The organism is Nostoc sp. FACHB-892 (assembly GCF_014698795.1).
In the GTDB taxonomy this organism is placed as follows: Bacteria; Cyanobacteriota; Cyanobacteriia; order Cyanobacteriales; family Nostocaceae; genus Nostoc.
This window is the reverse complement of the sequence record NZ_JACJTR010000037.1, coordinates 1-56,412: the sequence shown is the minus strand read 5'-3', so window position 1 is coordinate 56,412 and position 56,412 is coordinate 1. Positions and strand designations below refer to the sequence as shown.

Below are 56,412 nucleotides of genomic sequence, written 5' to 3'. Positions count from 1 at the left end.
ATAGCAGCAAGAGCCATTGCCAACAGCAAAGGACGTAACCATAACTGACGTCCCTCTACCAATATCTCATCTACAAACACTTGACTAAATACAGGTATAACTAACCCAACAATAGTCAAGAAAAATCCTGCTATTATGCAGTAAAGCAAGGCTTCACCTGAACCTTGTAGCCGTGACCATAAGGATAGAACCATGCTGGGTTTGCGACCACCTTTTGTAAACCCAGTGCTTGGTTCCATTACTAGCACCACTCCAGTGTACCCTTCGTCAAATTCCTGTAGAGATACATGACGTGGACCTGTGCCAGGGTCATTGATATAAACCCGTTGCTTGCTCCATCCTTCTACTACAAGGAAGTGGTTGAAGTTCCAAAAGACAATATAAGGGGGGCGCAGTTCTTGCAGTTGCTTGAGTTCTTTTTTAAAACCTTTCGCCTCTAGCCCATAGTTTCTAGCAGCCTTTACCATGTTAGATGCTTTACTGCCATCGCGGGAAACTCCACATTCTTGACGCAGTTGTGCTAAAGGCACAATCCGACCGTAGTAACCTAGAATAATTCCTAAAGCAGCAGCCCCACATTCCACTGCTTCCATCTGTAGAAGAGTGGGTGTTTTTACCCGTGTGCTTCTGCTCGGCAGTAATTTTTGTAAGTACTGCCAAGGATTAAACAGTGTTACTAAGGTAGATTTAGTAGATACCACTAACAGACCTCAAGATAGGCAAAACAAAGGTGATTGGTGCGCGTTCTTCTACCTTGACTCGCGCAACAGTAGTAGTTCCAGAAGAAACAGGCAGTTTTGGCCCTGTGGAAGAAGACCATTTATAGCCGCTTGGGGTGCTGGAATCTATCTCTAAATCAGAGAATACTTGTATCAGACCTTCTTTTTGTTGAGATACTAGACCTTCCACCACCTCTGCATTACCCACTTCCGACGCGGCTGCTTCCTTTGTAATTGGAAAGCGCGAGATATTAGTAACATTTGCAACGATACCGCCAAATCGTTCTCGTTTCACAGTTTGAGGAGTAATTTGGATTGTCATCCCTGCTTTAATTTTCTTACCTTCTGATACAGGGAAATAAGTAACACTAACTAACTTGCTTTTAGGGTTCTCCGCCTCAACAGTTGCCAAGCGTGTACCAGCACTAACAACTTGTCCTGGTGTGAGCGTGATTTCTAAAATGCGTCCGCTATATTGACTAATAATTTGGCTATTGTTTCCTAGTTGCAGTTCCAGTTGGGAAATTTCTCGTTTGACTTCTTGAATCTCTTTTTTGCGGGTAGTGGCATCTTCTAAGTCTTGTTGAGCCACAGAAGCCTGTTTGCTATCCAATTCTTTGACTTGAGCTTGTAAGTCAGAGATGGTGCTGAGGTTTTGACGATAATCTTTTTCTGTTTCTGTCTCCTTCAAATCTAGTTCTTTGAGTTGATTTTTGATGTCTGCAATTTTTTCCAAGTTCTCTAGGTATTCTTGTTCTGCCTTGAGTGCCTCATCCCCAGAAATTGCACCTTCTTTCTTGAATAGCTGTCTGCGGATTTCCACTCTCTGGAGAAAAACAGGAGTCAAAGCTTGGGCTTGTCGTAGACGTTCCTGTAAGCCTTGGCGTTGTTGTGCAATAGAGGTGTTGCCTTTGGTTTTTAACAGAGGTGTGATGGTTTGCAGTTCTAGTATACGTTGTTGAAGATAATAACGTTGTTGTTGTTGCGATCGCTCCTCTTGTTGCAGCCTTTGCCCTTGCAATGAACCAACAGCTTTGTCTTGTGATTCTAGTTCTGTCAGCTTAACTCGCTGTTGTTGCAGTTGCTTGCGGAGTTCAGCTTGGTCAATAGTTGCTAATACTTGCCCTTTTTTAATGACATCTCCAACTTTAATATTGAGAGCTATTAACTGCCCTGCACTTTTTGATTGCAATGGTACAACATTGCTTGGATAAATCAATACACCTCGACCCTCAAAGGTGATAGGAATGCGTCCATAAATGCTCCAGATAACAGCTACCCCCACAATCGAACCTAAAGCAACAAGCGGTAGCCAGCTTCTAGGGCTGACCACCTGCATGAGTTGATCTAATCTTTCAGGAGAAGACAGACGCTTCAGTGACTCCTGTCGAAATAGCCGCGTTTTTGATTTAAAATTCAAGGTAATCTAGCACCACAAAAATTAGTCTTAAATATTGTAGTTGTTTGGATCGTTTATCATAGAATTTAATTTGGTTTTCCCCAGTAAATCTCCTTAAAAAATCGTAATGATTCAGATCATAGCCATGAGCATTAGGGGCTTTCTGCTCCCTAACCTACAAGATATCGGACAGGGATTATTCAAATCCGACAAATAATCAATAATTTTTAGAATAAAGCTGATACGAAGGTGTTTCAATAATTTACTGTATGGCATACAGTAAATTATTGGATTGGATGAGCTATGTATCAAAAAGCTGGCAAGATACTCTTATCTTTGACTCAAACTCTATATCTCGCTAAAACAGCCTTGGATTGTTTAATAAAAAAACTACTGTATGCCATACAGGAAACTCTTTAGTAAAGTTGGTACTCACTTTATTATTAATAATGTAATTAGGAAGTAATAAATACAGCCGCTAAACTTCCTCGCCAGCCTAAAGAGGTTGGTGCGATATGTGGCTAATTCAAACCATGTCTAAAGAAAAAGCAAAAGAATTTTATGAATTTTCTAAGAACGATGATGAACTACAAGAAAGGCTCAAGGCTGCTAACAGTTCTGCGACAGTAATCCAGATTGCATCTGAGAAAGGTTATGAATTCACTGAGTCAGAATGGGAAATTGCTATGCAAGACGCTATTGCAGAAGATGAGCTATCTGAGGAGGAGTTACTAGCTGTAGCAGGAGCGGTATACCATCAAGATGTTGACCTTCCCGACGGCACACATATTCATACACACGCATAGTACTTAGAACAAAATTAACGGCAGAGCTACGGCAGAATAAGTGCTGAAAATACAATAGTAAAAAGTGAGCTATTCCATTTTTATGGATGAGGATTCTTCATCCAATCTAAGCTCACTTATTACTTACGCATATAGTATTTTTCCTAAAAAAACACTATATTTTTTTTAGTAGTATCGCGCTTTATCAGCTTCTATTTTTTTATTAAACTGAGTTCATAAGCAAACGCTAGTACTGAAATTGCTTAACTAATTTGGAGGTAAAAATGTCAAAAAAAGCTGTTGCACAACTTTTTAAAAATGAAGAAGTTAAACAAGAATTAATGGCTGTAACAAATTATAAAGAAATTATAAAAATTGGTTATAAAAAAGGCTTTGTATTTACACGAGAAGAATTTGAAGCAGTTAAGCAAGCAGCAGATGAGTTAAAAAATAAAATTGTCAAAGAGCAAATGTTCGGCATTAATCAGTATTGTCAACAGGGAAGCCAATCAAAATCTGGACAAACAATTGCATTGCCTTCTCTTGAGCTTAGTCAAGATAATTCGACTTCATTAAATTACTGTTATGAATTTAATCTGCAAGATATTCAAGGATTTGAGATATTAGAAAATGAATTAGAAAAAATCAAGATTAAGCTAGATGCAGTAGATTTATGTCTTTTTAATCAAGCTTTTCGATTTGATGATTTTAATTTTGCTTCTATCTCTCCAGCTTCGGCAGAATTCCAGGCTCAATATGACAAAATTATGAGACAAAACACTAATGTAGATATAAAGTTCCTAGAATCTAGATATCTTGCTCATCGTAGTTCTCATTTAATAAATTTAGATAACTATGTAGAGGATAAGCTTTATGAAGATTATTTTCAGTGTAAAGTCAGAATAGTAAGAACTTTGAAGAACTTTTTTGGGGCTGATGTAAAACTTACTGGCAGTTTTTGGTATCCCCCAAATGCTTATAGACTCTGGCATACTAATGAAGATTGTGTTGGCTGGAGAATGTACTTGATTGACTTCGATCAGCCTGAATTGGCAGCAAATGGCAAATCATTTTTTCGTTATATGCATCCTGAAACAAAGGAGTTAATAACTCTTGTAGATAAACCAAAGTTGGTTAGGTTTTTTAAAATTGAAAAGCAGCCAGAGCAGTTATTTTGGCATTGCATAGTCAATGGGACAAAAGCTAATCGATGGAGTTATGGATTTCATGTTCCTGATAACTGGATGCAAAAGATTAAACTATGCGTAAAAAACTAAGAAAATTGCAGCCTAAGCATTTGACAAAAACCGTTTAAGTAGGTAGGCACAATTAAACCGAACTGTGTAAACTTATGTAAAGCGCCAGAAACGCTTTCAATATAAGCTTTTAAGCGATTTACATTTCTTAATCTAGTTGTATCTTTTAGCGCCCACCTACTTAGTTCAACCTTTAGCTTAGAAAATAAATCTTCAAATCCTGTTCTATCCCGAAGTTAAAAAATACGAACGTACTCAAATAGTACGCTCGTAATAATTATTTCTGCCAACCTGCACTAATGCATTTTTGTTAAAATTCTTCACTTCTCAATTCTTCTCTTCTTTCACTAGCCTAACCAGAGTATTTCCTACCTTCATCATGAAAGTTTTGCTTTCATTTGCGGCTGAGTTTTCATTAGACTGCTTCCATTTTTCTACTTCTTGATACTGAACAGTCTCGAAAATATCTTTGTTAGAAAATCTGAGACTAATAGGTTCTTCTATTTCCTTTTCATCAGGTTGAATAATTCCATGCGGCGTTACTACGTAAATTTTTTGAAAACGTCGATGATAACCGCTTAAAGCAACATATTCCCATCCTCTAAATCTCTTTAAAAGACTGTAAAAACTTGAGGCTGTAATAAGAGTAAATAAATTAGCAAAAGGATTTCTGCCTGCTTGGACGGAAATATTTTTTTCAGAAAAATCAAACGACCATCTGCGAGAACAATTAGGAAAAACTATCTCTAGCTGATAAATTACTTTCCAGTGACAATGTTCTAAAAACAACGAATATTTTTTTTCTTGAATAAATTTTGGAAAATTAAATAAAACTTCTTCTTCTATTGCCTCCCTCATCTCATCAAGATTGTAATTATCTGGATTATCGTCAATTATATTACCATCTATATTCACAGGTGAAAAATCTAAAATATCTCTATCATCCTCAAGCTTATTGACAAATTGACATATTTCTTTCATATGTCTAAATTCATTATTTTTAAAGACCAAGATATCACCAGGTTCGAGAGAAAATACGTTTTCTCCTACTTCTGGGTAAACCATCCTTACATCTTTACAAAATTGTTCTCGCGTTACTGGAAATACAATCTTGTTCAGCCAAGATGAACCATTGATTTTTTTGAAGCCATTGGCTCCAGGGGCAATCGCCTTTGGTTGAATCATACTGATGTTTTTAAGACACTTGTTGTATGAAGAGTAAGGGAAAGACAGACTCTTATTATATTGGTAATTAGTCTCTAACATTGGTTGCCAGGGTGCTAATAAAAAGTCAATTTGGGGATAACGAGATTTTACAAAACGAATTGTATCTAAACTGACGTTTGAGTCTACCTGATTCCAAAAAACCCCTGATAAATCAGAAAATACTATGCCAAATTCAGGAACTCGGTTTTCCGAGCGAGTTGCGAGAATGCTAGTGGAGCCAATCTTAACTTCACTAAAATCTTCCACAGTATAAATTTGTGAATATCCTAATTTGATGAGACAGTTTTTTAAAACTTTATCTTGAGGAATTAAGACATCAACTGTCTTTGGTAGATGGGCAAGGGAGCGAATATCAAAGTGATCCGAATGCCAATGCGATATAATTAGCAAATCAAAATCTGGAAGTAGTTCATGAATTACTTCCCGCTTTGGATATACATCTTCTATCCCTTGAAGATATGGAGACCATAGCACAGGGTCCATGAGAATTTTGCAATCTTGCGTTTCCACAAATATCGAAGCATGTCCAATCATTTGTATTTCCATAGTTCACCCCTATTTTTAATAAGTTTTTAGTGCAAGTACAAAGCAACGGGAAATATTAAGCCACACCTTATTAGAAATTTTTATAAAACCCAAAACCTGGGATTATTTTCTAGATAACATATATAAATGACTACAAGTTTAGACTTGAGCCTTTGTGCTTTCCAACAATTACTTCCTTAGAGCTTAAGTTATTATCTTTAATGAATTTTATTTCTCTATATAAGTTTTTACTTACCCTAAAAACCCAAAGATAAAAAGCTGATTTCTTATCAATCATTCAGTTCAATATAAAACTCTATTTAATCTGGTTCAAGAGTTTCCTGTATGGTATACAGTGTTTAGCTTTTCTTATTACAATCTTCTAAAGACTTATGAACAAAATCCTTAAATTATAAGGAGTGTAAAATTTTCGGTAACAAATCTTTATTGATTCCAGCAATGCTTAAAGTCATGACCCTTATGGTGTCAACATAACCAAGATAAGTTTCGTATTGCTCTCGCTTATCTAGAGGAATTTTGTCAAATTCAACTCCTTTCCCCCAACGATGAACAGTATTGGGTTTAATTTTTAATAATCTTGCTATCAAGTTGATACACTTTTCCCTATAACCATGTTCAGACTCCATCGCTAAAATTAGTTTTTCTGTATAGCGAGTTCGCCCATTATCATCGATAGCTTCCAGCCCAAACCAGCGACGACAAAAAATTTTTGGATTCATGCCTTTTTTATGATAAACACAGTCCTTCAGAATGCTATCAACGTCCGTAGCTAACTGTTGCTTACTGATTGGGCTTGGAGAATATCCTGTATTCTGAAAATCTTGCTGTATATCTGCGTTAATAACAGCAGGCTTTAATTCTTCTGTCCCCTTAAACTTATTGCGAATTTCTACTTGAGAATTTATTGTTTGTAGCATAGCTTTTAAATGCTTGTAAGAAATATGCAAAGTGGATTAGACCCTATACCCAGGAATTTAACTTACTGTTAACTTCTCCAACATCCAATTAAATTTTTTACCTGCGATCGCCACACTATCTAAAACGCTATCATTCAACTCATCCTCATATTCCAGATTTTCAGCTAACGACAAACCTTGACTATAAACCCGCTTACCATAACCAAGCTGACTCAGTGTTGCTTGTAATCTCTGAGAAAGTAAAATAGTGATTGCACGATAAAAACGAGATGCAAATCCTACATCTTGCTGTAACTTTGCTGCCATTTGCTGTCGAGAAATTGACAATACGAGCGAGTCTTCAATTGCCTTAACAGTTGCAGAAGGTAGGCGACCATCAATGAAGGGTGTTTCACCGATAATTTCGCCTTTCGCTAATCTGGCTATTTCTCTAGCAGAAACTTCACCCCCCTCGATTGCAGCAAAAGCACGAGCTAAAGGATTACGCTCATTTTCAGCAATAGAAAGAGACATTGCTCCATCTAAAAGAATATAGAGTGCATCTACAGTCCCTCGTTCATGGATGAGTGTGGTATTAACAGGAATTTTTTCCTGAGTTCCACAACTCATCATCCAATCGATGTCACTATCATGTAATTCTCCCAACACAAACAGCACATCTCTCAAAGGTTGACCTTGTGCTAAGTTACTACGACTAAGTTGATTGATAATGTTTTGGATTCTATCTGAAAGCATAATAGCGATCGCCCGATAAAATCGTGAAGCAAAACCAATGTCTTGCTGCAATTTTGCTGCCAACTTCTGTTGGGGAATTGACATCACTAGTGACTTTTCTACAGCCTGAATAGTAGTAGCTGTGAGGCGAGTATCTACAAAGGGGATTTCTCCCACTACCTCGCCACTAGATAATCTTGCAATTTCTCGACCTAAGATTTCATTACCTTCGATGGCTGCAAAAGCACGAGCTAGAGGATTGCTATCTGATTGAGAGATTGTAACTTTTAAGATTCCATTTAGTAATATATACAGGAAGTTAGCTACTTTTCCTTCTTCAATCAGAATAGTACCAGCAGCTATTTCTCTCTGATGTCCTGTATCAATCATCCAATCGATGTCAATCTTAGTTAATTCTTTAAGTAAAACTTCTGTCATAAGTAAGTTCTTTTCTTATTTGATAAGGTTTAGTAAGAAAAACAAGCCACAAAGATGCGATAAATAATTTTGCTACCAATGACTTACAACTAGACCAGCAATCTGCTCTGTAATTCCTTTAATTGTCTGAGTAATGGTATGTTGGGAGTAACGCAAACAAAAAAGACCTTTGCTACCCAACTGCACCATGTCTTCTGAAAGCGGTAGAATCCCGGCTACGGGGACATCATAAATTTTTTCTACCTGTTGTTTCAAATCTGCAAAATTCAAGGACGGTAAAACTTTATTAAGGATTAGCACTATTTTTGCTGCTTTCAGTTTCCGAGCTACATCTATTGTCACAGCAGTTCCCTGAAAGTCTTGACTATCTGGACGAAGAATAATTAGTAAAACATTAGAAATACCAATAGAAACTAAGGTTTCTTCATTCAGTCCAGGGTGAGTATCAATTAATAAATAGTCCAATTTCAGGTTACGGATAAGTGACTGAAAACCATCGTTGAGCCGGATAACATCATACCCTTCACGTAAAACCCTGGAAATTTCAGCAGCTTTAATACTAGAAGGGATCAGATAAAGGCTGCCCTTAACTGTGCTTGTATTTTCTTGCTCTGCAATTAAAGTATCAGTGACATCATAAGCAGTCTCTTTGATATTACAGCGCCCCCATAAATAATCATTGAGAGTAAGTTGTATTTTGTCCTCTTTCAAACCAAAAATAATATGAATTCCTGGCGATTGGATATCAGTATCGATAATACCTACACGTTGTCCTTGCAACGTCATAGTAGCTGCTATATTGGCAATTATATTTGATTTACCAGTACCGCCACGAAAGGAATGAACAGCGATAATTTGTGCCATAAGTAACCTCATTGTCGAGAATTAAAAGTCAGGAGTTAGAAGTTATTATTTCTCCCTCACTTGTAACATCAGTATTAACTAATAAACTCAATGCCTCACCATTGCGCGGTCGCTCTTTTAAAGACTGCACCTGAGTTTGCAATCGCTCGTAGTATTCTGCCTCAGTTTCGGCTTTTGTTACTTCGTTTTCTCTGAGTGTTTGAATCTTTTTTTGTAGCTGTTCAAAATGTTCATTTTGGGTAATTTCCATAACTTGGCTGACTCTTTTAGCCTCATCGATCTCAATCTGAAGTTCTTGGACTTCAATTTTCAACTGATGATCTCGCAGCCTGACTTCTTCAGCCATCTTTAAGAAAACACGTACTAATTGACCAATATCATCTTGGTGATGACCGAACTGAGCTAAATTTTGATGTAGTTCTAGTACATGAGAATCAAAATTATCATCTTCTAATGCTTGGGCCACGGTGGTAAGAGCGTGAATCGGTCGAGAAATACTTAGCCCAAAAAGCAGCGCGATAATTGCCGTAATAACCCCAACAAATAACACGCTACTGCCATTGAGCCAAACCAGACGATTCAAAGGAGCGGCAAAGTCTGCTTTGGGTTGACTGACTCCCAATACCCAAGGTTGGGTTGCTAAGGGTGCAAAGCCGACTATTTGCGACTGTGATCGCGGCAACTGATAAGTGGCGTGTCCAGACTGCGTAGCTTTTAACATTACCTTAAAGTCGGGAATGTCCAAACTCTGAACTCGATCCGCACCGTAGCGTTTGTTCTGAACAATCGGCTTTAGCGTCTTATCTGACAGTGGAAGCAGGTTATGATTTGAAACAGATGGATCGGAGTGGCTAATGACTATTCCCTGTTGGTCAATCAAGAAGGCATTGCTCTGAAAGCCTATATCTAAGGCATTAGCATTAATAGTTGTCCAAATATTTTCTCCCCGAACATTGAGTAGGGTGGTTCCCACAATCTCCCCATCAGGTGATCGCACGGGTTGCGAGAAAAACATTCCTGGACTTTCGGTTGTTTCGTCCACCAAGACGCTAAACCCGTAAAAGTCCTTTTGGATAGCGGAGTAGTTTTGACCAATTAACTTTGAATCTGTGGCAGCAACGCACTGGCCCTTTCTATCCATCAGCAAGACACTATCAATGTCTGGATGAGAGCGGAAAATCTTTTGTAGTGTCAGTTGCAGATTGGGGTGGTAACTTTCTCGCTTTTCTGATGTATCAGCAGCGAGAAAATCTATCACATGAGGATCACTACTGACTTGGGCAACCACACGATGATGGTCAATAATTAACTGGTCAAAGCGACTAGCACTACTACTAGCTAACAGTTCCAGTTTGCGGTATTCGCCAGCCTCTACACTGCCTAAGCTCTGTTGCAGATTGTAGTAGGCAGTGAAGATCATCGGTACTAGCACAGCGCAAACCAATGCTACCGAAATTTTAGCAGCGATTGACCAAGCGAGTGGATTAAATAACCGATGAAAATGCTTCATTTGAAAAATGCTTGTCAGCTTTAAAGTGTAATATTTTGATCCAAGGATTAGACTTTACAAGTTGAAAGTTAAATATGCTAAATTAAATGGATTTAAAGCTTTATTGCTTTACTCCAATTAACACTAATGGTTGCTACTACTCTAGCTGCGTTGGGTCTTTCTAAAAGCTTTAGGTGTAATCCCATGATGTCGGCGGAATTGGCGAAAAAAGTAACCTTCATGCTGATAACCAACTGCTTGAGCAACTTGACTTACACATTGATCAGTCTCTAACAGTAGAGCGCGTGCTGCTACCATTCGACGTTCAATAATCCAATCATTCACTGTATATCCTGTATTGCGTCGTACTAAGTCGGTCAAATAAGCCGCGCAGTAACCAACTGCAACAGCTACGTCAGATAAGCTAATTGGTTGATTATAATTTGCCTCAATAAATTGAAAGACCTGGCTCAGTTGAGGATTACTAGGAAATATCGTTAGTAAACTATCTGGTGAACTAGCAGTATTGGCAAGGGCTTGTTCTGCAACTATCTGAAAATCAGGAGTGCAATGCTTGTTCATAAATGCTTTTTTGGTTTAAGCAGTGATGATCCCTAAATTGATCGAATTCACTAAAAAATCTGTTGACTTTCTTGAGAGTGAACAAAAAATACTTTCTCTATAGTGATATTACTGTTTCATACTTTTTGCAAGTCACCCATTTTAACTAAGCTTTTATACCTAGTTAATTTTAACTAGTAGTCGAAATCCAAATTTTATGCATTGTATTTAAAAGCTTTCTGATTTATCTTGTAAGCACTAAATTAAACAATCTTTCTTCCCAGAGAGTAAATACGGCTGGGATACACATTAAAATCATCAAAATGCTAATAATATAGCCAAATGTAATGAAGTACGATCTCTTACCCAAAACCAATTCCCCTCTTTCCCAACCTCAGATATGCATTATTGACCCAGCCTTAGCTCTCTCTGTCCACGGAGTCCCTCTAATTCAACAGTTAGGAGAAGTGATGGAGTTATGGGTAGTACGAGAACTTTGGCATATACTTGACAGTTCTTCCTTTTACTTACAGCATCCAGAATTAATTACTCCAAAAGGAATTAACTCTTATAGAACATCCAAGCAAGAACGTGTTGCACTGGAGGAAACCCTTTGGTCACTTAAGAGATGGGAACAATTCCGTATGGAGAATGACTTAGCAAGACTTAATTTATTTTGGCTAGGAGATAGCCTTAGAGAATCTCTCCTCCCAAAAAATAAAAATCTAGAAATCTTTTGGCAATGGGAAGCGCTTACAAAATCCCTCGATAGTCAACTTGACGAGTCTCAAACTATAGACTACATTTTACCGCTTGCCTTCCGCGATACCATAGCGCTGGCTGCAAGTTTAGGTTCTGCTTTCATTCTGACTTATCAACAAAAAGCAGATTTTGAAAAAAACCTTCCTCCAGAAATTTGCAAAGCTCTACATTTTTGGGGCATCTCTTGTCAAGTTCTCACACCTAAAGATTCTTTTGTCTCAGTAGAGCGCGATTATTTGCGACAATTACTGGTTTCTACTGGTACTATCAAGTTTCTTTGGGCAGGATTACACTTAACAGTTTTGCATCTGTTCGTACCAGAATCTCCAAAAGCTAATGTATTATCCCAAAATTTACCATTTACCCCATCTGACTTAACTGAAAATAGGGCAGACAGTCCAAAATTGCAAAATAAACCTTGGATAGGTGCTAGAGGTTTTTGGTATTTAGTATAGTTGTATACAATAATATTTCTTATTAATGACATGTAAAAGTTTTAACTATTCAAACTGAAATCTTAAATTTTAATTACATCATGCTTTTAACTTGATCAAGCTGTTAAGCTATAGTGTATAGTGTCAGTATTCTTACTTGTTACGGAAAATCTTGAAGCAACTATCCAGTCTTATTTTTAGGCAACCTGATTATTAATACATTTGTTTTCCCGCAGTTTTTATGTTTTTAGATCACGCCTTTGGATTCTTCTGTACATCTTTATGACTGTGCATAAGAACCAAAAATGTGCTGTATTAACCTAAAAATAGCAGGGATAAGCATAAATCATAAAAACATCGGGGGTTGGAAAAACTTTAAAACGGTTTTCTTCATACGTCATCTAGATTCCAAAAACATTAAGTTCCTGATCAAAAAAGTTTCTGCATATCTTCTCATCTATAGACCATTCAGCCTGTTAGGTACATATCAGCCTCAAGCCCTTAATACCTAAATTTAGAGTTAAGAAAATTATGCAAGGACACGTTGATCAAACTTCTAGTATTTTTGCTGGAAACTTAGTCTCAGATTCCTATGTCATTAGTAAGTTTTTTATAAAAAACTCTGGTTTTCTTATTATTGCAGTTGAATCGCCTACAGAAAATAGCCAACAGTTTACTTCAGAGGTTATTATTGACACTATTTCGTTTTCTGTAGTTGGGCATTTTGAAGCTGATGGAAATCACTATGCAATTGTAAAAACTCAGAACACACCAGAAGTTATAGATCCTAGCCTAATTAGTATTTTAACAGGACGAGAGTTGCAAATTGCTGCTCTGGTTGGTTTAGGTTCATCTAATAAAAAAGTTGCTAACCAACTTCAAATCAGTGAGTGGACTGTTTCTGCTCACTTACGCCGGATTTTTATTAAGTTAAAAGTAGATAGTCGCTCTGCTATGGTTTACCGCTGTTCTTCACTAGTTAATCGTTTACACCAGTTACGCACAATACAAGAACAAACATCGGCAAGTAGTCAATCTGGAAACGTTGCTCAATCAGCTATGAACGACCAAACTTTTGATCCTGATATAGCAGAAATTGATCGCTTACTTTGCTCTGCTCTTACAACTTCAGGTATTACGGCTGATTGATGCTCTCCTGATAGTAGGTTGCGTTCTGAAATAGCATTTAAAAATGAAGGGGCGGGGGAGTACATGAAGAATGATTCTTAATCTCCCTCAGCCTTGAGTTACTTAATTTTTTTGTGCAACTTTGTATAAAAATTGTTGCAAAAAAGGTGCAAACGTTGAGAGGTATCGGAAAGAAGAAGGCGTTCGGCATCGTTAATCCTTCCACTTAACCAACACCCCATCCACGATCGCAACCCCCCACTGTGGAAACTTCGCCAGCAACTTCTTCATCACAATCTGCAAAGCAGGATCGTCAGCCCAACACTCCTGCAAGAAAATCATCTCCTGGATTTTCGCGCAATTGTTCTGCCATTTTCAGCATCTTCAGCTTCTCCATCCGTCAAGGTCTAGCCTTAGACCGAGCGACGACGGACTTATACGACCATTATCTAGTTATACTTTCTCTTTGCTAGCAAACAAGCTTTTCAATCGTTTTTCTATTAGTTCAGGTGAGATGTCTTCTTGGTGAGTCGCAATCCACCAATGATTTCCGCTCGGATCTTTTATCCCCGCATTGCGATCGCCGTAAAACTGATCTTCTGGCTTCATGATTGAAGCCCCGCCTGCTTGAAGCGCACGGTTGTAAGTTGCGTCGGTATTCTCAACATATAGGTAAATTGAACTTGGCATTGGCTTAAATTCATCCCTTGCTTCGCTCACCATTACTACTGAGTCACCAATTCTCACTTCGGCATTTATGATGCCACCTTGCGGATGTAGAGTACGACGAATTTCTTTTGCTTCAAATGCTGAAGTGAGAAACTCAATTAGGGTTGCGGCTCCTTGCACAACAAGGTATGGCGTAACAGTATGATATCCATCAGGGATTGATTTGACTGCCATAATTGTTGCATTTATTATGCAGAACAAATGTATTATACAGAGTCATAATCAAGCTGTCTAGGAACTTCTGGCACTTTCTTAGCATTAAAAATGCCGCACCATGAAGCTTGAACAAATAATGCTTCAGGATTTTGAGCAGATGCACAACCCTACTGCGACATCGGAAACCGCCGCATCATTTCCGCCAACGCCACCGCCTCACCATCCGGTGTATACACAACTTCCCCCGACATAGTAATCACAATCCGCTTCTGCCTAGCCCACTCAAACCAAACTTTCACAGCAGATTGAACCTGCGCTGACTCCGGTTTTCTATCCTCCTTACAAGCAGCCACAAATATAGCTTCCGGCGACTTGATACCCTTGCAAGTCCGCAGTGCTTCTTTCAAATAAGCGATCGCCCTCGGTACATTTTCCCAGCATCGCTTAATCGTGCGTTGAATCAAAATTATTTTGCGTACAAATACTAGACTTTTAGTATAAAAAATAATTTATGCTAAATAAACAGCAAATGAGTATTTAAATTTTCTAACTTCAATAACACATGAAAGAATTTGGGTTAACTCTGGAACAAACCAGGATAATGTTCAGCTATCAGTATCATTTAGTATTAGCAGACATAGATAATGAAAGTAGTTTTGCAACAAAAGGATTTAAGCGAAAATGGTTATCTCTATGGAAAGACTCTACAGAGATTTTCTTGAAAAGTCAGGCTGCTCAAAATCCAACTATTAAATCTGATTTGCAACTTTTAACTGATTTCCCAATACTTAAAGATTTAATTAACGAAATTAAGGATGAAGCTGGAAATAAACTAACTCTATGTTTAATATTACTAGAAACAACTCTTTTTAAACCTTACTACTCGCTTGGTAACAGTACTAATGACGATAATCTAAAAAATTTAAAAATATTTAATGAAGAATTACTTGTCAATAAACTAAAGTTTTTTGCTAGAACATTAGATATAGACTCAAGTGTTGTTATACGTTTTAAATCTCACTATGACGAAGCCATACAAGGTATTAAAGGTGGCTGGAATCCTTTACTTATAGGTGCAATTGGAGCTATTGTACTGGCAGTTGTAGCAGCATTTTTTACTCCCGCTATTGCCGCTTTGTTAGCCCCTATATTAGCACCGGGTTTATCTGGCGCAGCAGCCGTATCAGCAGTTTTAGCTGCTCTGGGTGGTGGAGCGATCGCCGCAGGTGGTTTTGGGATGGCTGGCGGTTTTGCAGTAATTATTGCTGGCGGCGCAATTCTCGGTGCTGGTGCTGGTGCTGGGGTTGGTGCTGTATTTGCCCAATCTCCAGACTCGGCACTAACACAAGCCGCCAAATTAGAAGTAGTTATGAAAGAGATTGTGCTGATTCAGAAAGATATCCGTTTAGCTCAGGAAATCATTAAGGAACAGAGACAAGCTATTCGTTCTCTTGAGGATCAAAAAGACGATCTTTTACTTAACAAGGAGAAAAATAAGCAGAAAATAGAAAACCTGGAAAAGGCTATTGAGTACTTAAAAAATGCCTTGAAGAGAAACCAAGATTTACTATAAATATAATATGCCTACAGTACTAAACTGGGATGATGAGTTTTCAGAATTATTCCAAAAAATTAGAGCTATTAACTTAGATTTTCGTATTATTTATACTTTTCAACAGAAAGAATCAGATGTCTTAGCAAACTTAGAAAATGAAATTCTCAGTATAGCTGAAGAGATAGGTATTTCTTCAGAAGAATTAAATAACATATTAAATACTCCTTGTAAAATATCTCAACCATCGAACGATTTACAGTGGGATGATAATTTTTTCTTAAATTACAATCCTTCACTTGTGGAAAGCAAAATAAAAGAAGAGGTTCTGAAAAATCCCGATTTTCTTCCTACCTTATCTACTTTAGATTATATAATAGTTGCTTTATCTGGGCTAATTGCTACAATTGTTGATATTTTAATTGTCAAAATACCTAAAGACATTAATTACTTAGGTAAGTATCAACAACAAGGCAGCAATTTTACTCAGTGGCTAAAAAATTTAGGAATTGATGAAGAAGGAAAATTAAATCTATTCTTGAGGTGGTGCGAAAACGTATGTAAAGTCCCGTATGACCAAAGTATTAATCCTGAAATTAAGGGTTTCACTCCTAAAACACATAGGTTATTGAGCCTTGGACATGATCCATTATTTGGTCTTATATTTGGAACATTAGATATTTTAAACGGCACACTAACTGCTTTCGATACTAATGGCAAACTTCGCATACTAAAAACATTTGATATTTTAACAGCAGATAAAGCTTTCGCTCCTCTAATTTGGCTAGGTCATATAGTTTCTGATGTATGTACTAAGGCAGGAATCCCTATACCAGGATGGGGATTCCTCCAACTTCTACAATTTGGTTCCTTTGGCTCAAATCAAAAAACCATAGCAGACATATCTGGATGGATGTATTTAAATGGATATGATTTAAGACACTTTATTACTATGTCAACCTCTGTAGCAGTCATTGAACTAATAGTAAGAGGTTATCACTATTTATCTTGTTTAGAAAATCAAGAGCAACTTCAAAACTTTAAGCATACTTCTATTGGATTAAGCGAAATTGCTAAAATCAAATCAAATTTAAAGCTACACAAAATGTTGTTTTTAGCTCATGGTATGGCAGCTAGTGGAAATCTTCTAAAAATATTTATTTATTCAGGTAATCCTGTGGCAATTAATCTACCTCAGTGGCTAAGTTTAATGAAAGAAAGTGTACATATAATTCAAGCCAGTGCTAGAGATACAACATCTGAAAAGATTATTCGTAATCGTGAAAAAATAAATGAAGTCTGGAAAGAAATTATGTAAGTGCAATCGCATCCTTCACCCGTGTAATATCTATCATAAGCGTGCGACTCGTTCAGTATTTCTCGACCATTTCATCTTCACTTATCAAAAACCTTTGGGATGAGTTATGGGCGAGGAAATATGACAAAAGCGATCGCTACTCCTCCCAATCCACCAGCACCCCATCCACAATCGCAACCCCCCACTGCGGAAACTTCCCCAGCAATTTCTTGATCACAATCTGCAAAGCAGGGTCATCATTCCAGCACTCTTGCAAAAAGCCAAACCCCGGATTCTCGGACGAATTCACCGCTCGATTCAGTTTTTCCCTTCTTACAGGTCGCGCATTTGACCGCGCTACAATCGCCTCATGTGACCATTTTTCAGCACTGAGGACAGGCACGGGGGAACAAGTACCTTCATGATCTGCTTTGACTCCTACACCAAAGACTTGATTTTCTCCCAATGAGGAAGCAGAATAACCCTGTCCTACCTGCTCCTGAGTTTGATTAGCGATCGCCAAACTTGAAGAAAATTCATTTTGGGCGACGGGCGCGGCGGAACAAGTACCTTCATGACAGTCTTTCGGTTCAACGCCACAAGAGAGGTTTTCAGCCAACAACGAAGTAGGTTGACTTGGTGCATCATCCACAAGCGCTAGCGATGTACAGTCATTCGCCGTAGGCGAGTCTTTCTCATTCTCTGACACGCTTTGAACAAACTGAGGCGATGCGCCCCCCAAGGGCGCATGAGCCGTCTCTTCAACTTGCAAAATCTCATTTAGCGTGTCAGAGACACAGCTAACGAACTCAAATGATGAGTTCGTTAGCTGTTCCTGAGCAGTTTGTGAGGTTTCCTGAAACCTTTGCTCTGAATCACTTGGACCTAAAATAGATGCTTCGTACAAAGCACGCATTTCTTCACAGCCAGCATCTTTCTCTGAATCCCCAGTATTTAGTTCTCGTTTTTCAGAATTTAGTTGCTGATTTTCAGCATTGGCTTTCTCCCAAAACTCCTTCATCCGGCTACCGTGCAAATTTTTCACCATCCAGCTAGCTGTTTCTCGGCCATCTTGAATCGACTTATCCGGCTTAAAAATGAACAACCCGCTTTCGGAGAGAATTTTCTTTGCAGAGATAAAAGTACTGTACCCCAAAGCTGAGGACAAAGGCATCCACCGAGAACCATAAGGGTCAGCAGTCCAACACTCCTGCCACAATTGCGTAATTGAAGGCTTTTGTTGCGATGCCCATAACATATCCTCGATGGGAATAATCACATGAAGCCGCTTATACGGTGACTGTACTTTAGCGGCAGCAGCCTTTTTGGGTTTGGGTTTTGTAATAGTTGCGGTCATCTTACAATTTCTTATTTATATTGACGCACGGAAATTTCCCCCACTGTGATGCGGGGCTTGGTACTTGTATTTAGTTGTCTAAAAAGTCACCGATACACTGAAAGCCTATTGAGATTGCCAGAATCGCAATTCGTCTCGGAAATACCTATCAGTCTTTTTCGATTGCTCCTTCCAGCAATCCCATGCAACCACTACTTCCTCGCCTAAATCCTCTACAACCTCGCCTCTTTCCACATACAAAGTGCGGTATGGATCAGCATGGGCAACAATAGAGCCGATGCCAATAGTGTCCGGTTGAGAAGATGTTTTCTGGAGAGCAGTAATTAAATCAGTCTCTTGGGTTGTTAATTCCGCCCAGTAATCTGATTTAATCACTTCGTACTCTTGGGCAATATTCCAAAACTCTTGCCAAGTACACCCAGGCTTTGCAAGCACCCGCCGAATATCACTAACCGCTTGGGGTAGCATTTCCAATTGCTCGGCTCGATATGCGATCGCTTGCTGTGTGGGTTCGCTTCTGAGAATGATTGCCGCAGCTTCGAGTGCTTGGGTATTGTTCATCGCACTGGCGAGATTCTTTAACGCCATGCCCATGAGCCGCAAACATTCTTGGGCATTTTCCTTGGGTGGTTCAACTGCTAGTGATCGCAAATCAATTGTCTTCTCCAAGGCTTGCTGAACTTTCTTGTTTAGCGCTTTAGCCCCTTGTTTAGTGTAAGTATTCCCCCAATCTTGTCCAGTTCTAGGCTCTTTAGCGTTTTCCAAATCCTGAATGCGCTGCCTAAGCTGTTGGTTCTCAGTCTCCAGCTTTCTCAACCCCTCCATTTCATCCAGCCGTTGCTGTAACTGGATGTTTTGCTCTTTCTGTTGTTTGAACAGTTGTTGCAAGGATGAGAGTTGTTCTTGTACTTGTTCTTCGGCTCTAGCTGTGACTTCTGAAAGCAAGCCAATCCTCAGTTCTTGCTCTAGGCTCTCTAACTCTTGTTTATGGCGTTCTTCAATAGCAGCGATCGCTTCCGTATATTCTGATGGATAGTTCCGTCCTCTGGAAAATGGGACACTAGCAGCATCTAAATCAGCATTGTTGATCAACAACCTCTCGCCATCAGCAAAGGTAACAATCTGTTGCCAGCGATTTGGTGCGTCTGCCTCAATGCTTCCCTCTTCCCCATACCTTGGGTGTGATTGTTGTGAAACCGTGACTTTAGCAAATTGAGGAACCACTGGTTCTTCAAGTTTGGGAACCATTGGTTCCTGAATAGATTGTTTTTTGCGTGGAAGTTGAGGAACCACTTTTTGGGCGGCAGCAGCAAAGTCTGATTCACCAGGGGAAGGGTTATCTTTTAGAGCAAGGGATACAGCAGCTTTAAGTTTTTCTGGTTCCTTAACCAAGCGTAGTAGTGGACGAGCCTGACGCTCATTTTTGATGTGTCCGCCCAACTCGCCAACTGCGTCTATGACCTTTTTAGCTCCTAGCAGTTGGTTGATTCGTCGGTATCCACCCCAGGCGTATAATTCACGCTGGCAGTATTCTTCAAAGCTTTTGTATCCAGCTTGCAGGTAAAGCTGCTGTTCCCGCATCTGGAGGATTTCATCTACCACTTGCCACTCGAACCTATTGATGGCAGTAAAGGTTTCTTGGATGCTGGTGTTGACAACACTGTAATCGAGTGCTGTTGTTTGTTTTCTGTCTAGTGTCAGCATATCTCTTGTTCACTATGGTAAATGCCTAAAAGTTGGGGTGTTGCAGTTTAACCAAAGTGAACCCAGCAGCTGATTTGGAAGGTTTTTCCAAAAATATGTCAGCATTATAATTAGCTCACTTTGTGGTAAACGGATTGAGCAGGCGATCGCATTGCTGTGACGGGCGGCGATCGCTTTTGCTATGCAGCCGTTAAACAGGCTTGATTTTCAGCATCAATTGCTGAAGACTTTCGGCCTTGACTTAGTGCGCTACTCTTACTGCTGCTGTTAGGGTTTTCAGAAGAGGCAGAAGTATCTGAATCTTGGGTGTAATCAATTAAATCGAACGGAGTAATCTGCCTATCTAAATCGTGCGCTAGACGATTTAGTGCGTTACAGAGATTATTTAGGGAATGACCATCCAAGCGTGGCATTGTTTTGGCTTTCCGTAAATTTGATACTGAATTAGCACTGAGATTTAACTCATTGGCAAGATCACCCGCCTTGATGTCATATCTTGCCATTACCTCTTTTAGTTTCCACTTAATCAAAGTCTGATTCACAAAAATCAACACCTTAAATGTACTCCGCTACCTAACACTAGTACAAATGTTAGCACTCAGACTTTGAAATATACAAAAATAATCAATATATTTACAAATTAAACTTATAAAAATACAAGTTTACCTCTTGACATCAGGCTGTATTCCAAGTTAGACTTGTAATTAACAAGGAGGAAAAAGTGTTATGCCTCTCCAATAAATAAAGAAGCACTAAAAACTACAGAACTTTGACAGCACAATCCAAAGTGACTGCTTGATGAGTAACCGAGGCACTGGCACAACCAGAGAAGGCGAGGGGTACACAGCATGGAAATGGATTTGCACTGAATAAGAAATTACCAACAGGACGACGGACGGCAGTTGAAGCGTTTAAGGTCGTACACGTCGCCTGATACGCTGTATCTCCTGTTTTGGTACCACTCAAGTGCCACTGGCTTTGAGTCACAAATATATGGCTACGCCAAATCAAGTTTGAGAGCGTTGTGCGAAACCACAACGTCGTTTGCACACATAACAAAGGCGACCGCCCACGTCTGGTAAACAAAGCGATCGCCTTTTCCCCTATCACGGAGATCAATATTATGACTTACGAAACACTAACACAGCAAGCAATTCCTACTTCTTTTCGTGACGAACAAGCCACAGCCCAAGCAGAACTATACACCCACCTCGAATCCCAAGCCGAAGCTGTAGCCCCCACCCAAGATCCTCTCACCAACAGAGACCGCCGCATCATTGGCGAGATTATCGAAGTCCAACCCGAATCAGTTCGCACAATCTGGATCGAAGGCGGAATCACAGTAGGGGTGCAGTTTGTGGAAGGCGGACGGCTCCCCTTTGACCACAACTGGTTCGCTACAAGAGTGGCGCAAGTAAAAGCGACTCTACCAGAGACACCACTAGAACGTAACGAACGTTTAAGCGATGAACTGGAAACAGCTTGCACTGCTTTTGGTTTGTACCACGGAGAGATTGACTGGCTCTCGTTCAGCACCAAACTCTACCAATACGGGCGTTTTGTCGGCTTCGTCGGGTGCAGTCAAGAAAGTTGGTACGCCAGACCAAGACAGTACGGACTCAATCGCGTGGCTGCTAGTGCTGAACAAGTGATTGCGTCGTTGGGAGTTCGAGCGGTAGTAGCGGCTTAGTTGCTGAAGTGAGGAAGGGCGATTGCACACCAAGCAACTGCAATCGCCACCTATATGCAATTACAAATAATCATTACACATAGCCCAGCAAGTAACATCACACTTTTAGATCCGAGTTTCTATGACTGCTAAGAGAATTTTGTGCTACCTCCAGCAGATGCGAACGCAGAAGTGTAAGAAATCCCTAGCCCTAAAAGTGAAAAAGGCGATCGCACACCAAAAGAATTGCAATCGCCGCACAAATCAAATTTAAACAATCGAAATCATCATGGCATATTGCAATATGATTAGCCCATTTTCTCTTCAAGAAACCCAGTTGGATGATCCAACAGACAAAATTCTCCTGCCTCCAACCGACCCCAGCGCAGAGGTCATAGAAATCTCTGGTTACAAACTGGTTTACGTTAATGGAGCCTGCCCCAGGAATTATCGAGTGTACAAAGCTGATTCAATGATTGGGGTGGTATTTCAACACATCACCCACTGGTCTAACGGAGTGGATTTTCTTCGATATGCCGAGCCGGTTGATGCAGCAGTTGAATTGGATGAATTTTTGAACGTGGCAAAGATATCAAGAACGGCTACAGAGCAACCGCTCACAGAAGAAGAGTTGCTAGACAAAGAATTTGACGCGCTAACGAGTGACGAGTGGGAGCGGTTAAAGAGACACGTTCCAGAAACTAGAGATTTAGTTGCAGCGTAAGGAAACGGGTGGGCAGTAAGACCCACCTGTAACTGAAGAACAAAGCTAAATTATCAGTTTATCGGAATAGAACAACACAACTCATCGGATAAGCCAATGGAACCGATAGAAATACTGAAAACTTTCAACTCGTGCTACCTGAAGATTCAGGCGATTGCCCAAAACGAAAATTGGCTTTTGTTGATTGCAGACAAGAAGATTGACCCAGAAGCAGCAACTCATTTGGGCGATGTTCTGCACTACTTGGGCGAGGCAATGGGGTGTGTAGAAGAAATTGTTGAAGTCAAGTTTAATCAGGAAGCAGAGTAATGAAATTCTATGCAACGAGTATTCCTCAAGCTTTACCAAGTTGGGCAACTATTATATCGAATAATGCAGGTTTGATTGAGGTAGAAATCAATGATAAAGACCCTGGCTTCCATTCAATTATCGAGGAATTATCTACCGAAATAGAGCCAGGAATTATCGGTGTAAAAGCTGGTGATTTATGCCAAAGACTCAGCATTGAGATGGTTGATAGTAATGAAAAAAATTGATAACCAAAATGAAATTCACAACTGTATCTGTTAGCTACTCCAGAAAATTCAATCTCGGCAATTTTGAATCACTCGATTTAGGCTGTTCTCTATGGGCGCAAGTCGAGGATGGAGAAGACGCGGATGGAATAACCCAATTTCTCTATCACCAAGCCAAGGCTTCGGTAAAACAAGCGGCAATGCCTGTGCTAAAAGCCTCAGAGTTTCAGATTACTAAGGCTAAATCTAGCAAAAAAGTGTCGGGCAATGTTAACGAAACTGATTGGTAAGAATTTGGAGCCGGACAATGCAAGAATTAATCAAAGCTTTAATCAAAGCAAAGGCAGAGTTTAACCCCATTCAAAAAGACGGTACTAATCCTCACTATAAACGCAAATATGCAACTTTAGATGCTGTTTTGGATGCTGTCACTCCTGCGCTTGGTAAACATGGATTAGTAATAATTCAAACCACCGAAATCTTTGAAGGTAAAACCGTGCTACGGACTCATATTTTTCATCAATCTGGAGAGAGTATCACCAGCACCTATCCTTTACCTGAGATTGCTGATTCTCAAAAATTTGGTGCAGCTTTGACCTATGCACGACGATATGCGGTTTGTGCAATTTTATCGGTGACTGCTGATGAAGATAATGATGGTGAAGGTGCTGGTACTCCTAAAAAGGCTGACCAACCGCACAATAATATTAGACCCAGGAAAGACAATCAACAGTATAGAGTTCAGCCACCAAAACAAGCTATAACTCCACCATCAATCAACCCAAAAGATTTGCGAGTCAAAGAAGTTCGCACACTTTTAAATTATCCACTCGATTTAGTCAAAGAGTGGCTGCATTCTCGAAATGTTACCAGTCCGAGTGAGCTTGATTCTGTTCAGATTGACGAACTAGTGAAAACCATGTGTTTGGCTTGGGCTGGTAATAAGTTTGGACATCCGAATCATGCTGCTAACTCTTATCAAAAGCACATAGTTGATGCTGTAGCACGAGGTGTTTCTGAGATGGAAGCAATTCAAACATGGATGGAAGGAGCGCTTGCACAATTACCTGAACTTAATTGAATAACACCAATAGGAAAAATATCATGCCGCGAAAATCTACTCATCCTACTCCTACTGATAATTCCTCACTATGCATACAATACCTGCGTCGTTGTGGGGGTAGCGCTCGATTGTGTCATATTAACTTCAGTTTGTCAGTTATTCAAACCTTGATCAATCAAAGAAAGGTAAAGATTAGCAATATTGGTGCAGGGTTTTTTATTGAATTGGAGGATTCCAAATGACTAATCACAAACAAGTTGTTTACCAATCTCAATTAGACTACAAGAGTAAAATGGTTCTTCGCCGCCGTATTAGGAGAAGATTCAACCCCAGGATTTTCATTGATCGCATCATAGAAACAACTGCAATTGTCTCTCTGCTCAAGACTTGCTTTTCAGGAGTAGGGGCAATGGGATGCTGGGGAATAGAGATTGCTACGAGTTCTCATTACTGGCAGCAACAGAAAAGTATCTGCTTGGGTGCAATGCTGGTAAGTTTTTCTGCCTTCTTAGGGACTTCTTTAGTCGGAGCAATCTTCAGCATTCAACGAGATAAATTTTAGGGGAAGAAACAACGATGGAAATCAAATTAACCACATCAGAGATTCGGACTATCTTGCAAGGTTGCCAACATACATTGCGGCTTGTTGGGAGTAGTAAGGATTATCGCAGGCTTCAATCGTCAGAGCATTTGTCTACATCAAACGATGTAGTTCTAAATGATGCGTTCAATGTTTTAGAGGAAATAGTAGATGCAATTGATGGTGTACAGCAGGCAACTCAACAGTAAGCAGAAAGAATCTAAATTTAAAGGAGAAAAAAATGACATTAACATTAGATAACCAGTCTCAAATCAGAGAATCTTCCTTAACTCAAGCATTGCGGCAGATACAACAGTTAAACTCCAAAATTGCTGTGTTAGAGCAGCAACATCAAGATTATGTGCAGAAGCAACAGAATTTGATTGCTGCGATTGCCGAAATCTGTGTTTCTCCAATGCAGGAAATACAGGCACTGCGGATTCTGATTTATCGGGGAGAGACAGCCTGTCGGCAGTACCTGCGTTCAGTGTTGGTTAAACAAAGTCAGACTTCAAAATGACCATACGGAAAATCATTTGCCCAGTTCGTATAAAAGAGCCAAGCATAAATTAAAGCGATCGCTACCGGACAAAGAAGGCGATCGCTTCTGCCAGAAATGGCAGTTACCCCAAAACTTAACTTTTGAGCTAAAGTATGACCGCACAAACTGAAGAAATCAAAGAACTTGACCCATTAGTTTTTTGTGAAATTTGGGGATTAAGTTTTGAAGAGGCATCAGGATATTTAAATATTAGAGCCAGAACAATGACAGCTTATGCCTGCAAAAAATCATCTAGAACTCATCGTCAACCATCTTCGAGAGTAAAAGCTTTAGCCGCAATACATCATAATAAATGGTTGAAAGAAGGTAAGAGTTTTCGCCCCGAGGGAGCTTGGTAAATATCCCACTGAAAATTTATGAGTTATCAACAAAGTTGTCAACAAAGTTGTCAACTTAGTAGCTTGAACCGCTTGGTGCGGTTTTTTATTATAAGAGAGCAAGGTCAATAGACAGTCAATAGACACTGGTCATTGATATCCACATGGACATCCATATTGATATCCATATTGACACTTAGATGCTACGGATATTGACTATCTTTTTGAGGCTATTGATACGGATTTGACTAAGTTCATGGAATCAGGATGGAGAAAACAACTTTTTAATCAAAAACAAAGCCAATCAGGGGTAAATCCCTTAGTTTTACCAATGTCAAAAGCGAAAGCGGCGAAAATTATAGGTATTTGTCCCCGGACATTGGAACGATGGGCAAAAGTCGCCTCTTTGATTCCAGAGTATAGATTAATACTTATAAGGATGCAGGCATTAGCTCAAGAGAAAAATCTCCGTGCTGCACCGATCACATCTTATCAAGTGTGGGTGATAGCAAAGATTGGTGAATTGTTTGGAGATATCACTCAAGGGATTGATAAAAAAGCTCTTGTCGAAGCAATTGTTGAAGCGAATAAAGTCCAGTACACCCGTGCCCAGTTTGAACAAGAACAACTGGGATTTACAGAAGAGGCAGAGGGGAAGGGAGCAGGGGGCAGGGAGAGTAAGTCAAGTCCAAAACTTTGCGTGGAGCATAGCGGAACATAAGTATGAAGCCCCGCCCTTAAGCGAGCGTTTATCTAGAAAAGAAGTACAAGCTCCGTCTCAGTCCATCCCCCTTGCTCCCTGCTCCCCTTCTTCTTTTTGACATCACACAGTTTAGGAGAAACACATCATGTCGGATAGCATATTTACTCGTGCAGAATTATTTGAATTATTGAGTGCTAACTACAAGCCAGAGCAAATCATTGCTGGATTAGAACAACTGGCTCAGTCAGATCCAGCTGTTGATCCAAATGCAGAAGAATTTCCTGTAGAAATCAGCGATCGCTTAGAAAAGTTGTTCAATCTAGCGCAAGCAACCCTCGACAAATCGAAGCTGTTAGGAGGTGAAAGCAATTTGGCGAATATACAAACTCAAGCTATAGAAAGTGTGAGTGAACAATTACATCTTGCTGGAGTCAGTCGGGAAACGTTTAAAGCGTTCTTGGACATTGTGGCAGGCAAGGCTGTTGCTCAAGCGCTGGCAGTTCATGAATTTGAGCAAGAATTGTTCGATGAAATCACGAGTGAACTTGATGCTCGTTCATTACAGCGACGCACAGAGCAAGGTTTTGATGAAATAGCGTTTATTTATCAGTTGGCCAAGAATCCCGAAATCAGGCAACAAATTACCCAAGAGTACGGGTTAAAGACTGGGGATGAGGTAAAACAAGAGGTTCAAAAACTCACTAATACTGCAACTTCTGGTTTTGACCCGGAAGCATTCTTACAAGAACTAGGAGTACCGACATCAGAAAAAAAGTCTACACGACCCGCGACAATTCAGGATCTGAAAAATTTGACACGCTCTTTGTTGAACAAGCAATTCCAATCTCCAGCTTAAAATGGCGCAAGTTCTTCGAGCAGAATCTTTTCGGATTCTCAATTATTTTTTTCTTAATTTGTATTGGGCTGTCTGTTTACATTCGTGTTGCTAATGCACCGCCACCCCAAAAAACGCAAAGTATCGACGGTCTTCAACAGTAGAATATTCCGGCTGAGTGCTTATGAAATACCAAAAGCAAGCCATGTTAGGATTATTGGGCATGGGGTTAATCGCAAGTCCTTGGTTATCGCAACTGCCAGCCCAATTCAAAACTTACAACAGTGGTATTACGATTCGAGAGTCTGAAGAACTAGAACGCATTAAAGCCGAGCAAAGGGCAGCGACCGCAGACAAAATTAACTCTCTTGGAGTTACGCCCTCATTTAGTAAGTTACGAATCAGGAACTATTTAGACTCAAAAAAACGTAACCCTAGACCTGACACTACAGGTTATTTAGAAGATGAGACAGTTTTTGTGTATGACTCAACTGGTTTATGTATTGGACGCATTGAACAGAGGCAATGGCGGTGGAAGTATAGATTCAAAAACGCTTGTAAGAATTCGCCACTGTACCAAGATTCCCGTGATTGATTTATGAAATATCTCACTCCAAACAAATCTAATTCACAACCAAAACCAGAATCATCACCACAAAAAGAGCCGAAAAAAGGAGGGAGTGACTACTTAGAATTATTAGCTCGGTGGATTGTGGCATTAATCTCACTGCCAGTCATCTTTATCTCACATATCATTGCCCAATTCGTTACTCCAGGCACACCCGGATACAAACTGGTTGGTGCAATTGGTTTCTGGATTGGTACACTGCTTTCTACTGATAGCATCTGGCAAGTTTTATTCCAGGGAAAACCCCTCCTCCCGTGGTTTGAGCAAGAATGGATCGGTTGGATCGGTTGGTTACAATTACCGTTCAATGTGTTGTTTTGGATTAGTTTTGGCATCTCTGCATTAGTGCAAGTGATGGAGGCACGAACATTGCGTGGCAAAGACCCAAATCAAGCCAAGCATGAGTTTGAGGAATCAAAACAATACACACTCGGCAGTAAACCGAATGGGAATATCGACCTGACAGTGGCATTGTGGGGTGATTACAAGAAGGCTGGCATGAAAGAACGTCATACAGGGGGAGCGATCGCACTATTTTTCTGGGTTTTGGATCTGACTACTACCTTCGTTGGTCGTAATCCCTTCCGCTACACTAACCCAGGTTTAATCCTGGCTTGTTTTGCTTACAATGTAGCCTCAATGATGGCAGGCGAGATTGGTTACAGCATTTGGAAATTAACTAAGTAAGAGGGATTCACATGCAGCAACAAATACCAATGCTAGGAACCAAAGAAACGGCACTACTGCGTGACGACTACCCCAGCATTGAGTATTTGGAAGCTGGGAATACCGCCTCTTGGTTACAGGAGCGTCAAGATCAGTTATTAGTCCGCGCCAAAGATGAGCGTAATGGCATGAATCTTGCTAAGTTCATTACTTTAGCGACAGCGGCCGCTGGTGCAGTTTGCTATGCCACTTCCCCACTTGCTCCGCTCGGTGCAATGGTTGCAGGAGTGGGATACTTATGGTCTATTGTGCAAGACCTCAACGATACCCATCAATTTGCACCGATTCCCTTTATCCGTGGCGACTTCTTTACTTTCCTTTCGGCAATGGGTGATAGCGTCGCTAGAGTTGAATATTTTGCTAACCAAAATGAAATTGCTGACTTGATGCTTCACTTGGAGCCAATGGAGAAATATGAGTTCGCCATGCTCAAACAATGTTCTCATGTTGTGTGTGAATACCTGAATGCCGTTGACCCTGGGAAAAGATTTTATGCTTACCGTTGGTTACTTGATTGGTTTATTCAGCTACGTGGGCAGTTTCCCACCCGTGAGCAATTGTCTGGGCATTTAGCGCAAGTGACAATTGACCCGCGAGTTAACTACCAACAAGTAACAGTTATTCAAGAGGCCATACAACCGCAAAATCTTGGTATCCCACAAGCTCGATTTGCTCAATTACCAAATCATGCTGTGGGAGCAAGGTTTGAACAGGAAACAGGGCAGGAAGCTGGGAGCGGAGGGAAAATTTCTCCCATGCAAAGTGCCTCTTCCCCTTCAGTCAATACCGAAATCTCCACTTACACCTCAAAGCAAGAGACTGAATATGACTTAATCGCTCACATTGCTAAAAAAGTTACCAATATGCTGTGGGTTGGTGTCCCTGGTTCTGGCAAGGGTATCACCATTAGCAATGCAATCGATGCTATTAAGCGACTGCATCCTGGCATACACATCTTTTATATTGACCCCAAAGGTGACGAGAAAGAAACCGGTTATTTCAAAGGTCGTGTTGATACTTTTAAACGGGCTAAAATCCTAGAAATGTCTCCGGTCGAAGCAGTCTTATGGGTCAAAGAATGCTTTACCGAATTTCAAAATATCTCTGGCTCCAAGCTGATTATTTTGGATGAAGGAACGGCTGTCTGTTCCAAATTTAAAAATACCAAGGGTGAGATTGGTTGGCTCAAGGACAAAATCATCTCTTACTGTTCTTGCGGTGATAGTTCCGGTTGGCATTTCTGGATTGTCGTGCAAAATCCTCACACTGATGACTTGGGCATTTCTGGCGGACTGCGATCGCAGTTAACTTCAGTGGCGTTGGTTCATCCTGATAACGTTCCAGCTTACAACGCCATGATTGCCACTCAACTCATTCCCAGCGATCGCAAGATTACCTCAACCCAAGTAATGGAGATTGCTGCACAATCACCAGTCGGTAGAGCAGTGTATTACGGCGGCATCAATGAATGGATACCAATGCCTCTGTTAAAGAATTTCTCTGGTTATGACCGGGATACCAAAAACTTTATTGACTCTGCACCAAGTCATAAGCAAACCTCTCAAGCTGAAACTAAGGAGTCTTGCACACCAACAACCCAAGCTCAACAGATGTTGGCGCTCTTAGAGAAGACGAAAGCCAATTCCATTGATGAGTTTATCCAAACCGAGTTGAAATTAGACGGAGTTCCACCAGAGCTGATCCGAAAAGGAATTGAAAAATTACTCCAAAATTCTCCAATTAAATATAAGTTCAATCCTTGGAATAATCAAAACTGAGAATTTACATCAGGAGAAAGATATCCAACCGAGCGTTTCATCAAAAATTTCAAGCCGTTTTGATAATAACCCATTTCGACTTTCTGGTATTGGTTAGATATTTGTCAGCATAGCGGAAAGCTGCTGCCTTATCGTATTTTGCTATATTCAGCGCTTGTAACAATACTTGTAAAGGAATTGCCACCTGTGTGAGCTTTTCGGCTAATATTACTGACTCTTCTTCTGTTGCTGCTACTGTCGCTTCTAATGGTTCAAAATTTATTTGCTTATTTATACGGTTATCTAGCATTGTAGTATCAGCCATAAATGCACCTTTATGTGACTGTAAGCATAAGTTTGCCGGGGTGGCAGGTTTATGGTTTCAAATAGACTTACGACATCTTGAATGTTTGGGGTTTTTAAGAGACAATCTTGCTACTTCAGGTATTTTAGGGTGCATAATCCCTGAACTTTCGGCACGTTTATGCTTGATTTTTAGACTTTTGGCAACTTTTTGGTTTCAAAACTAAATGCTTTGACTGCGATCGCGGAACGTTAAATCAAGCCTTTTCGCTTGTTCTGCGGCAAGGTTATGCTTTCAAAAGCGGCAAACTTATGGTTACAGTGACACTTTAAAACTTGTATAATGCAGTTTTACTGAAAGGCAGCAGGAATGAATCCGTGTTTGTGCGGGACTTATTAATCAGCTAACTTCATGAATCCGCACAATTGCCGTAGCGAACGCATCTTGATTAAAAATCTCGTTCGCCATCTTTTTCCAAAATGGGTTGGTTATTAGGAGAATAAAAATGGTAGCTACATCTACAAGCAACGAACTAACAAAAGAGCAAATCCAGCGAGCAATTGACTTGATAATTGACCGGATGCCGCAACAGACAGAACTACATCAGGAAGCCTTAACAGCATTCCGACAAGGCAACTATGCATTAGACATCTCCGAAAACAGTTAAAGTCTTTGTGTGGCTAGGCTGTAGTCCCTAAATGCAATCATCTTAAATTAGCGAGTCTGTACGATAAAATAAGACTTTGAGATATTTTCTGTTGAGAATTAGGCAAAAATATCTGGTTATATGCGGTAATTTCAACCTGATGATATGGACGATATTTCTAATGGTAATATTAGCGCTCGAATTCGTAACCTTACTAATCCACAAATCGCCAAAATTACTTGCTTATATTTACAGGTATTTAACCTAAATCTTTCTTGGATAACTCGAAATATTTTGACTGATCGAATTCGATGTTCAACAAAGATTCGTTTAGATGAAAATATTTTGTTTTGTTCTTTCTGTTCTGTTGTTAGTTCTTGATTTCGTGGTTTTTTAATTGGAGTTGTAATTAAATCTTCTCCAATATATGCCTTGTCTCCTTTAAACCTTTGTTTGGCATCAAACTCTGAGCGATATTCTCTAAACATTGTTATATCGCTTTTTGGCCCAGGTTCACCTGCCACAACATCAACGATATCACTAGCATCAGGTAAAATAATCATTTGAGTTTTAAATGTATGATTACTCTTCTTAACTGAAAAATATTTTTTTTGTTCATTATTGTCTCCAGGCCTTTCTCTGACTTGTTCATAGCTATCTACTATTAATTCATATTCTGTGAGTATTTCTTTTACTACTTCATAGTCAGAAGCGTTTTTTTTTACTTGTTCAAGCAGACTGGATGGCAGTAATTCTCGCAAGTTGGGCAACCAATAGTTAAATGTATCATTGGCGGTAGACTCGCTTACTTCAAACTGAATACCTAGAAGTTGGAAGGTTGTTAGATGCCGGAGATACACCAAAGTTAAAATGATTTGTTCGGGAATAGATAATTTTGGTTTACGGCCTCCTCCACCAGCAATAATTCTAACTTTCTTAGATTCTAGTGAAGCTTGTTTTTCATGATGTAAACGTTCCGCATTTAGGATTAATTGTTGTAACTGTTCATATTCCAGCCCTATTAACCTTTGTGTTTGTTTAGGATTCTCTTCAATGTAATTCAGTATATTGCTCATGCTCCTGTGCCAAAATCACTCTTTAATGTTCTTTTATCACAGAATGATACTATTTTGGAGATGTCTATTGGTTAAACGACTCGCTGCGTTCAACCCACTTGACAGATATTGCAAAGCATTAAGCTTTATGGGTGGAGCGTTCAATCCGCAAGCCATAAGCTCCGGCAATACATTTACGATACTTAATGAAAGCATCCTGAATGTTGCCGAACTAGCTAAAGAGCTTACTGCTACAGGGCTTGGGGCAGATATTGCACAAATATTTGGTTAATAACCAAGTGCGATCACCACTCCAAATCTCATGGCGATCACACTTCCATAGCTAAAATATTTTCAAAAAAGAAATTGATTACATTACCAAATAAGAAAAAAACACAAAAAACCTTTCCGGTACCATCCATTTTTTCAAAGCCTTATCAAGAAGTGGAATTTCTGGAAGTAGAAGAGAGTAGTATTTCTGAGGCTGATTTAGAACAGATTGTGGCAATTGTTGCGGCTACTGCTAGTCCTCCAACTTCTTTTGCTGCTATCAGAAACAGCCGCAAATGGGGTGAAGAGAAAAAGAGTGTTCTTTACTTAAGGAATGCCTTGTCACAATTGATTGACACTAACCGATTGTGCGGAAATGAGAAAGATGGTTTTAGCATTATTAACATTAACCAGTAACATCGGTCACAGTTCCTGTTGAATTGCGGTCGAGTTCCGGTCAAGTTCCGGTATTTAAAAATGAGCGATAGATTAACCATAGCATTGCAAAAATTAGCCATAAGTCCAGTTAAGCAAGACAGATTGGCAAACGATCGCCTAGAAAAATAGTGCGACGCTTCTTTACTAGAAATTATCAATGAGCTTGAAAATTATGCCATAAGCCATCAATGCATATCAGACGAAAGGGCTAAACCCAAAAATCAGTTGATTATCGTTTGCTGTTATGGCTGTCTTTGGGGTGCAGTTATCGGAATTGCAACGTTGTTTATCAAGCCCAGCGAGACTGTGGCAGCGATTGGGTTGGGTTTTACGGCTGGGGTAAGTTGTTGTCTCACAGTGATTGCTCATCCCAAGGGTGCGATTGCTAAGGACTGGTATGATAACCCAAGGTGTTTGTTTTTCACTAGTGTGGTAAAACTTACTAGAGCAAAAATTCAAACCTAGTAAATTCGTTGTTGTTGAAAATTTTGGTTTACTTATTTACGCCTGTTTCAATCATTACAAACCTACTCTAGCTTATTTTGCCGTTCTAGGTTTTTCAATGCCTGTAAAAGCAGGGCTAATTTTACAATTTATTATTTAGAAAGCTTACTGAGAAAGCATTTCTAGCTCAAAAGAAGCAAGATTGTTACATGACAAGCTCTAAGGGAAAAAATACTGTAATATGTAACAACTGATGTCGGCGCTTGTTTTGAATGGGTGCGACGGCAGAGGATTGTGCTGGCGATGTTGGGTGTGGTTGTTTATAGTTCTTCTGGCTTTTTCAGCTAAGTCGTGAAACAACGAAATAGTAAGGGTTTCACACTATATACACTACGAACGGATAATAGCTGGACTTTTGTATTAACAACTATGAGCGTTACCTGATAAAGATTTTAACAATTCTTGAGAAGTCCAGATCCAAGCCGTTTTGAGTATATTATTTTCAACAAATTAGTTTTAATGACAATAAATTACGAGATCAGATAGGACTTTTGAATAGAGGTGTAGTAAGCGACACCGATAGCGTAGCGTTAGCGACGCAGGAGCGTCGTAGCCCATCGTAAATATCAATGTAGGCATCGCTTCGTCAAGGAGATAACGGATGGGAGGAGGAGTGAAAAACTACACTGTGCCCCGATATTTTAGTTATCTTGATAGATGCATTCTACGTGTTTACTTGCCTTCACATAGATTGTTTTTTCTTGGGCACTTACTCAAAAAAGTGTTTTTTATTCGCTCTCATTCAAGTTTGACAACTTGTCATTTGACATCTCTGCTACAAAAGGCAAACATTTTAGTAAGGAGGTATTTAAGAAAAAATCAAGAGCCATGCTTTCAATTTAGTACTATTTTCTATTTGACTACAGTTAATTTTCTAATTATCCATTTTTTATTAAAAAGTATTACTGTTAGCACAAAGTATGATATTTAATTAATAACAAAAAAAGTATTACAGCTACTAAGATTTGCCAACTATTTTTGGTAGTTGGAAGTTCGTCGCTGTTCAAACTACTTTAGTGTGAGGACGTTGAGAAATTCATGAACCAACTGTATCTACTAAGGAATTTAGGGCTAGCTATAGTCATAGTAGCGATTTTCAATCAGCAAGCATTAGCAGAATCTAACACTAAAAAAACAAGTCAGACAGCAGAACTAGTCACTATTAAAGATATTCCCCAAGCTAAAAACATCCAACATCCTTACACCAATATTAAGGAGTGGCTAGCGCAGCAAGAGCAATCGAGTCCGATTATTCAAGTAACAGGAGTCAGGCTAAATCAAACACAAAGTGGTCTAGAAATCATTTTAGAAACATCTGTTACATCTGACAAGCTGCAAACTTCATTTAAAAGTGAAGGTAATACCCTGACTGCTCTGATCACCAATGCTCAATTAAAACTGAGTAGTGGTAATTTTTTGCGCTCTGAAAAACCCATTGCGGGAATTAAGCTCTTACAAGTCACAAATCAGAATCCTGGTACTGTCCAAGTAACACTGACAGGTGAAGACGGATTACCAACAGCCGAGCTGTTTGACAGCGATGAAGGTTTGGTTTTCGCGGTGACACCAGCTGTAACCTCAGCAGAGAAGCCCACCCCTAGCCCTTCCCCCTCTATGGCACCCCTACCCACAGACGAGGAAAGCTTACCATTACCTAGTAGTGAAACACAGCCTGCAAAACCATCAGATGCTGGTGAAGAACCCATTGAGCTAGTAGTAACGGGAGAGGGAGAGGAAGGGTATCGGGTTCAAGAGTCAACTACCGGAACTAAGCTACCTGTGCCGCAACGCGACCTACCCTTATCAGTACAAGTAGTACCACAAGCCGTGATTCGCGATCGCGGGCTGACACGTGTGGAAGAGTTCACTGAAAATATCAGCGGTGTGACTCGCTTCCCTGGCTTTCCGTTTGCGCCCGGATACCGGGTGCGGGGCTTCGGGGAAAGTTACCAACAACTCCGCAATGGTTTTCCAGACTCGGCTTTTATCAATCCACACGGGTTTGCGAATGTCGAACGGGTAGAAGTTCTTAAAGGTCCAGCTTCGGCAATCTATGGGGGAAATTTTGCCTTCGGTGGTGTTGTAAACACAGTCACAAAGAAGCCCTTAGATCAACCATTTTACCAACTGAATTTCACGGCCGGGAACTATAATTTTTTTCGTCCAGCATTCGATATAGGAGGTCCTCTCACCGCAAATGGTTCTCTCACCTACCGTTTGAATGCTTCCTACGAATCCGCAAACAGCTTTCGGGATTTTGTCTTTAACGAGGACTATTTCATTGCGCCAGCTTTTACCTGGCGCGTTAGTCCGCGAACAACGTTAACAGTAGAATACGAGTATTTTAAAATTTCTAATAACATTTTTGGTGCTAACTTTCCACCAGAGCGAGAGTTTTTGCAAGTGCCTATTAGCAGGTACCTTAGCGAACCAGACTTAGGACCCACTACGGGAACAACACACTGGGGATATTACGACTTTGAACATCGCTTTAGTGATAATTGGAGATTTCGGCAGGGGTTTAGCGTACTCGTTGCCGATCTCAATATTGGCTCGGAACGATTGGCTAGCACTGCGCTAGAACCGAATCGGCAAACGCTCAACCGTGAATCCGTTAAGGGACCGCAGAATAATCAACTCTACACGCTGCAAAACGAAGTCATTGGCAAGTTCAATACTGGCTCCGTGCGACACAATCTTCTCTTTGGCGTGGAATTAAGTCGATTTGTCTATCCCTATACTCGGAGCAGCGCGCCTCTGGCTTCCATCGATATCTTTAATCCTGTTTATGGTGCTAGGCCTGGAGCTTACACTCTGTTGGACTCTGCGGAATTTGGCAACGATAGTCTCGGAATTTACATACAAGACTTGGTTGAGCTTGCCTCAAATCTCAAGGTGTTAGGTGGCATTCGTTTTGACTCCGTTTATTCCTTCAATGAAAATAGACTAACAAATGAGTTGACAGACCGATCGGATACAAAAATCTCTCCCCGCGTGGGCATTGTCTACCAGCCAACGAATTCTACTTCTGTTTATTTCAACTATGCACAAGCCTTCGCTCCCAACACTGGTTACATCACCCGGACGGAAGAATTATTACAACCGCAGACCGGAGACCAGTTTGAGTTTGGACTTAAACAAGATTTCTTCGAGAACCGAGTTTCAGCAACCTTGGCGTTTTACCAGATTACCAGACAGAATGTACCAACAGCTGACCCTGACCCGGAATTTCGAGACTTTTTCAGTGTTGCAACGGGCGAACAACGCAGTCGTGGAATTGAATTGGATATTGCCGGAGAAATTTTGCCAGGATGGAATATCATCGCTAGCTATGCTTACACGGACACAGAAGTAATAAAGGATACGAACCCAGAGATAGTTAGCGATCGTTTGCCTGGTGTTCCATATCATAGCGCCAGTTTATGGACGACTTATGAGTTGCAAAGTGGAAATTTGCAAGGATTGGGATTTGGCTTGGGGCTAACGTATGCAGAAGATGCTGAGGTGATACTACCCAATACTTTCAAAATTCCCTCTTACCTCAAAGCAGACGCGGCTCTTTTCTACCGTCGAGACAACTATAGATTCGGGCTAAATTTCAAAAATCTCTTTAGCACAAGATATTACGACGTTGATAACGGCTTTGCGTTGATTCCTGGAGCACCTCTGACAGTGTTGGGAACGGTGTCTATCAATTTCTAAATTGAGTGTATCCTATGAATCGCAAGACAGTATCGAATTTAGTAACACTCTTAGTGGGCTATGTACAAAAATTATTCCAGTAGTAGGCAATGCCTATCCGGTAAAACTTATCAGCGCACGTCTCATCTCCTTCGCTTGCTAGTGGTGCTGCTGTTAGTAGGAGCGGCTGCTTGTAGTCGGGTTTCCCAAAACCGCTCACTGGTTAACGCCACCTCTGGGTCCAAGGAGCAGATTATGGTGGACTTGGGATGGGACGAATATCATATATATGAGAAAGGGTTCGACCCAACAATGGGTTGGCATTACGCCGGTCCTCCTCTGTTTCAAAGTACACTCTTAAGCCGCGACGAAAATTTTGAACTGGTCAACGACCTAGCCCAGAGCTACACCATCAGCAGTGATCGCTTGGTCTGGACAGTGAAAATCCGCCAAGATGTTCGGTTCACAGATGGTCAGCCTCTCTTGGCAGAAGATGTCGCTTACACGTTCAATACAACGAAAGACAGTTTTGGGCGACTGGATATGGAGATTTTGGATCGCGCTGTTGCTACAGGTAAGTATCAAGTCGAACTACACCTCAAACGACCCGATATTACCTTTGTCAATCAACTTGCCAGTTTGGGTATTGTACCCAAGTATGCCCATAACAAAGACTACGCCCGCAACCCAATCGGTTCCGGTCCTTACAAACTAGTGCAATGGAACCAGGGCGAGCAGGTGATCATCGAAGCCAATCCTGACTACTACGGGCACAAACCAGTTATTAAGCGTATCATCCTCCTCTTCACTCAGGGAGATGCTGCTTTTGCCGCCGCCAGAGCAGGTCAAGTTCAGGTGGCTGCAATTCCCAATCACCTAGCCTCACAGCCAGTGGAGGGCATGAACACCTATGTCATTAAAAGCCTCGGTCACGCTGGGCTTATGTTTCCCTATCCTCCCCGTACAGGGAGGAAGACACCTGATGGCAACCCAATTGGCAACGATGTCACCTCAAACCGAGCGATTCGTCAGGCAGTCAATTATGCGATTGACCGCCAAACTTTGGTTCAAACCTTGTTTAATGGTTACGGTTCCCCAGCGATGAGTCCTGCTAGTGGTCTTCCCTGGGACGAGCCAACAGCAGACATTCAAGATGGGGATATCAACAAAGCCAAGCAAATCTTAAGTGAGGATGGTTGGCGGGATACGAATGGTGACGGCATCCTAGAAAAACAACGGTTAAAGGCAGAATTCACTCTCCTTTACAATGCCCAAGACGCTTTCAGGCAGGGACTGGCTTTAGCAGTTGCCCAAATGCTCAAACCTGTTGGAATTAAGGTAAATGTTGAGGGTAGGAGCTGGACTGAGATTGAACGCCGGATGCAAAGCAATGTTGTCCTTTACGCGCTGGAAACCCACGACTCGCAGCAGTTATCCTTTCTCTTCAAAAGCTCTTTGGCTCAGGGAAAATACCAGAATCCCGGTTATTATAGCAACTCAGTGGTTGATAGAGCGCTTGACCGAGCAGCAGCATCCGCTACAGAGACAGAAGCAATCCAATTTTGGAAGCAGGTGCAATGGGATGGTCAAACTGGAGTAACCGCTAAAGGCGATGCAGCCTCTGCCTGGCTAGTTAATATTGATAAAACTTACCTTTTCAGCACCTGTCTCGACGTTAGTAAAGCTACCGAAAAATCCCACCACTACACGCTAACGCTTCTATATAACTTGCCTAACTGGAAATGGATTTGTCAATAGCAGCCCATCCTTTACTCTTCTGGGTAACTTTATCATGCACTTCCTAATTCGATTTATTCTGCAAAAATTATTGTATTTGTTGTTGCTCTTACTAACCGTCGCTGTCCTTACTTTCGTGCTAGTTAGCTTATCTCCGGTTGACACTGTCAATGCTTATGTTGGTTCTGACGTAATTCGCCTCGGTTCAGAACAAAGAGAATTAATTATCCAGCGTTGGGGGCTTGACAAACCTTTGGTTATGCGACTTTTTCTCTGGCTGGGGCAACTACTTCAAGGCAACCTTGGAACTTCCATGACTTACAATCAGCCAGTTTCTGATGTCATTGCCGAGCGCTTTCAAGCCTCACTCTGGTTAATGGCACTGGCATGGTTGGGTTCAGGTATTTTAGGAGTCGCTTTAGGTGTCTTAGCAGGAGCGAAACAAGCTTCACTGCTGGATCAAGCAATTCGGCTGTATGCTTACACTTTGTCCTCTGCTCCCACCTTTTGGATTGCATTGCTGCTGCTTATTACCTTCTCCGTCACTTTAAAAGTCACTCCTATGTGTTGTGCGACTCCACCAGGAGTGTTGCTTAAAGATGTCACTTTTTGGCAACGTCTATACCATTTGTTACTACCTGCTCTGGCTCTCAGCGTTATTGGGGTTGCAAATATTGCTCTGCAAACCCGCGAAAAACTGATCCAAGTCCTCAATAGTAACTATGCCCTGTTTGCTTACGCTCAGGGAGAAACAACAACTGGAGTCATTTTGCACCACGGTTTACGCAATATTGCTTTACCAGCCCTGACTTTGCAATTTGCATCTCTTAGCGAACTGTTCGGTGGTACTGTGTTAGTTGAGAAGGTCTTTGGCTATCCTGGGTTAGGTAGTGCGACCTTACAGGCAGGTTTGCGTAATGATGTCCCGCTACTGGTGGGTATTGTTTTGTTCAGCGCCATCTTTGTGTTTATCGGCAACACCTTGGCAGACCTCAGCTACCAAGTGATTGATCCCCGCATCCGCATCGGAGGTACCAGAGCATGAAACTTCCTACTGCGATTTCAACCCCTCAAACTTTAGGACGCAAACTATCACTCATCTTCAGTAATCGTCGTAGTCGGACATTTATGCTTATTGCTCTGTGCGCGATCGTTCTGAGCATCCTGCTGCTTGGCACCCAACTGATTGGTAAAGCTGGTTTGGAAATTTCCTTACAAGAACGCAACCAACCTCCAACACTTGCTCACCCGTTTGGCACTGACTGGTTGGGACGAGATATGTTCACCCGTACGCTCCACGGTTTGAGCTTGAGTCTATGGGTGGGGCTGCTAACCGCTAGCTTTAGCGCCATGATCGCCTTGGTACTGGGAACGCTCTCAGCTACACTGGGTGGTAAAGTTGATACCTTTATCATCTGGATAATTGATGTATTCTTGAGCCTGCCTCACTTAGTATTAGTTATCCTAATTGCCTTTGCTGTTGGGGGCGGAGTCAAGGGGTTGATCATCGCCATCACCATTACCCATTGGATGAACTTGGCTCGTCTGCTGCGGGCTGAAGTGCTTCAGATCAAAAGTTCTGATTACGTGCAACTCTCTTCTAAACTAGGACACTCGCCCTTGTGGATTGCCCGCAATCATATACTGCCCCACCTAGTGCCCCAGTTCCTCGTTGGGTTGATTTTGTTGTTTCCCCACGCAATTTTGCACGAGGCTGGGCTTACCTTTTTGGGTTTGGGTCTACCGCCAGAGATTCCGGCAATCGGGATTATACTCTCGGAGTCAATGCGATACCTATCCACTGGCTACTGGTGGCTGGCGGTAATGCCAGGAGTAGCGTTGCTGCTCGCGGTCAAAAGCTTCGACATCTTGGGTCAGAGCCTGCTTGCTTTGTTCGACCCAAAAACAAGCCAGGGGTAATATTATACTATGCTATCAGTTCAAAACCTCAGTGTCACTTTCACCATGTACGATGTGGGTCTGACCCAAAAACGGCTGACCGTCATTATGGATTTGGATTTAGAGGTTGGTGCGGGTGAAGTGGTGGCAGTGGTTGGTTCTAGTGGCTCTGGTAAAAGTCTGCTAGCTCACGCCATTTTGGGTATTTTGCCTTATAATTCCTTGGTTGCAGGCAAGATAATTTTTAAAGGAGAACTCCTGACCCCAGAGCGTCAGACCAAGTTGCGGGGCAAGGAAATTGCCTTGATTCCCCAGTCAGTCAGTTATCTTGACCCCCTAATGAGAGTGGGTTCGCAAGTACATCGGGCAGCTCGTTTGAGTGGATTGCCTGCTACCGAAGCAAGAGGAGTTGTAAATCAAACCTTTGAACGCTATGCTCTTCCCCTGCCAGTTAAACAGCTTTACCCCTTTCAACTTTCAGGTGGCATGTCTCGGCGAGTACTAGTTGCTACAGCAGCTGTCGGACGGGCTGAACTGTTGATTGCTGATGAACCGACTCCTGGTTTACATATAGATGTAGTTGTTGAGACACTTAACCATCTACGTGAACTGGCAAATGAGGGCAAAGCTATAATTCTGATCACCCATGACCTGGAAGCCGCTGTGCGAGTTGCAGACAAAGTAGCTGTGTTTTACGCAGGCACGACATTGGAAGTGGCGGCGGCAGAGGATTTTACTGATGGTAATCTGCGTCATCCCTACACACAAGCGCTGTGGCGATCGCTGCCCCAAAATGGCTTCATACCGGTTAAAGGCACCCAACCCAGTCCAGAGGCGCTTCCTGATGGTTGTCTGTTTGCTGACCGCTGTCCCTTAGTGACTGACGCTTGCCAAAAAGCCCGACCCCAGTTTCATATCGTGCGAGGCGCTCCTGTGAGGTGTATTCATGCTGAAGGGTGAACAGTTGTCTTTTCGCTATCGAGTCAATCAACCTTGGATTTTGCGTGATTTCAGTATTGAAATCAACAAGAGTGAAATTGTGGGCTTGCAAGGTCCAAGCGGTCAGGGCAAAACGACTATAGGTAAGCTACTAGCCGGGTATCTTCAACCAACGGAGGGTAGAGTCACAATCGACGGGAAGCCTCTGCCAAAACAAGGCTATTGCCCGATACAGCTCATCTTTCAGCACCCAGAACTAGCAATGAACCCCCGCTGGCCGATTAGCCAAATCCTAGCAGAGGGAAAAGGAACATCTAGAGAACTTCTGCAAGGTTTGGGAATTCACTCTAGTTGGCTAAGTCGCTTTCCCCATGAACTCAGCGGAGGAGAGTTGCAGCGCATCGCAGTCGCACGCTCGCTCAATAGAGCGACCCGCTACTTAATTGCTGACGAGATGACTGCTATGTTGGATACCAACACTCAAGCACTCATCTGGCGTGCAGTCATTGACTATGCCTGCCAGGTTGAAATAGGTATTTTGGTTATAAGTCATGACATTGCGCTACTCAAGTACCTGTGCCATCGTAGGATTGATTTAAAAGCAGCGCATTGAATTATATCTTCAGATTCAGCCATTTCCCTAACGAGGCGTTAATTCCTCTCACACTTCAAAGATAAGCGAACGTACAGAATTTAGTTTGCAGCAAGGTGGTTTCCACACCGTTTTGATTTCATTGGCGGTGATTGGTTTAGTTGTGACATTAGCTGTTGCGGTACGCAAACAAAAAATTATTTTGGAATAGTGGTTGCGTTAATCCCATTACTTTTCCTTTTTGCCCTCTTGTTTGCACCTTGTGTCACCTTCGGTTCTTCTGACTTACTAGAGTTAACCATTTTCACCAAGGAAGAATTGAGATAACTTTGTGCAGAGATATACAAACTTTCCCAAATGTCTTGATTACGACTAATTTTTGTACCGACTGTATTCCCTGCTGTTTTCTCCGATACCAAGTATTTACGAAAATAGTTAGCCCACAAGTGTTGGAGGAAATCTTCGGCGAATTCGTCAAATGGCAGAATCCATTTATAGTCCTTATCGAGAAATACCCGATAGGACGCGATTATCGGTAATGCGAGGTCAGTTGGCGCACCAAACCCGAATGAGTACTTGCTGTCCGGTAACAACGTAGTTTTACGTATATCTATTGAAGCTAAATCGTTAGCACCCTTTCTTCTGGGGTTGCTGATATGGTCTTGAATTATTTCGTACAGTCTTTGCTCTATCCACAAGGCTTGAGAAAGTAGAGGCAGTAAAGCGGTTAATCGTTCCCTTTCTGCATCTGTGATGTTACTTGGAAGACTCATCCCTACTGGGTGCTTGGTTCGTTTATTGCCGTCGGGATTGTATTTATTTCTATCGAGGCAGTAAAGGAGCTTGAGCAAATGGGTGACATTGCACTGAGCGTTTCTGGGTGCGCCGCTTTGGTTTTGGTAATAGGCGATGCGGAATTTTCTATCTTCTGCTCTTTCTAACTGGACTAAATACTGCTTGATGAATTTGTAATCACCTCTGGCGTTCACCTTGGAGCGAGAATCTACTGGCGTTGTAGTATTTGAAGCTAGGGCTATGTCTTTGGCTGATTCTTCAGTCAATCCGATGTGGATCGTAATTTTTACCCTAGCTTCGGTTAGTTCATATTTGTAATTTTTCGCTTGCTCAAATGCTAAAACTGTGTGACCACCGTTGATAATCCCATCGCTACCGCCCTCGTTAGCTTCTAAAATTTCTAGTTCGAGTTCGGTTTTATTCTTGACAGGTTTAGCTTTATTGGCTGACAGAACGATTCCACTGTGGCGAGAGAAGAATTTTGCAGGTTCGGTTGTCAGCGAGTCGAAGATTTGTCTGTAGGTCGCGCTTTTACGGTTAGGTTCGCGGATGTTCGGTTCTAGCGGCAGGTCTATAGGGAACGAGTCTACATGGGCGGTGGCGATGATGCAATTGGGGTTGGCTTGAAAATAGTTATCTATCTTGATGTTCCAAGTCTTGGGCATACAATGTGTGCAATGTCAGGGGAATTTCTATGTTAACTAAAACCCTGACCCTGATATCGCATTTCCTGAAATGCCGAGTCCCGTTAGAGATTGGACTACAACATATTTCAGCATCTACGTAGTCAAATTATTTGAACCTGCGATAGATATAACACGCCTTAAAAGCCAAAATTCACAGCAACATTATGCTCCAAAAGTTAACAAAGTATGGCGTTAACCACCCCAATAACCTGCCAATTTGAAGACTACTTGCAAGATAGATGGTGAAAAGGAGTTCAAAAGTGGAACTGTAACTATCGTTGTTGCCCCAGCAGCCCCTTCATTGTAGACACTTTGCCAAGCTTCTGGGCAGCTAGTAGATTGTCCATGAACTTGTGTACTAACACCTAACTTTAAGCCAAGCGCAGCTAAACCAACTAGTATTGTGCGACGTTTCAACATTATTTCTTAATACCTAATAGTTCGCCTTTGTTTATTGTGTAAGGTAAAGCGAAAAGGTACAGGACATACTTAAACTTTTCGGTTTACCTAACCTAATAACTTTCAAATTTAATTTAATTAAGTACTAATTGCTACATTTAGCAATTAAAAAGCCATTGTAATCTTATTGGTTATTTAACACTAGAGTTTTAGATATTGAAAAAAATTATGGAACTACTAAAAATAGTATTCAATTTTTAATGAAAAACCGTGTTATAAACACAATGATTTAATTAAAAAACTCATCTATCTTTAGGAATAAAATTAGATTAATTGTTGTTAGTACCTTTTTACTCTGCCCTCCAAGGATTGAGAAGCCCCTTCCTTCTTTGTTCGCTTGAACTGGAGCAAAACAAGCTCCGTATCAGCTTTTCCCCTTGCCCTTTGCCTCTTTTGACAACCAATTCAACCAATTTACAGGCAAGCATAAGTACAAAATTTTTCTGATTCGTGGAAAAAAAACTTAGTAAATGCCCAAGGGGGGCATTGTGTTTTTTGACAGAGAACGGCAAAGTTTTACTTAATAACTTAGTCTGGAAATTGACAAGCACAGGTAGTAAGAAAAAATACCTTGTAAGTAGTAATAGTTACGCTATCGCTACTCATAAGAGATTTTATCTTTATTAACAAATTATTTACGGCGCTGTCATCCTTGAATCAAGTTATTTTTGGTACTAAAAAAACTGTATCAAAAGCAATACGAAAACGACACATTAGCGAGAAGCAAAATGATTACAATCCGGCTAAGAGAGTTGCTTTTGACTATTACCATTTTACCGATAATGGTTCAGCCTGCTGTAGCTCACTCTCTCTACTTTGGCAATCAGGGCGAAGATATTCCGCTATTGTTCGGTCATCCAGAGGAGGGGGAAGACTCAGTACTTTCCTATGCTCCGGCAAGTGTTAAGGAACTCACAGCTTACAATCTAACCAAAGCAGTTGTCCCTATTGAAATCAAGAATTTTCCAAATGGAATATCTATCATTCCTAACAAAGACGTTGCAGCACTATCCGCCTTTGTAGACCGAGGCTTTTACGTTGTCACCCCGGATAACCAGTATTTAAACATCTCTAAAAAAGAAGCAACAACCGAATACACTCAAGCCTTTCGCTCTTTTAATTACCCCAAAAGCCTCTATAGCTGGTCTGATGCGATAAAGGAGCCATTAGGTCTTCAACTCGAAATTGTTCCTTTAGAAAATCCCTTTGAGGTTGCAACAGGAGAAAATCTTGAGGTTCAGGTTTTATTTGACGGAGCGCCAATAAAAGATGTTTTAGTGGAATATTTGGGGCAATCAATAGAAGATGTGAATAAAGACGGCATCTTTTCCATCCCCTGGACGCAAGAGGGATTGAAAACTATTGAAGCAAGTTACAGCATACCTTTAAAAAATGATCCTGATACTGATGAGCTTTCTTACTCTGCCTCTTTAGGGGTACAATCTGTTCCTGAGCCGGAAAATTGGTTTGGTTTAGGTGCGTTCGCTTTTCTAGCGATTCTTGCTAGAAGTGGGTTCTACAGAACAAGCCGAAGGGTTTTGATGAGAAAGTAATTGGCACAAATTTAAATCCTTGAGTTTGGACTAATTGGCATTCAGCAGCAATGAATAGAATGGCAAGAGAAAGTTACTCAACTCCTTCTGTTGCCTGAGTTAAGTTTAATTGTTGAAAAAGAAGCAGAAACTAAGCAACAGTTAGGTCGGCATTCTTAAGTGATTCTTCGGATTTAGGTCGTTTAGATGCGTGTTTTTTGACGGTGGGATAACGGGGACGAGGAGGTGGCTGATGCCCTTGGGCACGACCAGGTGATTTACCGCGAGTTTTAGGCGGTTGAGCAGGAGTTCCAATAGTAGCCAAAATTAGGGGAAATGCTTGTGCTACACGCCCTGGAGACAGTGTATCCTGAGTTGATTGCCAAGGCAAGGGAGAATCAATACAGGCAAGGCGTGCTAACCATAGTTGCCAAGTTAACAAGGGCATGAGGTCACTCCATCGCTCTGCTGCCTGAGTAGAGCCAAGCTGAGGTTGTGTCCAATATAACCGCTGCTTTGCAAATCGATACCAATGTTCTAGGGCAAAGCGGCGTAAGTATTTGTGCCAAAGGTTCTCTAATGCAGGCATCGTCTTGCCTAACCAAGCTAGCCATAAGGGTTGAAACTTCCGATTGCGTCCTACTGGTTTAATGACCTCGACACGAATGATTTCCATTGCCCGGTTTGGCGATTGAAGGAAATGAAACCCACTCCAACGCATCACTTTAACTTGACCAATTTTGGGGTCTTCGATTTCTAGAGTCTCCCTTGCTATTGGCCAGGTTTCAGGGTCATTCAGCTTGAACTTATGACCATGCTTGCACGGAGCGCCTCGTCCCTTATAAGCACTGGGTGTACCCCAAACACATCGGTTTGAGGCTAAACGCAACAACAGGTCTACCTCAATGTTCTCTGTTGCTTGGACAAATTTGGCGTTGCCATAACCTCGGTCATAAGCAGCGAGCGGTCTGACTCCTAACTCACGAGTCACAGTTTTGAGTTGAAATACTGCTTTGCTTGTTGGAGTTTCAAAGCTGGTTATCCGTTCATGTCTCAATGGCAATGCCCAACTCCCATCTGCCTCTGGTATCCAGGCTAAAGTACTGTAGCTTTGTCCGATACCTATGCTCCCTCCTCTGTCCCCATGAAAAGTTCTTTCCCTGAGTGTCCTCGCTTCTGGTCGTGACCAAAAGCTATGATCTCCTGCTAGAAATGGCTGTTCATCCGTTGCTATCTCCTGTACCAGCAACTTCATCAGCTTCCTTTTCGGTGGACGACTATCATGCAGTGCTGCATAAATGCTTGGCCATTGCCGTCGAAATACTGGGCTTTGTGACAAGCTTACAAATGATGGGATACTCGGACTTGTCAATACTGCATCCATCAATTCAAATACTGCATCTTTGGCCTTCCCCAAACTATCGTAGATAGCTTGGCGGAATTTTTCTAGTTGTGTCAGGATCATCACGTCAATGATTTATCGATTACTTTCATTGACTTTACGGCAGTCAGTGTTACTGCTGACTGCTTTTCTCTAGCCTTTTAGTCCAAAGTCCAGATCATCCGTGGTAATGCAGGAATTGACTACGTTACAGGCGGCAATGGTGACGATTCCGTGTTTGGGGACGATAATAATGATCTTCTCTATGGTGGATGTGGAAATGATTCTGCCTTCGGCGGCACTGGAAGTGATCGCCTGTTTGGAGATGAAGGTGGCGACATACTTACAGGAACAGATACAACAACAAGAGGTATTGCTGAAGTTGACCTTTTGACTGGCGGCGCTGGGAGTGATCAGTTTGTGCTAGGTATTACTGTCGGTGTCTTCTACAGCGATAGTAATACTAGTACTTCGGGACTGGGCGACTACGCTCTGATTGCTGATTTCAATGCCACCGAAGATACGCTGCAATTGTCTGGCTCCAACTCGAGCTATAGCTTGGGAGCAGCGCCAACTGGTTTGGCTACAAGTACAGCCTTATTCCTGAATGAAACTAGTCCTGAACTAATTGCGATCATTCAAGGTTCTAGCAACCTCAGCCTTAGTGCCAGCTATTTCCTAACTGTCTAAACGAGGTTTCACGTTTTCAAGCGTGCCATTCATATCATAGAGAATATTCCTGGAAAAATAAGGATGATGAAAGGGTGAGAAACGCTTTATATTTACTTATAACGTCACCTCGTTTCATGATTGCTTCGTGTCACAGTTCAAAGCATTTGCACACCACCACTCACGGGTAAATATGCCCCGGTAATAAATTTTGCTTCGTCAGATGCTAAAAGCAAAATGGCTCCGGCAACATCCTCTGGCAGCCCATTTCGCTTTAATGGCACCATTTGAGCCGAAGCGTCTTTATGTTCTTGAGGTAATCGGGCTGTGGCATCGGTCAGGGTTAATCCTGGCGAAACGACATTAGCACGAATGCCGTGAGGGCCAAGTTCCAGTGCTAGACTTTTGATGAAGGCATCTAATCCAGATTTGGCGGTACTATGAGCGATAAAGCCTTCTCCTGGATGGCGAGATAAGCCACTACTGACGGCAATGATGCAACCTCGCTTGTGTTCTATCATCGAGGGAACAACTGCTTTACAGGGCAAGAAAGCGCCTTTGAGTTCTCCGACCAATTTTGCTTCAAAGTCTGACCACTGGTAATCCACAAAAGGAGCCATTGCAAAATTCGCGTTAGCATTAATTACCAACGTATCAATAACACCAAAGGTATCTACAACCTGCTGCACCATTGCATCTACAAGTTGTGGATCGCGCACATCGGCTTTAACTGCCATTGCCCGACCACCATCGGACGTAATCAATTCAACAAGTTCCACAGCGGCGGCTTCACTGCCATAGTAATTTACGCCAACCGCAGCACCATGCTGTCCTAACAGTTTGGCGGTTGCTGCACCAATGCCGCGACTTGCGCCTGTGATCAAAACAACCCGATCATGCAGCAACTGGCTAGTATTTGAAGTTTGTTGAAGTTGGGTCGCAACCATAATTTTCTCCTTCTATTTTGCTATGGTTTTAATCCCTCCTTTTTCACTTTGAGGAGAGAAAAATATGACAATTATCCTGAAACTCAGACATCATCAAGAATCGAGCGATCACTGACTGAACATCTACTAAATCCAGAGAAAACAGAGCATGCTGAACCATCATTTCCGGCAAGATGTTTTAAACATCCGCATCGGCTGCTGAACTGGCTCGAAATCTTCGGGATTGTTTAGGCTTGAACTTCAGGAGGTGCTTGGTCAGGATCAATTAACGGACTTCCAGATTGCTTATCTTCTGCAAGGGTCGGTTCAATCGCTTGGGGCGATAGTTTCCCATCCCTTCCCACCTGTTTAACCTCGGTCGTATCTTTTGGTTCAGTTACCGGAAGTTCGTTATTCCGTCGTGCGGCGCGTTCGCTCAAATAAGTTAACCAGGAAGGCGACCATGCTGAGTGGCTGTCCTTGCCAAATGCCCGCTCTTTGCCAATTCCACCCGGTTCTGGTAGAAGCTGATTTACCAAACTGAATAGATTAGTACTTAGTCCGGGGAACAGGGCATAGAATTTGACCGAGAGCCAGGTTGGGAAAGGCACAATGACTTCCGTAGCGCCCCGGCGTAGTCCAGCGATTGTGGCACGAGCAACCTTTTCTGCGCTGGCAGAAATCAATGGTAGCGAATCACTAATGCTGAACCAAGCAAATTCCTTGCGGTGTTGCCCTTTGATCACGGCATGATCCACAACTCCAGTGCGAATAAAGCCAGGACATACGGTTGTAACGGTAATTCCATCTTTTGCTAACTCGGTTCTCATTCCTTGGGACAGCCCAACCAGGGCAAATTTGCTGGCACAATACCCGACCATGTGCGGAGATGCCACTTTTCCCCCGACGGAGGAGATATTTACAATTCGTCCGCTCTTTTGCTGCCGCATCTCCGGCAAAACGCCATAGGTTGCGTAGAGCGGTGCCCAAAAATGCAGTTTCATCAAATCGTCGTAGTCCTGCATGGTTAAGGTTTCTAGTGGACCGATAATATCCGTTCCGGCATTGTTGATGAGAATGTCGATTCTCCCAAAGCGCTCTTTTACCTGTTGTACCATTTGCTCAACCTGAGCTTGATCTGTCACGTTACAGGTCAGCGCGAAAACTTCTTTACCTCGTTGCTCCAGTTCGGTTCGTGCGCGTTCAAGTTCTGCTTCATCCCGCGCACAGATTGCTATCCGTGCGCCTGCATCAATCAACTGGCGTGCCATCACCAGCCCCAATCCGCGTGAACCACCTGTGAGCAGAATCGTTTTTCCTTGCAGGTCATAAATCCGTTCGCGCCACCAGCGATCTAGCAGCAGGAAACCGGGTAGTAAGGCGAATGCAAAGGCGATGAGCCTGAGTAGGCTGTCATAGTTAATATGCATTAATTAAAAACTCCTGATGACTCCGATAGATTGGCGATATCAATTCATTGAATTGAAAACGACTCAAGCACCGACAGTGGCGCGATCGCTGATTTCCATTTCCAGAACTTCTTCAATGCGTTGAATTGTTGCCCAAGACAGTTGTTTACCCGATGCATTAGCGTTTTCCTGTACTTGTGCTGGTTTGCTTGCACCGATGATGACGCTACTAATTTCGGGATTGCGTAAGCACCAGGTAAGCGCCAATTGGCTCAAGCTCAAACCTTCTTGCTCGGCAATGGGCAATAGCCGCTGCACCTTGAGCAACTGCTGCTGATCTAGTTCTCCATTGTTTAAAAACATATTTTGTTTCGGGTCACTTGCCCGTGAATCTTGGGGTAATGATTGCCCGGGTTTGTATTTACCAGTCAGCAGTCCTTGCGCTAAGGGTGAGTAATTGATTATGCCAATCCCTTCTCGACGGCATAGGGGTAACACTTCTTTTTCGATCATGCGATCAAGCATATTGTAGCGAGGCTGATCGGATACGATTGGTGCGAGATTTGCCAACCGGGTCAGGTCGGTCGCATGGGCGAGTTGTCCAGCACTCCATTGAGAAACCCCGTAATAAAGGATTTTCCCCTGTTTCACCAGATGATCAAATGCCATCAGGGTTTCAGCCAGAGGTACGGTCGAGTCATAACGATGTGCCTGGTAGAGATCAATGTAGTCCAGCCCCAATCGTTTCAAACTGGCATCACATTGCTCCAAAATATGTTTGCGTGATAGTCCATGATCGTTGGGTCCATTACCCATTCGGAAATAAACTTTGGTTGCTAAAACATAGGATTCACGCGGGTACTGCCGCAGCACTTTACCCACAATTTTTTCAGCTTCTCCCTCGGCATAAACATTTGCTGTGTCAAAGAAATTAATTCCCAAATCATAGGCTTGCTTAATACATTGACCGGCAGTGTCTTCTGCCGTTGCACCACCATAGGTAAGCCATGACCCTAAACAAATTTCCGAAACCCGAATGCCGTGTTTACCTAACTGCCGATATTCCATAAGTCATTTCTTTTTGGTGAAACCTTCATTAACTCCGCCTGCTGTCAAAACCAATGCTAAAATTCGTATTTCAAACACGATGCGAACAAGCGATAATGATGGCGATCGCATCAAGATTAATTGTTTAGGCCCACTTTAGAAAATGTTGATGCTTAATTTCTCTTTCATCAGGAAGAAACACTAGTTCATAAATAGGTGAACTTCTAATAAAAAATTTTGATGATGTGTTCGAGAATCTTTGAGGCGATACCCTGACGTCGGTGTACCTTGGTGGTACGCAGTGATTTGATTTCACCACTTCTTGAATTTAGCTTACTGTAAAGGTGAGCTATGCCTATAGCAGTAAACGGTAACATTGCCCCTAACAATTGAAGTGCTTGGGCGTAGCTTTTTAAAGTAAATATCGCCGAACTATGAACTTGGAACCAGAGATAATTGCCATTTCTCTCTAAGGAATATCTACTCGTGTAAGTGCTGTACTTTTTGTGGCTAAGTAAATGTCTCTTCATATTCAGCCACAAGAGATAGGACATTTGTACAGTACACAAGTACTATAAAAAGTACTGAAAATGAATCTAACCCAACACTCAGAAACAAGGAAGTGAAGATACATGGCAATTGAAGAACTGCAAAAAAACGATATGATGGCGCATCTGCAAGAGTCTCTTGATGCAGGCAATGATATTGGCCATTACGGCAGGCTAGTATTTGCAATGGTGGCACGTCATTTCTTAAGTGAGCATGAGTTAATTGAGTATCTTCAAAAAGATAAAGACTTCACTGAGCAAGAAGCACGTTCCCTCTTTCTACAAGTACAAGGTAAAGATTATAACCCGCCTCGACGGGAGCGTATTCTTCAATGGCAGTCCCAACAAGAATTTCCTATCTGTCCGAATCCTGATGATCCAGATGCTTGTAACGTCTACAAAGACTTACAGTTTCCAGAGGAGGTATATGAACATATCTCCGAATATCATGAACATAAAGCAGATAACTAAAAACTGATGACTAACCAAAAAGTTGTTTTAGTTACTGGTGCATCATCTGGGTTTGGGCAGTTAATTGCTCAAAAACTGGCTACTGTAGGCTACTGTGTTTTTGGTACGAGTCGCAAAGAACATCCAGCCTCACAGGGCGTAGAAATGTTGACGCTGGATGTTACATCTGATTCTTCAATAGAATCGTGTATTAATCACTTACTTACACGGACTAACCACATAGATATACTTGTGAATAATGCTGGGCAAATTCATGCCAGCATGATTGAGGAAACTTCTTTAGAACAAGCTTTGGAGATTTTTGAGACGAACTTTTGGGGTGTTGTACGTCTTACTAATGCTGTTTTGCCCTTTATGAGACAGCAACGTAGCGGGCATATTATCAATATGAGTTCAGTGGCAGGGCTGATCGGCGCACCTGGTCAAGGTTTTTACTCTGCAAGTAAGTTTGCACTTGAAGGTTATAGTGAAGCATTAAGTGTGGAACTAGACCTATTCAATATTAAAGTATCTTTAGTTGAGCCTGGCTACTTTAAGACCAATTTTAACCAAGCCATGTTACAGCCTACCGCAATTCATAGTGATTATGACGCTGTACGTGATGTAATTTTCTCATCTGTCCAGGGCGCAATTGCACAAGGTGACAATCCTGACAAGGTTGCAAAAGCAATTGCTCGTATTGCTTCAAGCTCATCACCACGATTACGCTACCGTGTTGGCAATGAGGCACAATGGTTGCCTCGCTTGAGAGCGATACTACCTGATAAGCTGTTTCGCTTTGGTGCGCGTAAACGCTTGAACCTACCTTAAACCACAGCATGATTTAATCGGACAACGAATTAGGAACTCCAGTTGCTCTCCACAGTAGTAATATATGGCACTAAGGACTGGCTGGAGTTACTGATGGCAGTGCAGGTGATGGCGCTGCTGGTGGTGCAGTTGTTGGAGGCTCTGTACCAGGCTGACAGGCTCCTATAAGTACACTTAACCCAAAAGCTGAAGCTAGAAAAATAAATCTTCTGTTCATCATTCCTCTTTGAATAATTTACTTGAGCATCAGCAAATCATCTCTGAAAATATGGCTATATATTGATTGCTGAATTTCCTCATGTTTTACAGCTTATGGCAAAAACACATTTAGTAATGAATCTCTCCAACGTAGTTTCCTTCCTATTTACTACCCTTCACTAGCTGTTGTTGAGCGTTCACCATCTTCAGTATCTTGCCAATACTCCGTTGCTTCTTCTTGGCGTCACCGTGCCAATTGGGTGCAGTAAATGGGGTGAGTTGTTCAGGTGTTTTTTAGGATTCACTGGCTTGGTCTAGACGCTCAGGATTTTGTACGCCGATTAACCTATTCCAAAGCTGATAGCTAACTTCAGTCTTTGGCACATACCAGTTATTAGAACCTGCTTCCATACCACCCATTGCTGTAAACTCATGACGTTGTGGGTCATTGAGGTCAAGATATTTTGCACCCTGCTCTAACCGACTACCAACTGGTAGCAATGTAATTTGTTTCAGTTCTTCATGTGTATACTCTGGTAATTTGTCATGCAGTTCTTTAACCTCATAAGCATTCAGAGCTGCTTTTTCGGGATGCGTGCCTTCCAAGCCGGAATTTTTTCCAGCCAGAGGTTGTGGATTTAGGTCTTGTTGCCATTCGTCTGGCTTACCATCTGTTGGTTTCCCTTGTTTTTGAGTCTGAGCCATTGAATATTCTCCTTTCGCTTGACTACCACTAGTACATCCAATTTGGAATTAGATGCCAACTACTAAAAGAAGGACTTAAAGTTTCGGCTGTACGGACTGCATCCCACACCATCAGTCGCGCTGCCTGGTTATTAATCATCATATCTGCTAGTTTTAAAGCCAATTTTTGTGGAGCTATTGTTAATGAGCGTTGTATTAGCTAATACCAGGTTTCCGTAATCAGTTTCCGGACGGAGGTAGAAGCAAAATAGAACCATAGCGGGAGTAAACAGCCGCAAATCACAAGTTTTATAAAGAATAGTCTTGGCAATTTCTTTAAATTACTAGTCAATCCTTCGGCTGGAGAAATTGTCTATCTTTCTAAACAATCAGGAGTTTCATTATGAAGCCAGGACAGTACTTTACTCGCATTATCGGCATCATCTTTACTGTGATTGGTGTCATGGGGTTTATTGCAGCTTTTAAAACAGCGCCTGCAACTACACCTCATGTGGCTGGGCTTTCATTCACAACTGGCTACGGTGATCTGTTAGGATTGTTCCCCGTCAACGTCTTACACAATATTGTTCACCTTGTTGTAGGCGTTTTAGGCATGGTGGCATCTGTTTCATTAAGCAGCGCCCGTCTTTACAGTGGAATGCTAGCTATATTCTACGGGTTGCTTACTCTTATGGGGCTTTTTCCTCCTACCCAGGCTACTTTAGGTCTTATCCCTATTTTTGGCAATGATATTTGGCTTCATGGTATTACTGCTGCGATCGCCATTTACTTTGGTTTTATTGCCACACCAGATTTATTGGAACTCAGTTCCGGGGAAAGCCACAGTCTTAGCCAGAAATAAATTGTTGCCTAGCTTTATAGTCAATTTTGTAATTTGTAGCATTGGGCTGACCAATTACGCCCACTGTCTCCAACACAGGATCTTGTTTTCAGTTTTCCCTCAGCAGTAATTTTTCTAACACAAAAGCTCCCAAACCGAATCTTCGCACCGGATTTTTCACAATACACCACTGTAATAGCCCACACCAGCAGGGCTTTCGGCAATACTCGTGAGAATCGACTAGGGAGATGATGGACTAGCCTCATAAGAGCGATGTCTACGACGGGCTGTCCGGTGTCGCTACTTCCTCTATCCCTAGATTCCTGCTCATCAGCAGCCCATCACCAGCAACCACTGTGATACACCAAGGAAGAAGCTCAAAATCGCGGATACCGTCTGTGATACGTTGGCTGATACTGATTCCTAACCTTTGTAATGCCAACTTTAAGATTATTCGTTTTTTGCGTAAAGTATGAAAATTGAGTTGAATAGTACTATATAACGGTACCTATTATGGATAAACCGGGGACAACGCTAAAAGTCTCCTATATAATTTACTTCTAACAAAAACTGCTCTGGATTAACTCCAGGGCAGTTTTATGTTGAGTCGATTAGCCTTAGTTTAGTAATCGCTATGATATTAGATAGGGTTTTATCATTCATTAGGTGTCAAATAATCAACAAGACTAAGCAGCGATCGCTTGGTGGCAAAAGCGATTTCCAGATTCGACTGTCAACCAATTATGTAGTTGCAGATTTGTTATCAATTCGCTCACAATGGCATCAAGCTTTTGACAAAGTTTTTGAATGTGGTAATATTCATGCTTTGCCGTTGAATGTGCGTTCTTGAGTTATTTCCTCAGTTGCCTCGCTTGTTGCTCCCCGTGGCACAATGCTTGCTGATTAATCGTGTTCGAGACACAGAAGCTAAAACCTTTGGCCCACCTCGTTCATTATCAGACTCGAAACTCAAACAGTTTGTATAGGGAAAGTTAGATTGAACATGAATGAGACTTTAGCAGCCACACTAGGTGAATTACAAGCACAAATATATTGGTTACATGATGCTGAGAAATTTGCAGAATTGGCATCAGCAGCAGCTACTATATATATGAAACTTGGTTATACTCAACAGCAGGCCCAAACCGCAGGTAACTTAATTAGTCAGGCTTATCAATTAGCGGATGATGCTGCTTTAGCCCAGAAAGCAGGTAATTTTGACAAAGAAATACAGTTTTATTATCAAGCTAAAGATAAATTAACCCAAGTAGAAACTACATTAGTTTATCAAACCAGTATCGCCATACATCAAATGAAATGGTGGATGTATTTTCGTCATAAACAAAAATTACAAATTCTGCTCCACTTATTTTTACAAAATTTTAAAGCGGTAGGGCTGATTAACTTACTTACTGCTCTTAAACTTACATATTTTCTCATGGAAATAGGCAGAGTTCACAAATCGCGTGATATCGGAACCACTAAACATAATGCTATAAAATACTGGACAGAATTATTGAAAATCAAACCGCCACAATATCCTTATCTTGGTTAAACTGCTATTTTTAGGCTTGAGCGCGATTAGTAAACGACGCATCCTTAATTTTTCTCTCTTGATGGGAAGGGAGCGTTCCGTTTCTCTTATAATATGAATTACGCTTTTTCGGATTAGCGTAGATATTAAAAGAATTCACAGTGGGTTACGCCCGGCTACGCTCTAAGGGAGATCCAATAAATAAATCAGCCCAGCCGTCGCTTTCGCCCTTAAGGCGAAAGCG

68 protein-coding genes (1 of these 68 only partly in view) are annotated in these 56,412 nt (G+C 41.5%); 40 read left to right on the top strand and 28 right to left on the bottom strand.

Going from position 1 to position 56,412, the window contains the following annotated elements:
• Positions 1–701 carry the beginning of an NHLP family bacteriocin export ABC transporter peptidase/permease/ATPase subunit gene (locus H6G96_RS30970; RefSeq protein ID WP_190916753.1) on the bottom strand. 1,552 nt of this gene lie to the left of the window's left edge, so 701 of the gene's 2,253 nt are visible here — the first part of the coding sequence; it begins with the start codon at positions 699–701; its stop codon lies beyond the left edge, outside the window.
• Positions 688–2,139, bottom strand: coding sequence for an NHLP bacteriocin system secretion protein (locus H6G96_RS30965; protein ID WP_190916751.1), 1,452 nt, complete (start codon positions 2,137–2,139; stop codon positions 688–690). Before H6G96_RS30965 ends, H6G96_RS30970 begins: the two co-directional genes overlap by 14 nt.
• 494 nt (positions 2,140–2,633) lie before the next feature.
• Here H6G96_RS30965 and H6G96_RS30960 point away from each other — a divergent pair, with 494 nt between their 5' ends.
• Complete coding sequence (locus H6G96_RS30960) at positions 2,634–2,924, top strand: Nif11-like leader peptide family natural product precursor (RefSeq protein WP_199339804.1); 291 nt, start codon at positions 2,634–2,636, stop codon at positions 2,922–2,924.
• Positions 2,925–3,187: 263 nt separating this feature from the next.
• Entirely contained in the window at positions 3,188–4,180 is a 993-nt protein-coding gene (locus tag H6G96_RS30955) for a Nif11-like leader peptide family natural product precursor (RefSeq protein ID WP_190916750.1), read from the top strand.
• Between the two features lie 306 nt (positions 4,181–4,486).
• On the opposite strand, the gene H6G96_RS30950 is transcribed toward H6G96_RS30955, so the two are convergent.
• The 6 genes from H6G96_RS30950 to H6G96_RS30925 form a co-directional block, all read right to left on the bottom strand.
• Positions 4,487–5,932 (bottom strand): MBL fold metallo-hydrolase, encoded by a 1,446-nt coding sequence (locus H6G96_RS30950; protein ID WP_190916748.1) that lies wholly within the window; start codon positions 5,930–5,932, stop codon positions 4,487–4,489.
• Positions 5,933–6,321: 389 nt separating this feature from the next.
• Positions 6,322–6,879: a hypothetical protein gene (locus tag H6G96_RS30945; protein WP_190916746.1), complete on the bottom strand. Its 558-nt coding sequence runs from the start codon at positions 6,877–6,879 to the stop codon at positions 6,322–6,324.
• Positions 6,880–6,906: 27 nt separating this feature from the next.
• Positions 6,907–8,001 (bottom strand): cyclic nucleotide-binding domain-containing protein, encoded by a 1,095-nt coding sequence (locus tag H6G96_RS30940; protein WP_190916744.1) that lies wholly within the window; start codon positions 7,999–8,001, stop codon positions 6,907–6,909.
• A gap of 72 nt (positions 8,002–8,073) precedes the next feature.
• Positions 8,074–8,865: a MinD/ParA family protein gene (locus tag H6G96_RS30935; protein WP_190916742.1), complete on the bottom strand. Its 792-nt coding sequence runs from the start codon at positions 8,863–8,865 to the stop codon at positions 8,074–8,076.
• A 28-nt stretch (positions 8,866–8,893) separates the two neighbouring features.
• Positions 8,894–10,375: a cache domain-containing protein gene (locus tag H6G96_RS30930; RefSeq protein ID WP_190916740.1), complete on the bottom strand. Its 1,482-nt coding sequence runs from the start codon at positions 10,373–10,375 to the stop codon at positions 8,894–8,896.
• 141 nt (positions 10,376–10,516) lie between these two features.
• Positions 10,517–10,936: an AraC family transcriptional regulator gene (locus H6G96_RS30925; RefSeq protein ID WP_190916738.1), complete on the bottom strand. Its 420-nt coding sequence runs from the start codon at positions 10,934–10,936 to the stop codon at positions 10,517–10,519.
• Between the two features lie 326 nt (positions 10,937–11,262).
• Here H6G96_RS30925 and H6G96_RS30920 point away from each other — a divergent pair, with 326 nt between their 5' ends.
• Both H6G96_RS30920 and H6G96_RS30915 read left to right on the top strand, forming a co-directional pair.
• Entirely contained in the window at positions 11,263–12,132 is an 870-nt protein-coding gene (locus H6G96_RS30920) for a hypothetical protein (protein ID WP_190916736.1), read from the top strand.
• A gap of 510 nt (positions 12,133–12,642) precedes the next feature.
• Positions 12,643–13,260, top strand: a complete 618-nt coding sequence (locus tag H6G96_RS30915; protein ID WP_190916734.1) for a LuxR C-terminal-related transcriptional regulator — start codon at positions 12,643–12,645, stop codon at positions 13,258–13,260.
• A 192-nt stretch (positions 13,261–13,452) separates the two neighbouring features.
• Here H6G96_RS30915 and H6G96_RS42520 read toward each other — a convergent pair whose 3' ends face one another.
• The 3 genes from H6G96_RS42520 to H6G96_RS30900 all read right to left on the bottom strand — a co-directional run bounded on the left by H6G96_RS42520 (position 13,453) and on the right by H6G96_RS30900 (position 14,588).
• Positions 13,453–13,581, bottom strand: coding sequence for a hypothetical protein (locus H6G96_RS42520; RefSeq protein ID WP_277932989.1), 129 nt, complete (start codon positions 13,579–13,581; stop codon positions 13,453–13,455).
• 111 nt (positions 13,582–13,692) lie between these two features.
• Positions 13,693–14,142, bottom strand: coding sequence for a VOC family protein (locus H6G96_RS30905; RefSeq protein WP_190916732.1), 450 nt, complete (start codon positions 14,140–14,142; stop codon positions 13,693–13,695).
• A 149-nt stretch (positions 14,143–14,291) separates the two neighbouring features.
• Positions 14,292–14,588: a hypothetical protein gene (locus tag H6G96_RS30900; protein ID WP_199339803.1), complete on the bottom strand. Its 297-nt coding sequence runs from the start codon at positions 14,586–14,588 to the stop codon at positions 14,292–14,294.
• 98 nt (positions 14,589–14,686) lie between these two features.
• Between H6G96_RS30900 and H6G96_RS30895 the strand changes: the two genes are divergently transcribed.
• Both H6G96_RS30895 and H6G96_RS30890 read left to right on the top strand, forming a co-directional pair.
• A complete protein-coding gene (locus H6G96_RS30895) occupies positions 14,687–15,697 on the top strand; it encodes a hypothetical protein (RefSeq protein WP_190916730.1) in 1,011 nt (336 codons plus the stop codon).
• A 7-nt stretch (positions 15,698–15,704) separates the two neighbouring features.
• Positions 15,705–16,994 (top strand): hypothetical protein, encoded by a 1,290-nt coding sequence (locus H6G96_RS30890; protein ID WP_190916728.1) that lies wholly within the window; start codon positions 15,705–15,707, stop codon positions 16,992–16,994.
• Positions 16,995–17,130: 136 nt separating this feature from the next.
• Here H6G96_RS30890 and H6G96_RS30885 read toward each other — a convergent pair whose 3' ends face one another.
• The 4 genes from H6G96_RS30885 to H6G96_RS30870 form a co-directional block, all read right to left on the bottom strand.
• Entirely contained in the window at positions 17,131–18,330 is a 1,200-nt protein-coding gene (locus H6G96_RS30885) for a hypothetical protein (RefSeq protein WP_190916726.1), read from the bottom strand.
• 105 nt (positions 18,331–18,435) lie between these two features.
• Positions 18,436–20,034: a hypothetical protein gene (locus H6G96_RS30880; protein ID WP_190916724.1), complete on the bottom strand. Its 1,599-nt coding sequence runs from the start codon at positions 20,032–20,034 to the stop codon at positions 18,436–18,438.
• Between the two features lie 179 nt (positions 20,035–20,213).
• Positions 20,214–20,576, bottom strand: coding sequence for a helix-turn-helix transcriptional regulator (locus tag H6G96_RS30875; RefSeq protein WP_347242295.1), 363 nt, complete (start codon positions 20,574–20,576; stop codon positions 20,214–20,216).
• Positions 20,577–20,793: 217 nt separating this feature from the next.
• Complete coding sequence (locus H6G96_RS30870) at positions 20,794–21,144, bottom strand: hypothetical protein (protein ID WP_190916722.1); 351 nt, start codon at positions 21,142–21,144, stop codon at positions 20,794–20,796.
• A 13-nt stretch (positions 21,145–21,157) separates the two neighbouring features.
• On the opposite strand from H6G96_RS30870, the gene H6G96_RS30865 reads away from it, so the two are divergent.
• From H6G96_RS30865 to H6G96_RS30790, 17 genes are all read left to right on the top strand, one after another.
• Positions 21,158–21,724 (top strand): hypothetical protein, encoded by a 567-nt coding sequence (locus tag H6G96_RS30865; RefSeq protein WP_190916720.1) that lies wholly within the window; start codon positions 21,158–21,160, stop codon positions 21,722–21,724.
• Between the two features lie 268 nt (positions 21,725–21,992).
• Positions 21,993–22,427, top strand: a complete 435-nt coding sequence (locus H6G96_RS30860) for a hypothetical protein (protein ID WP_190916718.1) — start codon at positions 21,993–21,995, stop codon at positions 22,425–22,427.
• Positions 22,428–22,523: 96 nt separating this feature from the next.
• Positions 22,524–22,736: a hypothetical protein gene (locus H6G96_RS30855; RefSeq protein ID WP_190916716.1), complete on the top strand. Its 213-nt coding sequence runs from the start codon at positions 22,524–22,526 to the stop codon at positions 22,734–22,736.
• A complete protein-coding gene (locus H6G96_RS30850; protein WP_190916714.1) occupies positions 22,736–22,963 on the top strand; it encodes a hypothetical protein in 228 nt (75 codons plus the stop codon). The genes H6G96_RS30855 and H6G96_RS30850 overlap by 1 nt, the downstream gene beginning before the upstream one ends.
• An 8-nt stretch (positions 22,964–22,971) precedes the next feature.
• A complete protein-coding gene (locus H6G96_RS30845; protein ID WP_190916712.1) occupies positions 22,972–23,232 on the top strand; it encodes a hypothetical protein in 261 nt (86 codons plus the stop codon).
• Between the two features lie 17 nt (positions 23,233–23,249).
• The gene (locus H6G96_RS30840) at positions 23,250–24,023 is read left to right on the top strand and encodes an ERF family protein (RefSeq protein ID WP_190916710.1); all 774 of its coding nucleotides are present in this window, start codon (positions 23,250–23,252) and stop codon (positions 24,021–24,023) included.
• 23 nt (positions 24,024–24,046) lie between these two features.
• Positions 24,047–24,247, top strand: coding sequence for a hypothetical protein (locus tag H6G96_RS30835; RefSeq protein ID WP_190916708.1), 201 nt, complete (start codon positions 24,047–24,049; stop codon positions 24,245–24,247).
• Positions 24,244–24,567, top strand: a complete 324-nt coding sequence (locus H6G96_RS30830) for a hypothetical protein (RefSeq protein ID WP_190916706.1) — start codon at positions 24,244–24,246, stop codon at positions 24,565–24,567. The genes H6G96_RS30835 and H6G96_RS30830 overlap by 4 nt, the downstream gene beginning before the upstream one ends.
• Before the next feature lie 14 nt (positions 24,568–24,581).
• Positions 24,582–24,794 (top strand): hypothetical protein, encoded by a 213-nt coding sequence (locus tag H6G96_RS30825; protein WP_190916704.1) that lies wholly within the window; start codon positions 24,582–24,584, stop codon positions 24,792–24,794.
• Between the two features lie 32 nt (positions 24,795–24,826).
• Positions 24,827–25,105 (top strand): hypothetical protein, encoded by a 279-nt coding sequence (locus H6G96_RS30820; protein WP_190916702.1) that lies wholly within the window; start codon positions 24,827–24,829, stop codon positions 25,103–25,105.
• 16 nt (positions 25,106–25,121) lie between these two features.
• Positions 25,122–25,256, top strand: coding sequence for a hypothetical protein (locus H6G96_RS42515; protein ID WP_277932987.1), 135 nt, complete (start codon positions 25,122–25,124; stop codon positions 25,254–25,256).
• Positions 25,240–25,485 (top strand): hypothetical protein, encoded by a 246-nt coding sequence (locus H6G96_RS30815; protein WP_190916700.1) that lies wholly within the window; start codon positions 25,240–25,242, stop codon positions 25,483–25,485. The genes H6G96_RS42515 and H6G96_RS30815 overlap by 17 nt, the downstream gene beginning before the upstream one ends.
• 235 nt (positions 25,486–25,720) lie before the next feature.
• Entirely contained in the window at positions 25,721–26,185 is a 465-nt protein-coding gene (locus H6G96_RS30810) for a hypothetical protein (protein WP_190916698.1), read from the top strand.
• A 127-nt stretch (positions 26,186–26,312) separates the two neighbouring features.
• Positions 26,313–27,023 carry a hypothetical protein gene (locus tag H6G96_RS30805; protein ID WP_190916696.1) on the top strand — a complete coding sequence of 237 codons (711 nt, stop codon included), beginning with the start codon at positions 26,313–26,315 and terminating at the stop codon, positions 27,021–27,023.
• A 163-nt stretch (positions 27,024–27,186) separates the two neighbouring features.
• Entirely contained in the window at positions 27,187–27,597 is a 411-nt protein-coding gene (locus H6G96_RS30800) for a hypothetical protein (RefSeq protein ID WP_190916694.1), read from the top strand.
• A gap of 3 nt (positions 27,598–27,600) precedes the next feature.
• The gene (locus H6G96_RS30795; RefSeq protein WP_190916693.1) at positions 27,601–28,317 is read left to right on the top strand and encodes a hypothetical protein; all 717 of its coding nucleotides are present in this window, start codon (positions 27,601–27,603) and stop codon (positions 28,315–28,317) included.
• A gap of 11 nt (positions 28,318–28,328) precedes the next feature.
• On the top strand, positions 28,329–30,134 hold the full coding sequence (locus tag H6G96_RS30790; protein ID WP_190916691.1) for a hypothetical protein: 1,806 nt from the start codon (positions 28,329–28,331) through the stop codon (positions 30,132–30,134).
• A gap of 49 nt (positions 30,135–30,183) precedes the next feature.
• Here the strand turns inward: H6G96_RS30790 and H6G96_RS30785 are convergent, their stop codons facing one another.
• The gene (locus tag H6G96_RS30785; protein WP_242063459.1) at positions 30,184–30,438 is read right to left on the bottom strand and encodes a hypothetical protein; all 255 of its coding nucleotides are present in this window, start codon (positions 30,436–30,438) and stop codon (positions 30,184–30,186) included.
• 484 nt (positions 30,439–30,922) lie between these two features.
• Between H6G96_RS30785 and H6G96_RS30780 the strand changes: the two genes are divergently transcribed.
• On the top strand, positions 30,923–31,084 hold the full coding sequence (locus H6G96_RS30780; protein ID WP_190916689.1) for a hypothetical protein: 162 nt from the start codon (positions 30,923–30,925) through the stop codon (positions 31,082–31,084).
• A 131-nt stretch (positions 31,085–31,215) separates the two neighbouring features.
• Here the strand turns inward: H6G96_RS30780 and H6G96_RS30775 are convergent, their stop codons facing one another.
• Entirely contained in the window at positions 31,216–32,139 is a 924-nt protein-coding gene (locus H6G96_RS30775) for a transposase family protein (protein WP_190916687.1), read from the bottom strand.
• A gap of 67 nt (positions 32,140–32,206) precedes the next feature.
• Here H6G96_RS30775 and H6G96_RS30770 point away from each other — a divergent pair, with 67 nt between their 5' ends.
• The 9 genes from H6G96_RS30770 to H6G96_RS30730 all read left to right on the top strand — a co-directional run bounded on the left by H6G96_RS30770 (position 32,207) and on the right by H6G96_RS30730 (position 42,199).
• Positions 32,207–32,410: a hypothetical protein gene (locus H6G96_RS30770; RefSeq protein WP_190916685.1), complete on the top strand. Its 204-nt coding sequence runs from the start codon at positions 32,207–32,209 to the stop codon at positions 32,408–32,410.
• Between the two features lie 74 nt (positions 32,411–32,484).
• Positions 32,485–32,805, top strand: a complete 321-nt coding sequence (locus H6G96_RS30765; protein ID WP_190916683.1) for a hypothetical protein — start codon at positions 32,485–32,487, stop codon at positions 32,803–32,805.
• Between the two features lie 246 nt (positions 32,806–33,051).
• Positions 33,052–33,291 (top strand): hypothetical protein, encoded by a 240-nt coding sequence (locus H6G96_RS30760; protein ID WP_190916681.1) that lies wholly within the window; start codon positions 33,052–33,054, stop codon positions 33,289–33,291.
• 1,077 nt (positions 33,292–34,368) lie between these two features.
• Positions 34,369–37,032 (top strand): TonB-dependent siderophore receptor, encoded by a 2,664-nt coding sequence (locus tag H6G96_RS30755; protein ID WP_190916679.1) that lies wholly within the window; start codon positions 34,369–34,371, stop codon positions 37,030–37,032.
• Positions 37,033–37,092: 60 nt separating this feature from the next.
• The gene (locus H6G96_RS30750) at positions 37,093–38,769 is read left to right on the top strand and encodes an ABC transporter substrate-binding protein (RefSeq protein WP_190916677.1); all 1,677 of its coding nucleotides are present in this window, start codon (positions 37,093–37,095) and stop codon (positions 38,767–38,769) included.
• Between the two features lie 34 nt (positions 38,770–38,803).
• Positions 38,804–39,793: an ABC transporter permease gene (locus H6G96_RS30745; RefSeq protein ID WP_190916675.1), complete on the top strand. Its 990-nt coding sequence runs from the start codon at positions 38,804–38,806 to the stop codon at positions 39,791–39,793.
• Positions 39,790–40,668 carry an ABC transporter permease gene (locus H6G96_RS30740; RefSeq protein WP_190916673.1) on the top strand — a complete coding sequence of 293 codons (879 nt, stop codon included), beginning with the start codon at positions 39,790–39,792 and terminating at the stop codon, positions 40,666–40,668. Before H6G96_RS30745 ends, H6G96_RS30740 begins: the two co-directional genes overlap by 4 nt.
• Before the next feature lie 9 nt (positions 40,669–40,677).
• Positions 40,678–41,607 carry an ABC transporter ATP-binding protein gene (locus H6G96_RS30735; RefSeq protein WP_190916671.1) on the top strand — a complete coding sequence of 310 codons (930 nt, stop codon included), beginning with the start codon at positions 40,678–40,680 and terminating at the stop codon, positions 41,605–41,607.
• Complete coding sequence (locus H6G96_RS30730) at positions 41,594–42,199, top strand: ATP-binding cassette domain-containing protein (RefSeq protein ID WP_190916669.1); 606 nt, start codon at positions 41,594–41,596, stop codon at positions 42,197–42,199. Before H6G96_RS30735 ends, H6G96_RS30730 begins: the two co-directional genes overlap by 14 nt.
• A 176-nt stretch (positions 42,200–42,375) precedes the next feature.
• Here the strand turns inward: H6G96_RS30730 and H6G96_RS30725 are convergent, their stop codons facing one another.
• Positions 42,376–43,638, bottom strand: a complete 1,263-nt coding sequence (locus H6G96_RS30725; protein WP_190916667.1) for an AIPR family protein — start codon at positions 43,636–43,638, stop codon at positions 42,376–42,378.
• Positions 43,639–43,851: 213 nt separating this feature from the next.
• A complete protein-coding gene (locus H6G96_RS30720) occupies positions 43,852–44,079 on the bottom strand; it encodes a hypothetical protein (RefSeq protein WP_190916665.1) in 228 nt (75 codons plus the stop codon).
• A 767-nt stretch (positions 44,080–44,846) separates the two neighbouring features.
• Between H6G96_RS30720 and H6G96_RS30715 the strand changes: the two genes are divergently transcribed.
• A complete protein-coding gene (locus tag H6G96_RS30715) occupies positions 44,847–45,671 on the top strand; it encodes a DUF4198 domain-containing protein (protein WP_190916663.1) in 825 nt (274 codons plus the stop codon).
• Between the two features lie 130 nt (positions 45,672–45,801).
• On the opposite strand, the gene H6G96_RS30710 is transcribed toward H6G96_RS30715, so the two are convergent.
• On the bottom strand, positions 45,802–47,115 hold the full coding sequence (locus H6G96_RS30710; protein WP_190916661.1) for an NF041680 family putative transposase: 1,314 nt from the start codon (positions 47,113–47,115) through the stop codon (positions 45,802–45,804).
• A gap of 93 nt (positions 47,116–47,208) precedes the next feature.
• On the opposite strand from H6G96_RS30710, the gene H6G96_RS30705 reads away from it, so the two are divergent.
• Entirely contained in the window at positions 47,209–47,721 is a 513-nt protein-coding gene (locus H6G96_RS30705) for a hypothetical protein (protein WP_190916768.1), read from the top strand.
• Between the two features lie 137 nt (positions 47,722–47,858).
• Here H6G96_RS30705 and H6G96_RS30700 read toward each other — a convergent pair whose 3' ends face one another.
• The 4 genes from H6G96_RS30700 to H6G96_RS41710 all read right to left on the bottom strand — a co-directional run bounded on the left by H6G96_RS30700 (position 47,859) and on the right by H6G96_RS41710 (position 51,612).
• Entirely contained in the window at positions 47,859–48,647 is a 789-nt protein-coding gene (locus H6G96_RS30700) for an SDR family oxidoreductase (protein WP_190916658.1), read from the bottom strand.
• Between the two features lie 227 nt (positions 48,648–48,874).
• Positions 48,875–50,056, bottom strand: coding sequence for an SDR family NAD(P)-dependent oxidoreductase (locus H6G96_RS30695; RefSeq protein ID WP_190916656.1), 1,182 nt, complete (start codon positions 50,054–50,056; stop codon positions 48,875–48,877).
• A 63-nt stretch (positions 50,057–50,119) separates the two neighbouring features.
• On the bottom strand, positions 50,120–51,103 hold the full coding sequence (locus H6G96_RS30690) for an aldo/keto reductase family protein (protein WP_190916654.1): 984 nt from the start codon (positions 51,101–51,103) through the stop codon (positions 50,120–50,122).
• Between the two features lie 203 nt (positions 51,104–51,306).
• The gene (locus H6G96_RS41710) at positions 51,307–51,612 is read right to left on the bottom strand and encodes a hypothetical protein (RefSeq protein ID WP_242063457.1); all 306 of its coding nucleotides are present in this window, start codon (positions 51,610–51,612) and stop codon (positions 51,307–51,309) included.
• A gap of 102 nt (positions 51,613–51,714) precedes the next feature.
• Between H6G96_RS41710 and H6G96_RS30680 the strand changes: the two genes are divergently transcribed.
• Together H6G96_RS30680 and H6G96_RS30675 are read left to right on the top strand one after the other, a co-directional pair.
• A complete protein-coding gene (locus H6G96_RS30680; RefSeq protein WP_190733574.1) occupies positions 51,715–52,101 on the top strand; it encodes a hypothetical protein in 387 nt (128 codons plus the stop codon).
• A 6-nt stretch (positions 52,102–52,107) separates the two neighbouring features.
• Positions 52,108–52,911, top strand: coding sequence for an SDR family NAD(P)-dependent oxidoreductase (locus H6G96_RS30675; protein WP_190916652.1), 804 nt, complete (start codon positions 52,108–52,110; stop codon positions 52,909–52,911).
• A 70-nt stretch (positions 52,912–52,981) separates the two neighbouring features.
• Here H6G96_RS30675 and H6G96_RS30670 read toward each other — a convergent pair whose 3' ends face one another.
• The 3 genes from H6G96_RS30670 to H6G96_RS42510 form a co-directional block, all read right to left on the bottom strand.
• Positions 52,982–53,131 (bottom strand): beta-Ig-H3/fasciclin, encoded by a 150-nt coding sequence (locus H6G96_RS30670; RefSeq protein ID WP_242053935.1) that lies wholly within the window; start codon positions 53,129–53,131, stop codon positions 52,982–52,984.
• A gap of 272 nt (positions 53,132–53,403) precedes the next feature.
• Positions 53,404–53,814, bottom strand: coding sequence for a hypothetical protein (locus tag H6G96_RS30665; protein ID WP_190916650.1), 411 nt, complete (start codon positions 53,812–53,814; stop codon positions 53,404–53,406).
• 28 nt (positions 53,815–53,842) lie between these two features.
• Positions 53,843–53,977: a hypothetical protein gene (locus tag H6G96_RS42510; protein WP_277932982.1), complete on the bottom strand. Its 135-nt coding sequence runs from the start codon at positions 53,975–53,977 to the stop codon at positions 53,843–53,845.
• Positions 53,978–54,196: 219 nt separating this feature from the next.
• On the opposite strand from H6G96_RS42510, the gene H6G96_RS30660 reads away from it, so the two are divergent.
• Positions 54,197–54,655 (top strand): DUF4383 domain-containing protein, encoded by a 459-nt coding sequence (locus H6G96_RS30660; protein ID WP_190916648.1) that lies wholly within the window; start codon positions 54,197–54,199, stop codon positions 54,653–54,655.
• A gap of 256 nt (positions 54,656–54,911) precedes the next feature.
• Here the strand turns inward: H6G96_RS30660 and H6G96_RS30655 are convergent, their stop codons facing one another.
• Entirely contained in the window at positions 54,912–55,076 is a 165-nt protein-coding gene (locus H6G96_RS30655; protein ID WP_190916646.1) for a hypothetical protein, read from the bottom strand.
• A gap of 192 nt (positions 55,077–55,268) precedes the next feature.
• Here H6G96_RS30655 and H6G96_RS42945 point away from each other — a divergent pair, with 192 nt between their 5' ends.
• Positions 55,269–55,484, top strand: a complete 216-nt coding sequence (locus tag H6G96_RS42945) for a hypothetical protein (RefSeq protein ID WP_190737241.1) — start codon at positions 55,269–55,271, stop codon at positions 55,482–55,484.
• A 153-nt stretch (positions 55,485–55,637) separates the two neighbouring features.
• Positions 55,638–56,189, top strand: coding sequence for a hypothetical protein (locus tag H6G96_RS30645; RefSeq protein ID WP_190737243.1), 552 nt, complete (start codon positions 55,638–55,640; stop codon positions 56,187–56,189).
• Positions 56,190–56,412: the final 223 nt, after the last annotated feature.

Coding starts and splice junctions, on each gene's coding strand:
- H6G96_RS30960 (WP_199339804.1), top strand. CDS start 2,634: ATGTGGCTAATTCAAACCATGTCTAAAGAAAAAGCAAAAGAATTTTAT.
- H6G96_RS30955 (WP_190916750.1), top strand. CDS start 3,188: ATGTCAAAAAAAGCTGTTGCACAACTTTTTAAAAATGAAGAAGTTAAA.
- H6G96_RS30950 (WP_190916748.1), bottom strand. CDS start 5,932: ATGGAAATACAAATGATTGGACATGCTTCGATATTTGTGGAAACGCAA.
- H6G96_RS30940 (WP_190916744.1), bottom strand. CDS start 8,001: ATGACAGAAGTTTTACTTAAAGAATTAACTAAGATTGACATCGATTGG.
- H6G96_RS30935 (WP_190916742.1), bottom strand. CDS start 8,865: ATGGCACAAATTATCGCTGTTCATTCCTTTCGTGGCGGTACTGGTAAA.
- H6G96_RS30930 (WP_190916740.1), bottom strand. CDS start 10,375: ATGAAGCATTTTCATCGGTTATTTAATCCACTCGCTTGGTCAATCGCT.
- H6G96_RS30925 (WP_190916738.1), bottom strand. CDS start 10,936: ATGAACAAGCATTGCACTCCTGATTTTCAGATAGTTGCAGAACAAGCC.
- H6G96_RS30920 (WP_190916736.1), top strand. CDS start 11,263: ATGAAGTACGATCTCTTACCCAAAACCAATTCCCCTCTTTCCCAACCT.
- H6G96_RS30915 (WP_190916734.1), top strand. CDS start 12,643: ATGCAAGGACACGTTGATCAAACTTCTAGTATTTTTGCTGGAAACTTA.
- H6G96_RS42520 (WP_277932989.1), bottom strand. CDS start 13,581: ATGATTTTCTTGCAGGAGTGTTGGGCTGACGATCCTGCTTTGCAGATT.
- H6G96_RS30905 (WP_190916732.1), bottom strand. CDS start 14,142: ATGGCAGTCAAATCAATCCCTGATGGATATCATACTGTTACGCCATAC.
- H6G96_RS30895 (WP_190916730.1), top strand. CDS start 14,687: ATGAAAGAATTTGGGTTAACTCTGGAACAAACCAGGATAATGTTCAGC.
- H6G96_RS30890 (WP_190916728.1), top strand. CDS start 15,705: ATGCCTACAGTACTAAACTGGGATGATGAGTTTTCAGAATTATTCCAA.
- H6G96_RS30885 (WP_190916726.1), bottom strand. CDS start 18,330: ATGACCGCAACTATTACAAAACCCAAACCCAAAAAGGCTGCTGCCGCT.
- H6G96_RS30880 (WP_190916724.1), bottom strand. CDS start 20,034: ATGCTGACACTAGACAGAAAACAAACAACAGCACTCGATTACAGTGTT.
- H6G96_RS30865 (WP_190916720.1), top strand. CDS start 21,158: ATGACTTACGAAACACTAACACAGCAAGCAATTCCTACTTCTTTTCGT.
- H6G96_RS30860 (WP_190916718.1), top strand. CDS start 21,993: ATGGCATATTGCAATATGATTAGCCCATTTTCTCTTCAAGAAACCCAG.
- H6G96_RS30855 (WP_190916716.1), top strand. CDS start 22,524: ATGGAACCGATAGAAATACTGAAAACTTTCAACTCGTGCTACCTGAAG.
- H6G96_RS30850 (WP_190916714.1), top strand. CDS start 22,736: ATGAAATTCTATGCAACGAGTATTCCTCAAGCTTTACCAAGTTGGGCA.
- H6G96_RS30845 (WP_190916712.1), top strand. CDS start 22,972: ATGAAATTCACAACTGTATCTGTTAGCTACTCCAGAAAATTCAATCTC.
- H6G96_RS30840 (WP_190916710.1), top strand. CDS start 23,250: ATGCAAGAATTAATCAAAGCTTTAATCAAAGCAAAGGCAGAGTTTAAC.
- H6G96_RS30835 (WP_190916708.1), top strand. CDS start 24,047: ATGCCGCGAAAATCTACTCATCCTACTCCTACTGATAATTCCTCACTA.
- H6G96_RS30830 (WP_190916706.1), top strand. CDS start 24,244: ATGACTAATCACAAACAAGTTGTTTACCAATCTCAATTAGACTACAAG.
- H6G96_RS30825 (WP_190916704.1), top strand. CDS start 24,582: ATGGAAATCAAATTAACCACATCAGAGATTCGGACTATCTTGCAAGGT.
- H6G96_RS30820 (WP_190916702.1), top strand. CDS start 24,827: ATGACATTAACATTAGATAACCAGTCTCAAATCAGAGAATCTTCCTTA.
- H6G96_RS30815 (WP_190916700.1), top strand. CDS start 25,240: ATGACCGCACAAACTGAAGAAATCAAAGAACTTGACCCATTAGTTTTT.
- H6G96_RS30810 (WP_190916698.1), top strand. CDS start 25,721: ATGGAATCAGGATGGAGAAAACAACTTTTTAATCAAAAACAAAGCCAA.
- H6G96_RS30805 (WP_190916696.1), top strand. CDS start 26,313: ATGTCGGATAGCATATTTACTCGTGCAGAATTATTTGAATTATTGAGT.
- H6G96_RS30800 (WP_190916694.1), top strand. CDS start 27,187: ATGAAATACCAAAAGCAAGCCATGTTAGGATTATTGGGCATGGGGTTA.
- H6G96_RS30795 (WP_190916693.1), top strand. CDS start 27,601: ATGAAATATCTCACTCCAAACAAATCTAATTCACAACCAAAACCAGAA.
- H6G96_RS30790 (WP_190916691.1), top strand. CDS start 28,329: ATGCAGCAACAAATACCAATGCTAGGAACCAAAGAAACGGCACTACTG.
- H6G96_RS30785 (WP_242063459.1), bottom strand. CDS start 30,438: ATGGCTGATACTACAATGCTAGATAACCGTATAAATAAGCAAATAAAT.
- H6G96_RS30780 (WP_190916689.1), top strand. CDS start 30,923: ATGGTAGCTACATCTACAAGCAACGAACTAACAAAAGAGCAAATCCAG.
- H6G96_RS30775 (WP_190916687.1), bottom strand. CDS start 32,139: ATGAGCAATATACTGAATTACATTGAAGAGAATCCTAAACAAACACAA.
- H6G96_RS30755 (WP_190916679.1), top strand. CDS start 34,369: ATGAACCAACTGTATCTACTAAGGAATTTAGGGCTAGCTATAGTCATA.
- H6G96_RS30750 (WP_190916677.1), top strand. CDS start 37,093: ATGTACAAAAATTATTCCAGTAGTAGGCAATGCCTATCCGGTAAAACT.
- H6G96_RS30745 (WP_190916675.1), top strand. CDS start 38,804: ATGCACTTCCTAATTCGATTTATTCTGCAAAAATTATTGTATTTGTTG.
- H6G96_RS30740 (WP_190916673.1), top strand. CDS start 39,790: ATGAAACTTCCTACTGCGATTTCAACCCCTCAAACTTTAGGACGCAAA.
- H6G96_RS30735 (WP_190916671.1), top strand. CDS start 40,678: ATGCTATCAGTTCAAAACCTCAGTGTCACTTTCACCATGTACGATGTG.
- H6G96_RS30730 (WP_190916669.1), top strand. CDS start 41,594: ATGCTGAAGGGTGAACAGTTGTCTTTTCGCTATCGAGTCAATCAACCT.
- H6G96_RS30725 (WP_190916667.1), bottom strand. CDS start 43,638: ATGCCCAAGACTTGGAACATCAAGATAGATAACTATTTTCAAGCCAAC.
- H6G96_RS30720 (WP_190916665.1), bottom strand. CDS start 44,079: ATGTTGAAACGTCGCACAATACTAGTTGGTTTAGCTGCGCTTGGCTTA.
- H6G96_RS30715 (WP_190916663.1), top strand. CDS start 44,847: ATGATTACAATCCGGCTAAGAGAGTTGCTTTTGACTATTACCATTTTA.
- H6G96_RS30710 (WP_190916661.1), bottom strand. CDS start 47,115: ATGATCCTGACACAACTAGAAAAATTCCGCCAAGCTATCTACGATAGT.
- H6G96_RS30700 (WP_190916658.1), bottom strand. CDS start 48,647: ATGGTTGCGACCCAACTTCAACAAACTTCAAATACTAGCCAGTTGCTG.
- H6G96_RS30695 (WP_190916656.1), bottom strand. CDS start 50,056: ATGCATATTAACTATGACAGCCTACTCAGGCTCATCGCCTTTGCATTC.
- H6G96_RS30690 (WP_190916654.1), bottom strand. CDS start 51,103: ATGGAATATCGGCAGTTAGGTAAACACGGCATTCGGGTTTCGGAAATT.
- H6G96_RS41710 (WP_242063457.1), bottom strand. CDS start 51,612: ATGAAGAGACATTTACTTAGCCACAAAAAGTACAGCACTTACACGAGT.
- H6G96_RS30680 (WP_190733574.1), top strand. CDS start 51,715: ATGGCAATTGAAGAACTGCAAAAAAACGATATGATGGCGCATCTGCAA.
- H6G96_RS30675 (WP_190916652.1), top strand. CDS start 52,108: ATGACTAACCAAAAAGTTGTTTTAGTTACTGGTGCATCATCTGGGTTT.
- H6G96_RS30670 (WP_242053935.1), bottom strand. CDS start 53,131: ATGATGAACAGAAGATTTATTTTTCTAGCTTCAGCTTTTGGGTTAAGT.
- H6G96_RS30665 (WP_190916650.1), bottom strand. CDS start 53,814: ATGGCTCAGACTCAAAAACAAGGGAAACCAACAGATGGTAAGCCAGAC.
- H6G96_RS30660 (WP_190916648.1), top strand. CDS start 54,197: ATGAAGCCAGGACAGTACTTTACTCGCATTATCGGCATCATCTTTACT.
- H6G96_RS42945 (WP_190737241.1), top strand. CDS start 55,269: ATGATATTAGATAGGGTTTTATCATTCATTAGGTGTCAAATAATCAAC.
- H6G96_RS30645 (WP_190737243.1), top strand. CDS start 55,638: ATGAATGAGACTTTAGCAGCCACACTAGGTGAATTACAAGCACAAATA.